Annotated in this window: 48 protein-coding genes and 6 pseudogenes (2 of these 54 only partly in view); 42 read left to right on the top strand and 12 right to left on the bottom strand. The window is 69.9% G+C overall.

Annotated features, from left to right (window positions below; all coding sequences use genetic code 11):
* From RKD05_RS17070 to RKD05_RS17060, 3 genes and pseudogenes are all read left to right on the top strand, one after another.
* Nucleotides 1-2574: pseudogene (locus RKD05_RS17070) on the top strand (pyruvate carboxylase) (it extends 836 nt beyond the left edge of the window).
* 48 nt (nucleotides 2575-2622) lie between these two features.
* The gene (locus RKD05_RS17065) at nucleotides 2623-4632 is read left to right on the top strand and encodes a MinD/ParA family ATP-binding protein (protein ID WP_424711608.1); all 2010 of its coding nucleotides are present in this window, start codon (nucleotides 2623-2625) and stop codon (nucleotides 4630-4632) included.
* On the top strand, nucleotides 4629-5120 hold the full coding sequence (locus RKD05_RS17060; protein WP_424711606.1) for a peptide deformylase: 492 nt from the start codon (nucleotides 4629-4631) through the stop codon (nucleotides 5118-5120). The genes RKD05_RS17065 and RKD05_RS17060 overlap by 4 nt, the downstream gene beginning before the upstream one ends.
* A 96-nt stretch (nucleotides 5121-5216) precedes the next feature.
* Here RKD05_RS17060 and RKD05_RS17055 read toward each other — a convergent pair whose 3' ends face one another.
* A complete protein-coding gene (locus tag RKD05_RS17055) occupies nucleotides 5217-7043 on the bottom strand; it encodes an AMP-dependent synthetase/ligase (protein ID WP_424711605.1) in 1827 nt (608 codons plus the stop codon).
* A 160-nt stretch (nucleotides 7044-7203) separates the two neighbouring features.
* Between RKD05_RS17055 and RKD05_RS17050 the strand changes: the two genes are divergently transcribed.
* The 4 genes and pseudogenes from RKD05_RS17050 to RKD05_RS17035 all read left to right on the top strand — a co-directional run bounded on the left by RKD05_RS17050 (nucleotide 7204) and on the right by RKD05_RS17035 (nucleotide 11661).
* Nucleotides 7204-8139, top strand: a complete 936-nt coding sequence (locus RKD05_RS17050; protein WP_424711603.1) for an ROK family glucokinase — start codon at nucleotides 7204-7206, stop codon at nucleotides 8137-8139.
* A 2-nt stretch (nucleotides 8140-8141) separates the two neighbouring features.
* Entirely contained in the window at nucleotides 8142-8855 is a 714-nt protein-coding gene (locus RKD05_RS17045) for a lysophospholipid acyltransferase family protein (RefSeq protein ID WP_022878840.1), read from the top strand.
* A 9-nt stretch (nucleotides 8856-8864) separates the two neighbouring features.
* Complete coding sequence (locus RKD05_RS17040; protein ID WP_022878841.1) at nucleotides 8865-10202, top strand: class II 3-deoxy-7-phosphoheptulonate synthase; 1338 nt, start codon at nucleotides 8865-8867, stop codon at nucleotides 10200-10202.
* A gap of 287 nt (nucleotides 10203-10489) precedes the next feature.
* Nucleotides 10490-11661 (top strand): annotated as a pseudogene (locus RKD05_RS17035) (IS30 family transposase).
* 59 nt (nucleotides 11662-11720) lie between these two features.
* Here RKD05_RS17035 and pknB read toward each other — a convergent pair.
* From pknB to RKD05_RS17020, 3 genes are read right to left on the bottom strand one after another with little or no spacing between them, the layout of a single operon-like run.
* Nucleotides 11721-13667: a Stk1 family PASTA domain-containing Ser/Thr kinase gene (pknB, locus tag RKD05_RS17030; protein ID WP_424711602.1), complete on the bottom strand. Its 1947-nt coding sequence runs from the start codon at nucleotides 13665-13667 to the stop codon at nucleotides 11721-11723.
* Nucleotides 13668-13721: 54 nt separating this feature from the next.
* Complete coding sequence (locus RKD05_RS17025) at nucleotides 13722-14315, bottom strand: LysM peptidoglycan-binding domain-containing protein (RefSeq protein WP_424711601.1); 594 nt, start codon at nucleotides 14313-14315, stop codon at nucleotides 13722-13724.
* Complete coding sequence (locus RKD05_RS17020; RefSeq protein WP_424711599.1) at nucleotides 14249-14701, bottom strand: LysM peptidoglycan-binding domain-containing protein; 453 nt, start codon at nucleotides 14699-14701, stop codon at nucleotides 14249-14251. Before RKD05_RS17020 ends, RKD05_RS17025 begins: the two co-directional genes overlap by 67 nt.
* 138 nt (nucleotides 14702-14839) lie before the next feature.
* Here RKD05_RS17020 and RKD05_RS17015 point away from each other — a divergent pair, with 138 nt between their 5' ends.
* Nucleotides 14840-15184: an Rv2175c family DNA-binding protein gene (locus tag RKD05_RS17015; RefSeq protein WP_424711597.1), complete on the top strand. Its 345-nt coding sequence runs from the start codon at nucleotides 14840-14842 to the stop codon at nucleotides 15182-15184.
* 30 nt (nucleotides 15185-15214) lie between these two features.
* On the opposite strand, the gene RKD05_RS17010 is transcribed toward RKD05_RS17015, so the two are convergent.
* Complete coding sequence (locus RKD05_RS17010) at nucleotides 15215-16306, bottom strand: polyprenyl synthetase family protein (RefSeq protein ID WP_424711595.1); 1092 nt, start codon at nucleotides 16304-16306, stop codon at nucleotides 15215-15217.
* Between the two features lie 65 nt (nucleotides 16307-16371).
* Here RKD05_RS17010 and RKD05_RS17005 point away from each other — a divergent pair, with 65 nt between their 5' ends.
* The 20 genes and pseudogenes from RKD05_RS17005 (at nucleotide 16372) to RKD05_RS16910 (ending at nucleotide 35020) form a co-directional block, all read left to right on the top strand.
* Entirely contained in the window at nucleotides 16372-16758 is a 387-nt protein-coding gene (locus RKD05_RS17005; RefSeq protein ID WP_424711593.1) for a DUF3040 domain-containing protein, read from the top strand.
* A gap of 329 nt (nucleotides 16759-17087) precedes the next feature.
* Nucleotides 17088-17519: a division/cell wall cluster transcriptional repressor MraZ gene (gene mraZ / locus RKD05_RS17000; protein WP_022878852.1), complete on the top strand. Its 432-nt coding sequence runs from the start codon at nucleotides 17088-17090 to the stop codon at nucleotides 17517-17519.
* Between the two features lie 97 nt (nucleotides 17520-17616).
* Nucleotides 17617-18570: a 16S rRNA (cytosine(1402)-N(4))-methyltransferase RsmH gene (gene rsmH / locus RKD05_RS16995; protein WP_424711591.1), complete on the top strand. Its 954-nt coding sequence runs from the start codon at nucleotides 17617-17619 to the stop codon at nucleotides 18568-18570.
* Nucleotides 18567-19169 carry a hypothetical protein gene (locus tag RKD05_RS16990; RefSeq protein ID WP_424711590.1) on the top strand — a complete coding sequence of 201 codons (603 nt, stop codon included), beginning with the start codon at nucleotides 18567-18569 and terminating at the stop codon, nucleotides 19167-19169. The genes rsmH and RKD05_RS16990 overlap by 4 nt, the downstream gene beginning before the upstream one ends.
* A 4-nt stretch (nucleotides 19170-19173) precedes the next feature.
* Nucleotides 19174-19695 (top strand): annotated as a pseudogene (locus RKD05_RS16985) (penicillin-binding protein 2); the annotation flags it as partial.
* A gap of 241 nt (nucleotides 19696-19936) precedes the next feature.
* Nucleotides 19937-20983: a peptidoglycan D,D-transpeptidase FtsI family protein gene (locus RKD05_RS16980; RefSeq protein ID WP_424711588.1), complete on the top strand. Its 1047-nt coding sequence runs from the start codon at nucleotides 19937-19939 to the stop codon at nucleotides 20981-20983.
* A 52-nt stretch (nucleotides 20984-21035) separates the two neighbouring features.
* On the top strand, nucleotides 21036-22448 hold the full coding sequence (locus RKD05_RS16975; RefSeq protein WP_424711587.1) for a UDP-N-acetylmuramoyl-tripeptide--D-alanyl-D-alanine ligase: 1413 nt from the start codon (nucleotides 21036-21038) through the stop codon (nucleotides 22446-22448).
* Entirely contained in the window at nucleotides 22445-23551 is a 1107-nt protein-coding gene (mraY, locus tag RKD05_RS16970) for a phospho-N-acetylmuramoyl-pentapeptide-transferase (RefSeq protein WP_424711585.1), read from the top strand. Before RKD05_RS16975 ends, mraY begins: the two co-directional genes overlap by 4 nt.
* Nucleotides 23533-25068, top strand: coding sequence for a UDP-N-acetylmuramoyl-L-alanine--D-glutamate ligase (gene murD / locus RKD05_RS16965; protein WP_424711583.1), 1536 nt, complete (start codon nucleotides 23533-23535; stop codon nucleotides 25066-25068). Before mraY ends, murD begins: the two co-directional genes overlap by 19 nt.
* Before the next feature lie 17 nt (nucleotides 25069-25085).
* Nucleotides 25086-26324 (top strand): putative lipid II flippase FtsW, encoded by a 1239-nt coding sequence (gene ftsW, locus RKD05_RS16960; protein ID WP_424711581.1) that lies wholly within the window; start codon nucleotides 25086-25088, stop codon nucleotides 26322-26324.
* Between the two features lie 68 nt (nucleotides 26325-26392).
* The gene (locus tag RKD05_RS16955) at nucleotides 26393-27466 is read left to right on the top strand and encodes a UDP-N-acetylglucosamine--N-acetylmuramyl-(pentapeptide) pyrophosphoryl-undecaprenol N-acetylglucosamine transferase (protein ID WP_424711580.1); all 1074 of its coding nucleotides are present in this window, start codon (nucleotides 26393-26395) and stop codon (nucleotides 27464-27466) included.
* Between the two features lie 79 nt (nucleotides 27467-27545).
* Complete coding sequence (murC, locus tag RKD05_RS16950) at nucleotides 27546-28952, top strand: UDP-N-acetylmuramate--L-alanine ligase (protein WP_424711578.1); 1407 nt, start codon at nucleotides 27546-27548, stop codon at nucleotides 28950-28952.
* A gap of 3 nt (nucleotides 28953-28955) precedes the next feature.
* Nucleotides 28956-29879 carry an FtsQ-type POTRA domain-containing protein gene (locus tag RKD05_RS16945; RefSeq protein WP_424711577.1) on the top strand — a complete coding sequence of 308 codons (924 nt, stop codon included), beginning with the start codon at nucleotides 28956-28958 and terminating at the stop codon, nucleotides 29877-29879.
* A gap of 150 nt (nucleotides 29880-30029) precedes the next feature.
* Entirely contained in the window at nucleotides 30030-31208 is a 1179-nt protein-coding gene (ftsZ, locus tag RKD05_RS16940) for a cell division protein FtsZ (protein ID WP_424711576.1), read from the top strand.
* A 64-nt stretch (nucleotides 31209-31272) separates the two neighbouring features.
* Nucleotides 31273-31956: a YggS family pyridoxal phosphate-dependent enzyme gene (locus RKD05_RS16935; RefSeq protein WP_424711574.1), complete on the top strand. Its 684-nt coding sequence runs from the start codon at nucleotides 31273-31275 to the stop codon at nucleotides 31954-31956.
* Between the two features lie 31 nt (nucleotides 31957-31987).
* Nucleotides 31988-32458, top strand: coding sequence for a cell division protein SepF (locus RKD05_RS16930; RefSeq protein WP_424711572.1), 471 nt, complete (start codon nucleotides 31988-31990; stop codon nucleotides 32456-32458).
* Nucleotides 32459-32464: 6 nt separating this feature from the next.
* On the top strand, nucleotides 32465-32767 hold the full coding sequence (locus tag RKD05_RS16925; protein ID WP_022877736.1) for a YggT family protein: 303 nt from the start codon (nucleotides 32465-32467) through the stop codon (nucleotides 32765-32767).
* A gap of 122 nt (nucleotides 32768-32889) precedes the next feature.
* Complete coding sequence (locus RKD05_RS16920; protein WP_424711570.1) at nucleotides 32890-33501, top strand: DivIVA domain-containing protein; 612 nt, start codon at nucleotides 32890-32892, stop codon at nucleotides 33499-33501.
* Between the two features lie 9 nt (nucleotides 33502-33510).
* Nucleotides 33511-34095, top strand: a complete 585-nt coding sequence (gene lspA / locus RKD05_RS16915) for a signal peptidase II (RefSeq protein ID WP_424711568.1) — start codon at nucleotides 33511-33513, stop codon at nucleotides 34093-34095.
* Nucleotide 34096: 1 nt separating this feature from the next.
* Nucleotides 34097-35020: an RluA family pseudouridine synthase gene (locus tag RKD05_RS16910; protein WP_424711567.1), complete on the top strand. Its 924-nt coding sequence runs from the start codon at nucleotides 34097-34099 to the stop codon at nucleotides 35018-35020.
* Nucleotides 35021-35026: 6 nt separating this feature from the next.
* Here RKD05_RS16910 and RKD05_RS16905 read toward each other — a convergent pair whose 3' ends face one another.
* Nucleotides 35027-35500 (bottom strand): NUDIX domain-containing protein, encoded by a 474-nt coding sequence (locus RKD05_RS16905; RefSeq protein WP_424711565.1) that lies wholly within the window; start codon nucleotides 35498-35500, stop codon nucleotides 35027-35029.
* Between the two features lie 99 nt (nucleotides 35501-35599).
* On the opposite strand from RKD05_RS16905, the gene dnaE reads away from it, so the two are divergent.
* The 5 genes and pseudogenes from dnaE to RKD05_RS16880 all read left to right on the top strand — a co-directional run bounded on the left by dnaE (nucleotide 35600) and on the right by RKD05_RS16880 (nucleotide 43365).
* Nucleotides 35600-39064 carry a DNA polymerase III subunit alpha gene (dnaE, locus tag RKD05_RS16900; protein ID WP_424711881.1) on the top strand — a complete coding sequence of 1155 codons (3465 nt, stop codon included), beginning with the start codon at nucleotides 35600-35602 and terminating at the stop codon, nucleotides 39062-39064.
* Nucleotides 39065-39162: 98 nt separating this feature from the next.
* A complete protein-coding gene (locus tag RKD05_RS16895; RefSeq protein WP_424711564.1) occupies nucleotides 39163-40458 on the top strand; it encodes a hypothetical protein in 1296 nt (431 codons plus the stop codon).
* A 63-nt stretch (nucleotides 40459-40521) separates the two neighbouring features.
* Nucleotides 40522-41825, top strand: a pseudogene (gene hisD, locus RKD05_RS16890) (histidinol dehydrogenase).
* A 12-nt stretch (nucleotides 41826-41837) separates the two neighbouring features.
* Nucleotides 41838-42329, top strand: coding sequence for a transcriptional regulator NrdR (gene nrdR, locus RKD05_RS16885; RefSeq protein ID WP_424711562.1), 492 nt, complete (start codon nucleotides 41838-41840; stop codon nucleotides 42327-42329).
* A 10-nt stretch (nucleotides 42330-42339) separates the two neighbouring features.
* Nucleotides 42340-43365: a quinone-dependent dihydroorotate dehydrogenase gene (locus RKD05_RS16880; RefSeq protein ID WP_424711560.1), complete on the top strand. Its 1026-nt coding sequence runs from the start codon at nucleotides 42340-42342 to the stop codon at nucleotides 43363-43365.
* A gap of 93 nt (nucleotides 43366-43458) precedes the next feature.
* On the opposite strand, the gene RKD05_RS16875 is transcribed toward RKD05_RS16880, so the two are convergent.
* Complete coding sequence (locus tag RKD05_RS16875) at nucleotides 43459-44031, bottom strand: DUF3043 domain-containing protein (RefSeq protein ID WP_022878531.1); 573 nt, start codon at nucleotides 44029-44031, stop codon at nucleotides 43459-43461.
* 46 nt (nucleotides 44032-44077) lie between these two features.
* Here RKD05_RS16875 and RKD05_RS16870 point away from each other — a divergent pair, with 46 nt between their 5' ends.
* The 7 genes from RKD05_RS16870 (at nucleotide 44078) to RKD05_RS16840 (ending at nucleotide 50416) form a co-directional block, all read left to right on the top strand.
* Nucleotides 44078-45472 carry a dipeptidase gene (locus RKD05_RS16870; protein WP_424711558.1) on the top strand — a complete coding sequence of 465 codons (1395 nt, stop codon included), beginning with the start codon at nucleotides 44078-44080 and terminating at the stop codon, nucleotides 45470-45472.
* Between the two features lie 72 nt (nucleotides 45473-45544).
* Nucleotides 45545-45910: an iron-sulfur cluster insertion protein ErpA gene (erpA, locus tag RKD05_RS16865; protein WP_022878533.1), complete on the top strand. Its 366-nt coding sequence runs from the start codon at nucleotides 45545-45547 to the stop codon at nucleotides 45908-45910.
* A 168-nt stretch (nucleotides 45911-46078) separates the two neighbouring features.
* Nucleotides 46079-46960, top strand: a complete 882-nt coding sequence (gene coxB, locus RKD05_RS16860) for a cytochrome c oxidase subunit II (RefSeq protein WP_022878534.1) — start codon at nucleotides 46079-46081, stop codon at nucleotides 46958-46960.
* A 2-nt stretch (nucleotides 46961-46962) separates the two neighbouring features.
* Nucleotides 46963-48726, top strand: a complete 1764-nt coding sequence (ctaD, locus tag RKD05_RS16855) for a cytochrome c oxidase subunit I (protein ID WP_424711556.1) — start codon at nucleotides 46963-46965, stop codon at nucleotides 48724-48726.
* Between the two features lie 3 nt (nucleotides 48727-48729).
* The gene (locus RKD05_RS16850) at nucleotides 48730-49146 is read left to right on the top strand and encodes a cytochrome c oxidase subunit 4 (protein ID WP_022878536.1); all 417 of its coding nucleotides are present in this window, start codon (nucleotides 48730-48732) and stop codon (nucleotides 49144-49146) included.
* A gap of 4 nt (nucleotides 49147-49150) precedes the next feature.
* The gene (locus RKD05_RS16845) at nucleotides 49151-49939 is read left to right on the top strand and encodes a PP2C family protein-serine/threonine phosphatase (protein ID WP_424711554.1); all 789 of its coding nucleotides are present in this window, start codon (nucleotides 49151-49153) and stop codon (nucleotides 49937-49939) included.
* A 111-nt stretch (nucleotides 49940-50050) separates the two neighbouring features.
* A complete protein-coding gene (locus RKD05_RS16840) occupies nucleotides 50051-50416 on the top strand; it encodes a bleomycin resistance protein (RefSeq protein ID WP_424711553.1) in 366 nt (121 codons plus the stop codon).
* Nucleotides 50417-50789: 373 nt separating this feature from the next.
* Here the strand turns inward: RKD05_RS16840 and RKD05_RS16835 are convergent.
* The 5 genes and pseudogenes from RKD05_RS16835 to RKD05_RS16815 all read right to left on the bottom strand — a co-directional run bounded on the left by RKD05_RS16835 (nucleotide 50790) and on the right by RKD05_RS16815 (nucleotide 55808).
* A pseudogene (locus RKD05_RS16835) lies at nucleotides 50790-51210 on the bottom strand (rhodanese-like domain-containing protein).
* Between the two features lie 147 nt (nucleotides 51211-51357).
* The gene (locus RKD05_RS16830; protein WP_424711551.1) at nucleotides 51358-53196 is read right to left on the bottom strand and encodes a cytochrome b; all 1839 of its coding nucleotides are present in this window, start codon (nucleotides 53194-53196) and stop codon (nucleotides 51358-51360) included.
* The gene (locus tag RKD05_RS16825) at nucleotides 53193-54251 is read right to left on the bottom strand and encodes a Rieske 2Fe-2S domain-containing protein (protein WP_424711549.1); all 1059 of its coding nucleotides are present in this window, start codon (nucleotides 54249-54251) and stop codon (nucleotides 53193-53195) included. Before RKD05_RS16825 ends, RKD05_RS16830 begins: the two co-directional genes overlap by 4 nt.
* A 38-nt stretch (nucleotides 54252-54289) precedes the next feature.
* Nucleotides 54290-55099, bottom strand: coding sequence for a c-type cytochrome (locus RKD05_RS16820; RefSeq protein WP_424711547.1), 810 nt, complete (start codon nucleotides 55097-55099; stop codon nucleotides 54290-54292).
* Nucleotides 55100-55115: 16 nt separating this feature from the next.
* Nucleotides 55116-55808, bottom strand: a complete 693-nt coding sequence (locus tag RKD05_RS16815) for a cytochrome c oxidase subunit 3 (protein WP_424711879.1) — start codon at nucleotides 55806-55808, stop codon at nucleotides 55116-55118.
* A gap of 112 nt (nucleotides 55809-55920) precedes the next feature.
* Between RKD05_RS16815 and trpD the strand changes: the two are divergent.
* Nucleotides 55921-56983: pseudogene (trpD, locus tag RKD05_RS16810) on the top strand (anthranilate phosphoribosyltransferase).
* Nucleotides 56984-56985: 2 nt separating this feature from the next.
* Nucleotides 56986-57671: the 5' portion of a PHP domain-containing protein gene (locus tag RKD05_RS16805; RefSeq protein WP_424711545.1), read on the top strand. It continues 307 nt past the right edge of the window; only the first 686 of its 993 coding nucleotides appear in the window; it begins with the start codon at nucleotides 56986-56988; its stop codon lies beyond the right edge, outside the window.

Raw genomic sequence — 57671 nt, 5'->3', positions numbered from 1 at the left:
GAGACCGCGGGTCCCCGCGCGGGCGAGGTCGTCTTCATCGAGATGAATCCGCGCATCCAGGTCGAGCACACCGTCACCGAGGAGGTCACGGACGTCGACCTCGTCCAGTCGCAGATGCGGATCGCCGCGGGGCAGACGCTCGCCGATCTGCAGCTCACGCAGGACGACATCCGCTTGCGCGGCGCGGCGCTGCAGTGCCGCATCACGACCGAGGACCCCACGCAGGGCTTCCGCCCCGACACCGGCAAGATCACGACGTACCGCTCGCCCGGTGGTGCCGGCATCCGTCTCGACGGCGGCACGACCGCCGCGGGGTCGCAGATCAGCCCGCACTTCGACTCGATGCTCGCCAAGCTCACCTGCCGCGGTCGCGACTTCGGTGCCGCGGTCGCCCGCGCACGCCGTGCGCTCGCGGAGTTCCGCATCCGCGGCGTCTCGACCAACATCCCCTTCCTGCAGGCGGTGCTCGACGACCCGGCCTTCGTCGCGGGCGACCTCAGCACGTCGTTCATCGACGAGCGGCCCGAACTGCTTCGCGGGCGCGAGTCGAAGGACCGCGGTACGAAGATCCTGTCGTGGCTCGTCGACACCACGGTCAACCGGCCGAACGGCGACAACCCGCTCTCGGTCGAGCCGGGCAGCAAGCTGCCCCACCTCGACCTCGCGGCCCCGGCGCCCTCGGGCTCGCGGCAGCGGCTGCAGGAGCTCGGCCCGGCCGGTTTCGCCCGGGCCCTGCGTGAGCAGACGGCCCTCGCCGTCACCGAGACGACCTTCCGCGACGCCCACCAGTCGCTGCTCGCGACCCGCGTCCGCACGCGCGACCTCGCCCGGGTCGCGCCGTACGTCGCGCGGCTGACGCCCGAGCTCCTCTCCGTCGAGGCCTGGGGCGGCGCGACGTACGACGTCGCGCTCCGCTTCCTCGGCGAGGACCCGTGGGAGCGGCTCGACGTGCTGCGGCAGGCGCTGCCGAACGTGGCGATCCAGATGCTCTTGCGCGGCCGCAACACCGTCGGGTACACCCCCTACCCGACGGAGGTGACGGATGCCTTCGTCGCCGAGGCCGCGGCATCCGGGATCGACATCTTCCGCATCTTCGACGCGCTCAACGACGTCTCGCAGATGCGGCCCGCGATCGACGCGGTGCTCGCGACCGGGACGTCGGTCGCGGAGGTCGCCGTCTGCTACACCGGCGACCTCCTCGACCCCCGCGAAGACCTCTACACGCTCGACTACTACCTGCGCCTCGCCGAGCAGATCGTCGAGGCCGGCGCCCACATCCTGGCCGTGAAGGACATGGCGGGGCTCCTGCGTCCCGCGGCCGCCGCGCGCCTGGTCACGGCGCTCCGGGAGCGGTTCGACCTCCCCGTGCACGTCCACACGCACGACACCGCGGGCGGGCAGCTCGCGACGCTCCTGGCGGCCTCGGCGGCAGGAGCGGATGCCGTCGACGCCGCCGCCGCGCCCATGTCGGGCACGACGAGCCAGCCGTCGCTGTCGGCCCTCGTCGCGGCACTCGCACACACGGACCGGGACACGGGGCTCGACCTCACCGCCGTCTCGGACCTGGAGCCGTACTGGGAAGCGGTCCGTCATCTCTACCGTCCGTTCGAGTCCGGGCTGCCGGGCCCCACGGGGCGCGTGTACCACCACGAGATACCCGGCGGGCAGCTGTCGAACCTCCGGCAGCAGGCGATCGCCCTCGGTCTCGCCGACGACTTCGAGCTCATCGAGGACATGTACGCCGCAGCGAACCGCATCCTCGGGCGCGTCCCGAAGGTCACGCCGTCGTCGAAGGTCGTGGGCGACCTCGCCCTCCACCTCGCGGCGGTCAAGGCCGACCCCGACGACTTCGAACGCAACCCGGAGAAGTACGACGTCCCCGACTCCGTCGTGTCGTTCATGGCGGGCGAGCTCGGCGATCTCCCCGGTGGGTGGCCCGAGCCTTTCCGCTCGAAGGTGCTCGCCGGTCGCGACATCAAGACGACGGTCACGCCGCTCACCGCCGACGACCTCGCGGCTCTCGACGGAGACTCCGAGACGCGGCGCGGGCGGCTCAACGCCCTGCTGTTCCCGGCGCCCACGCGCACCTTCCTCGAGACCCGGGCCGCGTACGGCGACCTGAGCGCCCTCGACACCGCCGACTACCTCTACGGCCTGCGGGCGGGGGAGGAGCACACCGTCGAGATCGAGCGCGGCGTGCAGCTGTTCGTCGGCCTCGAAGCGATCGGCGACGCCGATGACAAGGGCATGCGCACCGTCATGACGACCCTGAACGGGCAGTTGCGGCCGGTGTTCGTACGCGACCGCTCCATCGACGTCGAGGCGCGACAGGCCGAGAAGGCGGACACGTCGAAGCCGGGCCAGGTCGCTGCGCCCTTCTCCGGAGTCGTCACCCTGAAGGCCGCCGTCGGCGACCGGGTCGCGGCCGGTCAGCCGGTGGCATCCATCGAGGCGATGAAGATGGAGGCGGCGATCACGAGCCCCGTCGACGGCGTCGTCGAGCGGCTCACGGTCGCTACCACGCAACAGGTCGAAGCGGGAGACCTTTTGCTCGTGGTCCGCCCCGCGCAGTAGCCTGAAAGGGGGCGCTCTTTCGCGCCCCCTTTTCCTTTGGAGACTGCAGTGACCCCCGACCGCACCGACGAGACCCCCGACGACGGCGCCGAACACGGTGTCCTCGACGACAGCGGCTCGCTCGACACGTCCAGCATCCACATCCTCGGTGGACACATCGCACAGGTCAGCGTCGACCTCCCGGTGTCCGACGAAGACGACGTCGACGACGACGTCATCGAGGACGAGATACCCGTCATCGACGCCGAATCCCGCGCCTTCGAGGTCGTCGGGATCGTGCATCTGCCGGACGCCGACGAGCCCCCGCTCCTCACCCACGTTCCCGACCCCGAGGTCGTCGAGGTGCAGACGGACGGCTCCGAGCTCGTCCTCGAACCGCACGACGACCCCGACGCGTGGGACGCCGACGCCGAGGTGCACGAGGCCGAGCTCGAGCCCGAAGAGCACGAAGAGGGCGACGAGCACGACGAGCACGACCGCCCTTCGGACACGGATGCCGTGACCGAAGACGTGGATGCCGAGTCCGACGGCACCGCCGACGACGCCGAGGCTGCGCCCGGCGAGGTGGTGCAGACCGCTGAGGTGGCCGACGTCGAGGCGACCGTCGAGGTCGCGGACGTCCCGGAGGCCGAGGAGCCCGTGGCGGAACTCGTCGCGGACGAGCCCGCGGCGGAGGACGTCGAGACCGTGGACGACGACCCCGTGGATGCCGACGTCGAGCTCCCGGCAGCCGAGAAATCGGAGGAGGCGGAGGAGGCGGAGCCCGAGGTCGCCGCTGAGCCCGAGCCCGCCGCCGCGGTCGAGCCCCAGCCGGAGCCCGAGCCCGCAGCTGAGCCCGATACCGCCGCCGAGCCCGAGCCCGCCGCGGAACCCGAGCCCGCGTCCGCGTCCGCCGAGGACGAGCCCGCGCCGACGACCGGTCCCGTGCCGCGCACCCGCGCCGAGCTCGCCGCGACCGGCGTGATCGGCACTGTGCCGCTGACGCGCCGCGAGGTCCACCAGGCCGACGAGGCCGCGCGATCGGTGCGCGTCCACGCGAGCGAGCGCGTCCGCACTCCGGGGAGCGATGTGACCCTCGCATCCAAGCGTCTCGGCGAGATCGACGACACCCGCGAGAGCCCCGACCTGCTCACCGCCGACCGTCTGCTCGACCCGCGCCAGATCTCCCGCCCCGAGCCCGAGGGCCTGTGGCAGCAGCTGGTGTACTCGGTGTCGCGGCACCGGATCAACCTCGGCGACGGACGCCGCGCCCGCGCGCGCAAGGACCTCGATCGCCGGATCGCCGCCCCGCTGTCCGGCGAGGCGCGCTTCGTGCCCGTGCTGTCGCGCAAGGGCGGCGTCGGAAAGACCACCGTGACCGCTCTGCTGGGCATGGCCCTCGCCGATGCCCGCGACGACCGGGTCATCGCGGTCGACGCGAACCCCGACCGCGGCACGCTCGCCGACCGCGTGGGCCGCCCCAACGGCCGCACCGTCCGCGATCTCGTGCGCGCGCACGACGACGTCGAGGGATACAGCGACGTGTCGTCGATCGTGGCCCGCGACACGACGCGGCTGGATGTGCTGGCATCCGATGCCGATCCGCGCGTCTCCGAGGCGTTCAGCGACGAGGACTACCGCCGTGTCGCGGACGTCGCCGCGCATTACTACTCGATCGTGCTCACCGACACCGGCACGGGGATCGTCCACTCGGTCATGGAGGCGACGCTCGAGCTCGCCGACTCGCTCGTGGTCGTCGCGGGACTCTCGGTCGACGAGGCGCGCCTCGCGTCCGAGACCCTGACGTGGCTCGAGACCAACGGCTACGCCGATCGCGTCCGCAACGCCGTCGTCGTGCTCAACTCCGCCCGCCCCGGCGCGCCGCTGGTGCGCGAGAGCGAGCTCGAGGCGCACTTCCGCACGCGCGTCCGCGCCGTCATCCGGATGCCGTACGACGCCCACGTCGCCGCCGGCAGCGCGATCGCGTTCCGCGACCTGCAGCCCGGCACCCGCCTGGCCGCGCGCGAGCTTGCCGCTGCCGTCGTGGAGGGCCTGCGCGTTCCGGCGGCCGTGGCATGACGGTTCGTCCGATCCGCCTGTTCGGCGACCCCGTCCTGCGCGCCCCCAGCGCACCCATCGAGGAGATCGACGACGGCATCCGCGCCCTCGTCCGCGACCTCGTCGACACCGTCGAGCCTCCCGGTCGCGCCGGCGTCGCCGCGCCGCAGATCGGCGTGGGACTCCGCGCGTTCAGCTACAACATCGACGGCGACATCGGGTACGTGCTGAACCCCGTCCTGGTCGAGACCCGTGGTGAGCCCGAGCTCGTGGGCGAGGGATGCCTCTCCGTCCCGGGCCTCTGGCACGAGGCGCTCCGCTACCCGTGGGCGAAGGTCGTCGGCATCGACCTCGACGGTAACGAGGTCGTGCTCGAGGGCGACGGCCTGCTCGCGCAGGCGCTGCAGCACGAGACCGACCACCTCGACGGCAAGCTCTATCTCTCGCGCCTTCCCGCCGAGACGCGCCGCGAAGCGATGCGGCAGATCCGCGAGAGCGACTGGTTCTGACCGGCATCCTGTCCCGAGAACAGGGGATGCCATGAGAACGCGCCGATCCGTGATGGATCGGCCCGTTCTCGTTCCGGCGCCCGTTCTCGCGGCCCGTCAGGGCAGCGACACGTTGGTGGTGTTGATCGGCACCGCGTAGATGTCCTCGATGGCGTCGGCGAAGTCGCTGACGATGACGTTGCGCTTGATGCTCATCTTCGGCGTCAGGTGCCCGCTCGCCTCGGTCCACTCGGTCGGGAGGATCGTGAACTTGCGGATGGATTCCGCGCGCGAGACGCGCGTGTTGGCGCGGTCGATCGCGCTCTGCACCTCTGCGCGCACCTTCTCGTTCGTCGCCGCCTCGGTGAGCGACATGTCGGCCGGCAGCCCGTTGTTCGCGAGCCACGTCGGCAGCATCTCGGTGTCGAGGGTCACGAGCGCCGAGATGAACGGCTTGTGGTCGCCGACCACGACGACCTGGCCGACGATCGGGTTCGCGCGGATGGGGTCCTCGAGCGCGGCGGGCGCGACGTTCTTGCCGCCGGCGGTGACGATGATCTCCTTCTTCCGCCCGGTGATGGAGAGGAACCCGTCGGAGTCGAACGCCCCGATGTCGCCCGTCTTGAACCAGTCGCCGTCGAACGCCTCGGCCGTGGCCTCGGGGTTGCGCCAGTACTCGGAGAAGACGTTGATGCCGCGCACCTGGATCTCGCCGTCTTCCGCGAGGCGCACGCTCACGCCCGGCAGGACGGGGCCGACCGTGCCGATCTTGGACTTGGTCGCGAGGTTCACGGTTGCCGGGGCCGTGGTCTCGGTGAGGCCGTAGCCCTCGAGGATCACGACGCCGAGGCTGCGGAAGAAGTGCCCCAGCCGCGGGCCGAGCGGAGCCGACCCCGACACGGCGTAGACGATGCGGCCGCCCATGGCCTCGCGGAGCTTGGAGTACACGAGCCGGTCGAACAGCGCGAACTTGATCTTCAGGAGGAGCGGGATCGGCTTCCCCTGCTGCTCGCGCTCGGAGTGCTCGACGGCGGCCGCGGCGGCGGCGCGGAAGATCTTGCCCTTGCCGCCCGCCTCGGCCTTCTGCTCCGCCGAGTTGTAGACCTTCTCGAACACGCGCGGGACGGCGAGGAGGAAGGTCGGCTGGAAGGATCCGAGCGCCGGGAGCAGTTGCTTGGTGTCGGGCTGGTGGCCGGTCTTCACGCCGGCGTGGACGTTGAGCAGCGAGATGAAGCGGGCGAACACGTGCGCGGTCGTGATGAACAGCAGCGTCGACGCGCCGGGCGTCTCGACGACCTCGTGCAGCGCCTTGGCGGAGTTCCGGGCGAGTTCGACGAAGTTGCCGTGCGTCAGGACGCAGCCCTTGGGGCGCCCCGTCGAGCCCGAGGTGTAGATGAGCGTGGCGACGTCGGAGCTGTTCGCGATGGCGCGGCGGCGGGCGATCTCGGCATCCTCGATCTCCTTCCCGCGGGAGACGAGGGCGTCGAGGTCACCGGCGTGCATGGCCCAGACGTCGCGCACGAGCGGCAGGTCGCTGCGCACCTCGTCGAGGCGCTGACCGTGCTCGGGCGACTCGACGACCGCGGCGATCGCGCCCGAGTCGGAGATGATCCACGAGATCTGCGAGGGCGAGCTCGTCTCGTACACCGGCACCATGACCGCGCCGGCATAGAACAGCGCGAAGTCGACGAGGGTCCAGTCGTACGTGGTGCGGGCGATGAAGGCGACCTTCTCGCCGGGTTGGATGCCGGCGGCGACGAAGCCCTTCGCGAGGGCGATGACCTGCTGCTCGAAATCGCGCGCCGAGACCTCGCGCCACCCCGAGCCGTCGGGGACGGCGAAGAGGGCCCGGTCGGGCGTGGCGGCCACGCGCTCGGCGAGCAGATCGGAAACGTTCGCGGTCGGATCGGCGGGGACGACGGGGGCATGGTCGAACTGGATCACGGCAACTCCTTTGTGTACCGGAAAGAGCGTTCAGCGGTCCATCGAGTCTAGTCGTAGGTTCCGACCGCGCCCCGGGCGCGCCGGGCGGTCCGCCTCGTCGCGCCCCGGTGGCTAGACTGCTGCGGGCCGAGCCGCGGGGCGGGCCGAGAAGGGGAGTGCGGTGCTCAACATCGGTATCGACATCGGCGGCACGAAGATCGCCGGTGGGGTGGTCGACGAGAACGGCGCGATCGTCGAGAAGCTCCGGGTGGACACCCCCATCGATCCCGTCGCCCTCGTGGATGCCGTCGTCGACATGGCCGAGCACCTCCGGCGCGGCCACGACGTCCACGCGATCGGCGTCGCCGCGGCCGGATTCATCAGCCGCGACCGCAGCACCGTCATCTACGCGGCGAACATCGACTGGCGCAACGAGCCCCTGCGCGCGCGGCTCGAGGGCCGGCTGAACACGCCGGTGACGGTCGAGAACGATGCCAACGCCGCGGGCTGGGGCGAGTACCGCTTTGGCGCGGGCCAGGGCGTCCACGACATGGTCATGCTGACGATGGGTACCGGCGTCGGCGGCGCCGTCGTCACCAACGGCGAGCTGTTCCGCGGCGGCCACGGCATCGGCGCCGAGCTCGGCCACCTGCGGTTCGTGCGCGGCGGGCACCCGTGCGGATGCGGACAGAACGGATGCCTTGAGCAGTACGCCTCGGGACGCGCGCTGCAGCGCGAGGCCAACGCCATCGCCGACGAGGGCGGCATCGGTGCGGCCCTGGCGGCGGTGCGCGCCGAGAAGGGTGCGATCCCCGGCCCCGCCGTGTCGCGTCTCGTGCTCGCGGGCGATCCCGGAGCTCTCGAGGCCCTGCGCCGCGTCGCCACCGCCCTCGGCGAGGCGTGCGGTGGATTCCAGGCCGTGCTCGACCCCGAGCTCTTCGTGATCGGCGGGGGAGTGGCGCAGCTCGGCGACGACCTCCTCGTCCCGGTGAAGCTCGCGTACGAGACCTCCCTTCCGGGGTACGGTGAACGTCCGGTGGCCGAGTTCACGATCGCGCGACTGGGCAACGACGCCGGTCTCATCGGGGTCGCCGACCTCGCGGGGATGGAGCGCTGACGATGTTCTACTGGCTCATGAAGTACGTGGTCATCGGACCGGTCATCAAGGCCGTGTTCCGCCCGTGGATCGTGGGCCGTCGCAACATCCCGCGCGAGGGCGCGGCGATCCTCGCCAGCAACCACCTGTCGTTCTCCGACTCGATCTTCCTGCCGCTCATGATCGACCGCCGCATGGCGTTCCTCGCCAAGAGCGACTACTTCACCGGCAAGGGACTGAAGGGCTGGGCGACGCGCCTGTTCTTCACCGCCACCGGCCAGCTGCCGATCGACCGATCCGGAGGCAAGGCGTCCGAGGCATCCCTCAACACCGGTCTCGGGGTGCTCGGGCGCGGCGAGCTGCTCGGCATCTACCCCGAGGGCACGCGCAGCCCCGACGGAACGCTCTACCGGGGCCGCACGGGCATCGCCCGCATGGCGCTCGAGGCGCGCGTGCCGGTGATCCCCGTCGTGATGGTCGACACCGGGGCGGTCATGCCCATCGGTCAGCGGCTGCCGCGCGTCGGACGCGTCGGGATCGTCATCGGCGAACCGCTCGACTTCTCCCGGTTCCAGGGCATGGAGGGCGACCGCTACATCCTCCGCTCCGTCACGGACGAGATCATGGTGGCGCTGCAGCGCCTCGGCGAACAGCGCTACGAGGACGTCTACGCGTCGACGGTGAAGGACCGGTTGGCCAGTGCCCAGGCGGCGAAGGCGCCCGCGGCCCGCCACTAGACTTCAGGGGTGAATCAGCAGCTCCACGACCTCGACCACTGGCGGACCCTGCCCATCAAGCAGCAGCCCCAGTGGTATGACGAGGCCGCTGTGGCCGCGGCATCCGCCGAATTGGCCACCCTCCCTCCGCTCGTCTTCGCGGGCGAGGTCGACATCCTCCGTGACCGTCTCGCTCGGGCCGCCGCGGGTCAGGCGTTCCTCCTGCAGGGCGGTGACTGCGCCGAGACGTTCGCCGGCGCGACCGCCGAGCAGATCCGCAACCGCATCAAGACGGTGCTCCAGATGGCGGTCGTCCTCACGTATGGCGCGTCGATGCCCGTCGTGAAGATGGGCCGCATGGCGGGGCAGTTCGCCAAGCCCCGCTCGAGCGACACCGAGACCCGCGGCGACGTGACGCTGCCCGCGTACCGCGGCGACATCGTCAACGGCTACGACTTCACCGAGGAGTCGCGCAAGGCCGACCCCGCGCGTCTGCTCAAGGGCTACCACACGGCCGCGTCGACCCTGAACCTCATCCGCGCCTTCACGCAGGGCGGGTTCGCCGACCTCCGCGAAGTGCACAGCTGGAACAAGGGCTTCGCGAGCAACCCGGCCAACCAGGCGTACGAGAGCATGGCGACCGAGATCGACCGCGCCATCAAGTTCATGGAGGCCGCCGGTGCCGACTTCGACGAGCTGACGCGCGTGGAGTTCTACACCGGCCACGAGGGTCTGCTCATGGACTACGAGCGCCCGATGACCCGCATCGACTCGCGCACCGGCCTCGCGTACAACACGTCGTCCCACTTCCAGTGGATCGGCGAGCGCACGCGCGAGCTCGACGGCGCGCACGTCGACTACTTCTCCAAGATCCGCAACCCGATCGGTGTGAAGCTCGGCCCGACGACGACGCCCGAGACGGCGCTCGCCCTCATCGACAAGCTCGACCCCGAGCGCGAGCCTGGACGCCTCACCTTCATCACGCGCATGGGCGCGGGCAAGATCCGCGACGCCCTGCCGCCGCTGCTCGAGGCCGTCCGCGCGTCGGGTGCGACGCCGCTGTGGGTCACCGACCCGATGCACGGCAACGGCATCACGACGCCGACCGGCTACAAGACGCGGCGTTTCGACGACGTGGTGGACGAGGTCCGCGGGTTCTTCGAGGCGCACCGCCAGGTGGGCACGCACCCGGGTGGCATCCACGTCGAACTGACCGGCGACGACGTGACCGAGTGCCTCGGCGGCTCCGAGATGATCGACGAGGCCACCCTCGCGACGCGCTACGAGAGCCTGTGCGACCCGCGCCTCAACCACCGTCAGAGCCTCGAGCTGGCGTTCCTCGTGGCCGAGGAGCTCGAGAACCGCTGAGACGAATCGAAGGACGCCCCTGACCGCACAGCGGGTTCTAACGGTGGTCGCAACACCCCAGGTTTTGGGAGGTTGCGGCCACCGTGTTATTTCAGGGGGAGTCGGGTGCGGTCGTGCGGGAGTTGTTTCTCCGGCGGTTGAGTGAGGTGGGGAGCGTCACTGTGGTGGCGCGGGAGTTGGGGGTCAATCGCCATACGGGGTTCTCGTGGGCGCGGCAGGCGGGTATGGCTTCGGTGCGTGTGGGCCATCCGGGCCGGGCGGAGTTCGCGCGGTTGCGGGCGGAAGGTATGAGTCGCCGTGAAGCGGCGGCTGCGGTGGGGATTCATGAGCGGACCGCGAAGGATTGGGATCGAGGTGTCCGCCGGACGATGAACGCGCGGATCTATCCCGACGGGCGTCGGGTGGATTATTCGACGGGGCAGACCACGATGGGGAGCGTGAAGCCCCTGGTAGCTGCGGTTCCCGCGGAGGTCGGTTCTCGGTTGTTGTCGCTGTCGGAGCGGGAGAAGATCGCTGATCTGCGGCGGGCGGGTCTGTCGTTGCGAGCGATAGGGCGGGAGTTGGACCGGCCCGCGTCGACAATCATGCGGGAGCTCCGCGCGCGTATCGACGCGAACGGGCGTTACCTGCCGCATGCGGCCCACCGCGACGCCGCAGCGAAACGGGTTCGTCCGAAGCGGCGGCGAAGCTCGCTCAGCCCGGACGGTTGCGGGACTATGTTTCCGACCGTCTGAAGGAACAATGGTCTCCGGGACAGATCAGCGGCGTGTTGTCGCGCGATCACGCGGGTGATGAGGGCATGCAGGTGAGCGCGGAGACGATCTACCAAGCTATCTACGTCCAAGCCCGCGGCGGGTTGAAACGCGAGGTCGCCGATGCGCTGCGTTCGGGTCGAGCCCGCCGCAAACCCCACCGTTCGCCCGAGCACCGCACGAGCCGGTTCGTTGATCCGATGGTGATGATCAGTGAGCGCCCGGCGGAGGTCGCGGACCGCGCCGTCCCGGGGCATTGGGAGGGTGATCTGATCATGGGAGCCGGTAACCAGTCCGCGATCGTCACCCTCGTCGAACGCGCCACCCGTTACGTCATGCTCGGGCACCTGCCCGCCCGCGATCACACCGCCGAGACCGTCCGTGATGTCCTCGTAGAACTGATCGGCACGCTCCCCGCGCACCTGCGGGGGTCGTTGACCTGGGACCAAGGGACGGAGATGGCCGGGCACAAGGCGTTCACGATCGCCACGGACGTCCCCGTGTATTTCTGCGACCCCGCCAGTCCCTGGCAGCGCGGGTCGAATGAGAACACCAACGGACTGCTCCGGCAGTACTTCCCCAAAGGCACCGACCTCTCCGTCTTCGGCCCCGAAGACCTCGAGCACGTCGCCCAGAAGCTCAACGGGCGCCCACGCAAAACGCTGGGCTGGGATACCCCAGCCCAGCGTCTGCTAGAACTCGTTTAGTTCAGTTGGTGTTGCGACGACCCATTGAATCCGCCCACGGTCGGGGGCGTCACTCGTTTCTAAAGCGTCGGCGTGAGCGTGACCGTGCTGCCCTGCGGCGCCGTGGTCCCGGCCTTGGGGTTGGTCGAGCGCACCTTGTAGATGTCCCAGTACTTGAAGCCGAGGGGGAGCGTGCCGTCGTCGATGCCGGCGTTCACGTCGAACCCGAGGCCCTTCAACGTGTTGACCGCCTCGCGGATCGTCATGCCGACGACGTTCTCGGGGATGAGGACGGGCTTCGGTCCGATCGAGACGTTCAGCGTGACGGTCTCGCCGGGGCGCCAGTTCCCGCCGCCCTCGCGATCGTTGATCCCGATGACCGTGCCCGACGGGACCGAGTTGCTGTACTGCTCCGACGTCTGGGTCTTCAGCTGCACGTCGCTCATCGCCTTCTCGGCCTGCGCCTGCGTGAGTCCCGCGACCTCGGGGATCGGTCCGAGGGACACGACGAGTGCGGCCGCGTCGCCCTCGTGCACGGTGCAGCCCTTCGTGCAGTCGATCGCGTCACCGCCGGCCCGCGGGGTCACGGATGCTCCGAGCACGGTTCCCGCGCCGGCATCCGTGAACTCCTGCGTCGTCCCGGACACGCCGATGTAAGCGGACTCCAGGATGCCGTTGACGTCCTCCGCGCTCTTCCCCGCGAGCTCGGGCAGGTCGTGCGACGCCGGTCCGATCGAGACGAAGACGGTGACGACCGTGCCCTTGTCGAGGCGCGTGTTCACCACGGGGTCCGACCCGACCGTCGTCCCCGCCGGGATCTCGCGGTCGTTGACCTCCTGCTGCGTGGCGGCGAGCTGCTCCTGGGTGAGCAGGGTCTCCGCCTCCGCGTAGCTCATGCGCGAGACGTCGGGCACGGCGACCAGGGATCCCGGACCCGAGCCGAACCACCAGCCGGTTCCCGCCGCCCCCGCCGCGAGCAGCAGGACGAGCGCGAACAGCCAGATCCCGCGGGTCGTGCGTCGGCGGGTGCGCTGACGCAGACGCGTCGCGTTGTCGACGTCGTCGACGGGCACGGCCGGGGCCACGGCCGTCTGCGGCAGCACCTTGGTGAGCTCGCGCGACTCGGAGGCGCTCGCGGTGACCGTTCCGACCGAGACGGCACGGGCGACCTGGGGCGCGAGCCCCAGCTCCTTCTCGATCTCGCGCAGGCGCGCGAGCATCGCGCCCGCGTCGAGCGGTCGCTCCGCGGGCTCCCGCTCGGTGGCCCACAGGACGAGCTCGTCGAGCTGTTCGGGGACGCCGGAGTTCTTCGCGCTCGGACGCGGGACGGAGTCGGTGGCGTGCTGGTAGGCGATCTGCATGGGCTGCTCGCCCTTGTACGGCTGCTCGCCCACGAGCATCTCGTAGAGCATGATCCCGAGCGAGTAGATGTCGCTGCGGGCGTCCGCCGTTCCCCGCGTCACGAGTTCGGGCGCGAGGTAGGCGATCGTGCCCATGAGCTGCGCGCCGCTCGCGGTGTTGGCGGTGGTCGCCCGGGCGAGGCCGAAGTCGCCGATCTTGATGCGGCCGTCTTCGGCCAGGAGTACGTTCTCGGGCTTGACGTCCCGGTGCACGATGCCCGCCCGGTGGGCGGCGGCGAGCCCCGAGAGGATGGCATCCATGATCGTCAGGGTCTGATCCACCGTGAGGCGCTTGTGCTCGCGCAGGAGTTCGCGCAGCGTGATGCCCGGCAGGTACTCCATGACGAGGTACGCCATGTCGCCGTCCTGGCCCTGGTCGAAGACGTTGACGACGTGCGGGTCCGACAGGCGCGCGGCCGACCGGGCTTCCTGAATGAACCGGCTCTGGAACACGGTGTCGTCGCTGAGGTGGCCGTGCATGACCTTGAGCGCGACCCGTCGTTCGAGACGCAGGTCGGTGGCGACGTACACGGTCGCCATGCCGCCGCGCGCGATGCGCGCACGGACCCGGTATCGACCGTCGACGAGACGGCCGATCAGCGGGTCGGCCTGCTGACTCGTGCTCACGTGTCGAGTCTACGGAGCGCCCCCTGTGAGCCCGGGGAGCGGCTCACCTTCGCATCACCCGAGAACGGACAGCCAGACGGATGCCACGGACTCCCACTGCGCGTATCGATCGGGGTACGCGGAGATCTGCACCGCCTGCGCGGCGTCGGCGTAGGCCATGCTCTCCCAGCCCGGGATGTCGAGGAGGCCGCGCGTCGCCGTGCCGTTCGGGTCTCCCGCGCCGCCGTAGAACACGCGGGTCGCGCGCTCCCGGTCGAGGATCTGCTCGGGGGAGCCCCAGCCGCTGCTCGGCCGCTGCTGGAACAGGCCGAGCGAGTCGCGGTCTCCCCAGTCGAGGTTGCGCAGCCACGACTCCTGCATCGCCGTGCCGAGGGCGATCGCGATGCCGCGGTCGGAGACGCCCAGCTCCCGGCCGATGCGGATGATGAGGCGGGCGTTGTCGGACTGCTCGGCGTCGAGTCCGGGAGCCGTCGCCGGTGCCGCGGATGCCACGCTCGCGGTGGCCGCGTTCGCTCCGGGCGCGGGGATGTCCAGCGTCTGGCCCGGGTAGATGATCGATTCCCGGGTCAGGCCGTTCGCGGTCAGGACGGCGTCGACGGAGGTGCCGTTGGCGGCCGCGATCGCGGAGACGGTGTCGCCCGGGACCACCTCGTGGGTGCGGGCCGCGGTGGGGGCGGGCGTCGGGGCCGCGTCCGCGGCGACGAGCGCGAGTACCCATGGCCGGGCCGGATGACGCTCCCGGCGTCGAGGCCGTTCGCGGCGAGCATGGCGGCGGTGTCGAGGCCGTGCGCGCGGGCGATCGCCCACACGGTGTCGCCGGGCTGCACCGTGTAGGTGGAGGCCGCGGGGACGGCCGTCAGCACGGGGAGGCCGAGCGTCCGCGGCGCGGGCGGAACGGCGGCGAGCGCGGGGGCGGGCGGCGCGGCATGCGCGGCGTTCTCACCCGACAGGGCGAGCGCGATCGTGCCGGCGACCGCGGCGGGCCAGACGGTCAGGGCGCGCGGGCGCGCGAGAGGAGCAGGGAGTCGTCGCATGGTGGGGGATCCGTTCTTCCGACTGCCCGCCACGGTCGCACGGTGCGGGGCGGATGTCAACGCGTGGGGCGCCTGTGACGGATGTGACGGGCGGTCCTGAACGTCGTTCGGACGGCCGTGGGATGAGATAGTGGCAAGGTGACCGACACGCCCCGTTTCCCTACTGAATGGCTGACGCTCCCCGACCTCGTCGACGTGCTGGGCGAGCCGCTCGGACGAGTCCGCCGCTTCCTCGACGAGAACTACCTGGTCGGTTCGCGTCGGGACGGCGTGCTGCGTGTTCCCGCGGTGTTCATCGTCGACGGCCGCCCGCTTCCGTCGCTGCGCGGCACGATCATCGTGCTCCACGACGCGGGGTTCGACGCCGACGAGACGATCGACTGGCTGCTCACGCCGGAAGAGACCATCGGGGTCGCCCCGATCGAGGCGCTCCTCGCGGGGCGCAAGAGCGAAGTGCGCCGCGTCGCGGCCACGCTCGCCTGAGCGCTCGCCCGAACTCGGGCGGAGGACGCCTCAGGACGTCCGCTGCGTGGCGGCGCGCGCGAGCGTGCGCAGCTCCGCGACGGCTCCGGCGCCGAGTCGCGCGCCGTCGAGCGCCCGCTCGGCCTGCCGCTCGTACTCGGCGATCAGCTCTTCCGTCCGGGCGAGAGCCCCCGTGGAGACGATCGTCTCCTGCAGATCGCGGATGCGCGTGGCATCCAGGGTCCGATCCCCGAGCATCCCGTCGAGGTCGGCGCGCGCGTCGTCGGGGAGTGCCTGCCGTGCGTACGCGACGAGCACCGTGCGCTTGCCCTCGCGCAGATCGTCGCCGGAGGGCTTGCCCGTGACCGCGCTGTCGCCGAAGACGCCGAGGACGTCGTCGCGCAGTTGGAACGCCATGCCGATGTCGTGCCCGAACCGGCCGAGGGCCTCGAGCTGAGCGTCGTCGGCGCCCGCGAGAGCGGCCCCGATCTGCAGCGGTTTCTGGATGCTGTACCGCGCCGACTTGTAGGACGCGACGCGCAGCGCGCGATCGGCGTGGTCCTCGTCCGCGTGGACGGCGTAGGCCGACTCCTCCGCGACGTCGAGGAACTGCCCGATCGTCACGTCCCGACGCATGTGCGCGTACTGCCGCCGGGTGGCCGCCGCCGTCGCGATGCCGTCGAGGGACTCCTCGAGCAGATCGTCGCTCCATGCGACGAGCAGGTCGCCGAGCAGGATGGCGGCGGAGCGCCCGAAAGCCTCGGAATCCCCGGCCCAGAGCGCGTCCGTGTGGACCGTCTGCAGTGCGCGATGAGCGGCGGGCTGTCCGCGCCGGGTGTCGGAGTTGTCGATGAGGTCGTCGTGCACGAGGGCCGCCGCCTGGAAGATTTCGAGGGCGGCGGCGACGCCGATCGCGGCGGCGTCGGGGGCGGTCGAGGCGTCGTCGGAGACCTCTTCTACGGCGTGGCGCCCGGTGAGGAGGAAGCGGGCGCGAAGGCGCTTGCCTCCGCGGAGCGAAGAGGCGCCCGCGCGTGCCATCTTCTCGGCCTCTTCCCCCAGGCCGGAGGCGTACGATATCTGTTCAGATACGAACTTGTCGAGTCGCTGAGAAACAGCCTCGATCGGTTCCGGGGAGGTCGGCACGGGCCTAGCCTAGTGATCCTCGCCCCGCGTAGAATCGACCGTACTCAGCAATAGAGGGGGAAGGCATGCCACTCTCCGAACAGGAGCAGCGTCTGCTGGACGAGATGGAGCGCCATCTCATGAGTAACGACGCCGACGTCGTCACGGCCCCAAGTCGCGCGCTCAGCTACCGCAACATCGTCCTCGGCTCGATCCTCGTGCTCGCCGGTCTCGGTGCTCTCATCGCGGGCGTCTCGATCGGATTCAACACCGGCGTCCTCGGCATCGCGGTCGGTGTCGTCGGATTCCTGGTGATGGTCGGCGGCGTCGTCTTCGCCGTCACCCCGACCCGCAACTCTTCGCGTCTGCCCTCGGCTCGGTCGGCATCGGCCAAGCGCGGCCCGCGCGCGTCGGGCGGCTCCTTCATGGACCGCATGAACGACCGCTGGGACCGCCGCAACGACGGGCACTGACACCCTCCGCTTCTTCTCGAGAACACCGGCTCTTCGGAGCCGGTGTTTTTTTGTGCCCGTGTGAGCGCGGGGAGGAGGAGGGATGCCGGCGCGCGAGGCGCCCCCGCTCCCGGGTGACGCCGGAATCCCTCCCTTTCCCTCCACCGACGGCACCCGCGAGCGCGCGCGCCGCGTGATTCCGCGGTTCTAGCCGCCACGGCGTCGAGGGGGAGCGGACCATACACGCCTCGGCATCCCTGGGAAAGGGCCGCGTTTCGATAGCAAAGTGGAGGGTGGTGGAGTAAAGTGGGGGAAACTTCGCAGGCCGGACGAAGGGGGTGGACGCCCGAATGCTGCTCGGCACGCACACTCCCAAGCTCGACGACAAAGGGCGCGTCATCCTGCCCGCGAAGTTCCGTGACGATCTCGGCGCCGGAGTGGTGATCACCCGGGGGCAGGACCGCTGCCTCTACGTGTTCAGCACCGAGGAGTTCGAGCGCGTGCACGAGCGGATCCGCGAGGCGCCGCTCAGCAACAAGCAGGCCCGCGACTTCCTGCGCATGTTCCTCTCGGGGGCCAGCGCCGAGAAGCCCGACGGGCAGAACCGGATCACGGTCCCCCCGGCGCTGCGCGCCTACGCGGGGCTGGACCGCGAACTGGTCGTGACGGGTGTCGGCGCCCACGCCGAGATCTGGGACGCCGCGGCCTGGAACGCCTACGCCGAAAGCAACGAAGAGACCTACGCCGAGATGGAGCAGGAGGTGATCCCGGGACTGTTCTGATCGCCGGCTGTGATTCCCAGCCGCACGCCCTGACGCCACTTCCCCGGTGCCAGGTCGAGCGGATGGGGATCAGAGCCCACGATCCCGCCCCGTCATCATGGACATCCGCGACATCCACACCCCCGTGCTGCTCGAGCGCTGCGCCGAACTGCTCGCTCCCGCCCTGCAGCGCGACGGCGCCGTCTTCGTCGACGCGACACTCGGCATGGGCGGCCACTCCGAGGCGTTCCTCGAACGCTTCCCCGGCACCCGCCTCATCGGCCTCGACCGCGACACCGACGCCCTCCGCATCGCGGGGGAGCGCCTGGCCCGGTTCGAGGGGCGCACGACGTTCGTCCACACCGTCTACGACGGGATCGCGGATGCCGTGGCCTCCGCCGGCGTCGACAAGGTCGACGGCATCCTGTTCGACCTCGGCGTCTCGTCTCTGCAGCTCGACGAGGCCTCGCGCGGGTTCGCCTACGCGCAGGACGCCCCGCTCGACATGCGCATGGACCAGACATCGGGCGTGACCGCCGCCGAGGTCCTCGCGACGTACGGCGAGGGCGACCTCCGCCGTATCTTCGAGCGGTACGGCGAGGAGAAGCTCGCCGCCCGCTACGCCCGGGCCATCATCGCCGCGCGCCAGCAGGCGCCGCTGGAGCGGTCCGGCCAGCTCGTCGACGTGCTGCAGGCGGCGACGCCGGCCGCGGTGCTGCGCGAGCGGCATCCCGCCAAGCGCGTCTTCCAGGCGCTGCGCATCGAGGTGAACGCCGAGCTGTCGGTGCTCGAACGCGCGATCCCCGCCGCCCTCAGCGTGCTCGGGGTCGGGGGCCGCATCGTCGTGCTGTCGTACCAGTCACTCGAGGACCGGCTGGTCAAGCGCGTCTTCGCGGACGCCTCGACCTCCACCGCCCCGCGCGGGCTGCCGGTCGAGCTGCCCGAGCACGCACCGAAGTTCCGCTTGCTCGTGCGGGGGGCCGAGCTCGCCAGTGACGAAGAACGTGCGGTCAACCCGCGCGCCACCCCCGTGCGACTGCGCGCGGCCGAGCGGATCCAGGAGGACGCATGAGCGCTCCCCAGACCATCGACGCGGCGTTCCTGCCGGAGTTCCCGGTCCCGGTACGCGAGCCCCGACGCCTGCACGTCGTCGACGCGCCGGCCCGCCGTCGCGTCCCGCGTCGTGCCTTCGGCGTCGTCGCCGTCCTCGGGGCGGTGCTGATCGCGCTCGTGCAGATGGGACTGTCGATCCTGACGACCCAGAGCTCGTTCGAGATCGCTTCGCTCACGCAGCAGCAGCGCGACCTGACCTACCAGAAGCAGATCCTGTACGACGACGTCGCGGGGCTGAACTCGCCGCAGTACCTCGCTGCGAACGCCGCCGCGCTCGGGATGGTGATCGACGAGACGCCGACGTACCTGCGCCTGAGCGACGGAGCCGTGGTCGGCGCGGGCAAGCCCGCCGAGGGCACCTCGTCGGTGGATGCCATGGGCCGGGGATCGGTCCGCAACGCCCTGATCTCGGGAGTGCCGCTCGTGACCGACCCCCAGAAGGCCGCCGAGCCGACTCCGGTGACCGACGCGGCTCCGACCGACGCGCCCCCCGCGCCGGCCGCCTCCGCGACACCCCCGCCGATCAGCGACGGTCTGCCGACCCCTGCGACACGATAAGAACATGGCCACGCCGAAGACGACGCCGCTTTCCCGTTCCCCCCGACGGCGCACCGTGGTGGCGCTGTCCCTCGTGCTCATCGTCCTCGTCGCCTTCGTCATCCGGCTGGTCGACATCCAGGTCGTGAGCGCCCGCGAGCACGTGGACGAGTCGCTGTCGATGGGTCTGCAGAATTCGCGGATCGAATACGGCTCCCGCGGCTCGATCGTCGACGAGAACGGGGTGACGCTGGCATCCAGCGTGCACCGCTACGACGTGCAGGTCGACCCGATGCTCGCCGCGCAAGGGCTCACCGACCGCAACGACGACGGCACGACCACGACCACCAAGACGTGGACCGACATCGCGGCGCAGATCGCCGGCATCCTCGGGAAGGACCCCGCCACGGTCGAGAAGGTCGTGACGGATGCCGTGGCCGCCGATCCGGCTTCCCGTTACGCGATCATCGCGAGCGACGTGTCGACCGAGCAGTACCGCGCCCTCGCCGACCTCGGCCTGCCGTTCCTCACCTTCCCACCGAAGGCCGGCCGCGTGTACCCCGACGGCGCCGTCGGCGGAAACCTCCTCGGTTTCGTGGGTGGCGACGGGCAGGCCCTCGCGGGGCTCGAACTCGCCGACAACGACTGCCTGTCCTCGCGCGACGGCAAGGTCGTGTTCCAGCAGGGCCGCGACGGCAACGTCCTGCCCGGCACGGAGGTCCAGACCGAGCCCGCCCGTCGACGGCGGCACGCTCAAGCTCACGATCGACCGCGACCTGCAGTGGTACATGGGGCAGCTCATCGCCGAGCAGGTGCAGAACACCGGCGCGCTGCGCGGTGCCATCACGGTGGTCGAGGCGAAGACGGGCAAGGTCCGGGCCCTCGCGGAGTACCCGACCGTCGACCCCAACGACCCCACCGCCTCTCCGGCGGCGGAGCGCGGCAGCTGGGCCTTCAGCGACCCGAACGAGCCGGGCTCGACGTTCAAGGCGCTCACGGCCGCGATCGGTCTGGACAGTGGCGCCTTCACCACCGACACCACGGTGACGGCGTCCTCGACGGAAACCCTCAAGGGGGGAGCACGCGTCTCCGACTCCTTCGTCCACGGTCCGAACGACTACACGCTCACCGGCGTCCTCATCGACTCCTCGAACGTCGGCATCTCGAAGTTCGCCGAGATGATCCCCGCGCAGACGCGGTACGACTACCTGCAGAAGTTCGGAGTCGGCTCGCCCACCGCGATCGACTTCCCCGGCGAGTCCGGCGGCATCCTGCACCCCGTGCAGGACTGGGGCGACCAGACGTTCTACAACACGGCGTTCGGTCAGGGCCTCGCGGTGACGATCCCGCAGCTCGTCGGCGCGTACCAGACGATCGCCAACGGGGGAGTACGCATGCCGCTCTCGCTCGTGGAGAGCTGCACCGCGGCCGACGGCACCGTCACCGACGTCCCGTCCGAGCAGGGCCAGCGCGTCGTCTCCGCGGACACCGCGCAGAAGGTGTCGCAGATGCTCGAGAACGTCGCGACCCAGGGCACCCTGGCATCCCAGGTCGCGATCCCGGGCTACCGCATCGCGATCAAGACCGGTACGGGCGAGAAGACCGACCCCAACACCGGTGCGTACAAGCCCGACGCGTACTTCACGACGATGATCGGATTCGCCCCCGCGGACGACCCCCAGTACATCGTCGCGGTCAACCTCGACGAACCTCGGACGGTAAAGTCGTCTGCGGCCAACGCCCCCGCGTTCCAGAAGGCGCTCACCCAGGTGCTCAAGAACTACCGGGTGATCCCCTCCGGATCCACCAGCCCCCAACTGCCCAAGTTCGGCTGAGACGCCGGATGCCGGTCTCCTCCCGACACGGAAAGGGCGTCCGTACACAGCAATGATCTCCACCACCCTGTCCCACATCGCCGCCGTTCTCGGCGGTCGTCTCGTGCTGCACGGCGACGACACGCCGGACACCACCGTCGACGGCCTCGTCGACACCGACTCCCGCCTGATCGAGCCGGGCGGCATCTTCGTCGCCAAACCCGGTGAGACCACCGACGGACACCTCTTCGTCCCCGCGGCGATCGAACGCGGCGCGGCCCTCGCCCTCGTCGAGCGCGAACTCGACGAACCGGTCACCCAGGTCGTCGTCCCCGATGTCGTCGAGGCCCTCGGGGAACTCGCCCGTGACGTCGTCGCACGCGTGCGCTCGGCGGGCGACCTGCGGATCGTCGGGATCACCGGCTCGAACGGCAAGACGACCACCAAGAACCTCCTCGCCCGCATCCTCGAGGACGAGGGCCCCACCGTGGCGCCCCGCGCGTCCTTCAACAACGAGGTCGGTGCGCCGCTCACGATGCTGCGGGTGACCGAGGACACGCGGTTCCTCGTGAGCGAGTTCGGCGCGAGCGGGCCCGGCGCCATCGCGCGGCTCGCGGGCCTCGTGACCCCCGACATCGGCGTCGTCCTCATGGTGGGCATGGCCCACGCGGGCGGCTTCGGCGGCATCGAAGCCACGTTTCACGCCAAGAGCGAGCTCGTGCGCGCGACCCGCGAGGGCGGTCTCGCCGTCCTCAACGCCGACGATCCGCGCGTGGCGGCCATGGAGCCGATCGCGCGCGAGCGCGGTCAGGAGGTGCGCTGGTTCGGTCACGGGGAACGTGCGGCGGTGCGCGCCGTGGACGTCGAGGTCTCGGCATCCGGGACCCGCGCCGATCTGCTCGTCGACGGCGTCGCGCACACGCTGACGCTGCGCGTGCTCGGCGAGCACCACGTCATGAACGCCCTCGCGGCCATCGCCGCGGCGACGGCGCTGGGGGTGTCGGCGGCGGATGCCATCGCCCGCCTCGAGACCGTCGAGATCGCCGAGCGCTGGCGCATGCAGCCGCTCGGCTCCGACCGCGTGCGCATCATCAACGACGCGTACAACGCCAGCCCCGACTCGATGGCCGCCGCCCTGCGCACGCTCGCGCAGATCACCGGACCCGAGGAGCGGACCGTCGCGGTGCTCGGCGCGATGAGCGAACTGGGCGAGTACGCCGACGAGGAGCACGACCGCGTCGGACTGCTGGCGGTGCGGCTGCGCATCCAGCGGATCGTCGTGATCGGCCAGGAGGCGCGCCGCATGTACCTGGAGGCGATCGCGCAGGGGTCGTGGGACGGCGAGGCCGTCTTCTTCCCCGATGCCGATTCCGCCTACGACTACCTCGTGGGTGAGCTGCGCGACGGCGACCGTGTGCTGGTGAAGTCGTCCAACTCCGCCGGGCTGCGGTTCCTCGGCGACCGTCTGGGAGAATCGTTCGCGTGAGATCACTTCTGACGTCCGCGGGGATCTCTCTGGCCTTCACGCTCTTCCTCACTCCGGTGTTCCTTCGGGGATTCCGGAAGTGGGGCTGGGGACAGGTCATCCGCACGCCCGAGAACGTGCACAACCCCTCGCACGGGGCCAAGCGCGGCACGCCCACGATGGGCGGCACCATCTTCATCCTCGGTACGATCGTCGGCTACTTCATCGGCGCGTTCGCGGGGAACAACCCCCCGACGGTGTCGGGGCTGCTGGTCCTCTGGCTCATGCTCGGCTTCGGTGTCGTCGGATTCATCGACGACTACATGAAGGTCCGGTTCCAGAACAGCCTGGGCCTCTCCGGGTGGCGCAAGATCGCCGGCCAGGTGATCGTGACGGTCCCGTTCGCGATCGTCGCGTTGAACTTCCCCAACGCGATCGCGCAGACGCCCGCGTCGGGCTACATCTCGATCTTCCGCGACATCCAGGTGCTCTCCCTGTTCGCGCTCGGTCCGGTCCTCGGGTGGCTCCTCTACCTCGCGTGGATCTCGCTCATCGGCACCGCGGCATCCAATTCGGTCAACGTCGCCGACGGACTCGATGGCCTCGCGGCCGGCTCGGGCATCTTCGTCGTCGGCGCCTACAGCCTCATGGCCTTCTGGCAGAACAAGCAGATGTGCGCCGACGTGCTCGACGCGTCGGTGCAGGGCGGCTGCTATGCCGTCCGCGATCCGTTCGACCTCGCGATCGTGGGGGCCTCGTTCGTCGGTGCGCTCGTCGGGTTCCTGTGGTGGAACGCCCCCAAGGCCAAGGTCTTCATGGGCGACTGCGGGTCGATGGCGATCGGTGGCGTGATCGCGGCGATGGCGATCCTCACGCGCACCGAACTGCTGCTCATCCTCATCGCCGGCGTCTACGTCATCGCATCCGGATCGGTGATCCTGCAGCGGATCTACTTCAAGATCACGCGCGGAAAGCGCCTGTTCCTCATGAGCCCCCTGCACCACCACCTCGAGATGCGCGGCTGGCCCGAGGTGACGATCGTCGTGCGCATGTGGATCATCGCGGGCCTCCTCGCCGTGTCGGGTGTCGGATTCTTCTACGTGGAATGGCTGTCCCGAGTATGAGTGCGGAACGGGTGGCATCCCTCACCAGCTGGTACGCCGACTGGCGCGGCCTGAAGGTCGCGGTGCTCGGTCTGTCGGTCACGGGCTTCTCCGCCGCCGACACCCTCGCGGAGCTCGGCGCGCAGGTGCTCGTGGTCACCGAGAAGGCGGATCCCGAGTACGCGCGGCTCCTCCCGGTGATCGGCGCGGAACTGCACGTCGGTCCGCTCGACGCCGTGCCGGCCGTCCTCACGGACTTCGCGCCCGACGTCGTGATCGCCTCGCCCGGCTTCCCGCCCTCGCACCCGCTCATCGTGTGGGCGCGGGAGAGCGGCATCCCGCTGTGGGGCGACGTCGAGCTCGCGTGGCGAGTGCGCGACAAGGTGGTGCGCCCCGGCGGCCGCCCCGCCGACTGGATCCTCATCACGGGCACGAACGGCAAGACCACGACGACGCGGCTGACCGCGGAGATGCTCGTCGCCGGCGGACTGCGCGCCGTCCCGGTCGGGAACATCGGTACGCCGGTCCTCGACGCGGTCCGTGACCCGAACGGCTTCGACGCGCTCGTCGTCGAGCTCTCGAGCCATCAGCTCTGGTACCTCAACCTGCAGACCGGCCCGGACGCGCTCTCGCCGCACGCGGCCGTCTGCCTCAACCTCGCGGACGACCACCTCGAGTGGCACGGCAGCTTCGCCGCGTACCGGGATGCCAAGGCCGGCGTGTACGCGCGGACCCGGGTCGCGTGCGTGTACAACAAGGCCGATCTCGTCACCCGCGAGATGGTCGAGGAGGCCGAGGTCATCGAGGGCGCCCGCGCCATCGGCTTCGACCTCGGCGTCCCGGGCCCGAGCGATCTCGGCCTCGTGGACGGCATCCTCGTCGACCGCGCGTTCCTCGAGGAGCGCGCCACCTCGGCGCTGGAACTCACGACCGTCGCCGACCTCGCCGAGCACGGCCTCGCCGCGCCGCACGTCGTGTCGAACATCCTCGCCGCCGCCGCGCTCGCCCGCTCCCTGGGCGTCGCGCCGAGCGACATCCACGACGCGCTCGACCGCTTCCGGCTCGACCCGCACCGCATCCAGGTGATCGCCGCGCATCGCGGCGTGACGTGGGTCGACGACTCCAAGGCCACGAACCCGCACGCCGCGGGGTCGTCGCTCGCGGCATACCCCGGTGCCGTCTGGGTCGTCGGCGGACTCTTGAAGGGCGTCGACGTCGCCGACCTCGTGCGCTCGCGCGGTGCCGCGACCCGGGCCGCCATCGTCATCGGCACGGACCGCGGTGAGATCGTGGCCGCGTTCGAGCGACACGCCCCGACGGTTCCGCTGTTCGAGGTCGACCACACGGAGACTGAGGACGTCATGGCACGGGTCGTCGAACTGGCGGCCGATGTGGCCCGGGACGGAGACACCGTTCTCCTCGCCCCCGCGGCGGCGTCGTTCGATCAGTTCGCCTCCTACGCCGACCGCGGCGAGCGCTTCGCCGAGGCGGTGCGGGCGTGGATCGCCGACCAGGACGAGGAAACGGACCGACCGTAGGACGAGGGGATCACCGCGTGACCACCACCGCACCCCCGCCCCGCCAGGCACCCGAGGACGAGCCGGCTCGATCCGGACTCGCCGCTCGCGTGTCCCTGGGCCGTGCGTTCCAGCCCGTGCCGAGCGAGTTCCTCCTCATCACGTCGGCGGCGCTGCTGCTCACGGGCTTCGGCCTGGTCATGGTGCTGTCGGCGACCTCGGCGACGGACGGCGGCCAGAACCCCTTCGACCACGTCCTCAAGCAGGGGATCTTCGCCGTCATCGGCATCCCGCTGATGTTCGTGCTCAGCCGCGCGCCGATGCAGTTCTGGAAGCGCATCGCGTGGCCGGTGCTGATCTTCGCGACGCTGTTCCAGCTGCTCGTCTACGTGCCCGGCCTCGGCATCGAGTCCTACGGAAACCGCAACTGGGTGCAGATCGCCGGGTTCCAGTTCCAGCCGGCCGAGTTCCTCAAGCTCGCCCTCGCGCTGTGGATGGCTGCGGTGCTGTACCGCAAGCGCCGCCTGCTGACGTCGTGGAAGCACGTGTTCATCCCCGTCGTGCCCGTCGCGGTGATCGTGATCGGCACCGTGCTCGGCGGTAAGGACCTCGGCACGGTGATGATCCTCGTGCTGGTCGTCCTGGGTGCGCTGTTCTTCGCGGGGATCAAGCTGCGGATGTTCATCGTCCCGGCCGTGCTGTCACTCGTGGTCGTCCTCGCGTCGGCGTTCGGCAGCGAGAACCGCATGGCGCGCATCGCCAACCTCTTCGACCCCGACGACGCCTCCTGCTACTACACCTCGTGCTACCAGTCGCTGCACGGCATCTGGGGCCTCGCGAGCGGCGGCGTGCTGGGGCTCGGCCTCGGCAACTCCAAGGAGAAGTACGACTGGCTCCCCGCCGCCGCGAACGACTACATCTTCGCGATCATCGGCGAGGAGCTCGGGCTCATCGGATGCCTCGTCGTGCTGGTCCTGTTCGCGCTGTTCGCCGTGGGCGCGTTCCACATCGTCCGCCGCACCGACGACACGTTCGTGCGGATCGTCGCGGGCTCCGTCACCCTCTGGATCGTCGGCCAGGCGATCGTGAACATCGGCGTGGTGCTCCGCATCTTCCCGGTGCTCGGGGTGCCGCTGCCGTTCATGTCGCAGGGCGGCACGTCGCTGCTGTCGGTCCTCATCGCGTGCGGTGTGCTGTTGTCGTGCGCGCGCACGCTGCCGGACCGCCGCCCCGTCGCCGCGGCCCCGCCGCGCGCCGTGCGCCGCCGCCGGAGCTGAGCCCCGGGAGGGCCGAGAGGCGGATGCCGTGGCATCCCCTGTCCGTCCCCGTGGTTAGGGGTCGAAGGGTGACGACCACCCTTCTGGCCGGCGGCGGGACCGCCGGGCACGTGAACCCCCTGCTCGCCGTGGCCGACGGACTCCGCGCCCGCGAGGGTGCCGACGATGTCCTGGTGCTCGGCACCCGCGAGGGGCTCGAGGCCCGTCTCGTGCCCCTGCGCGGATACGAGCTGCTGTTCGTCGACAAGGTGCCGTTCCCGCGCCGTCCCGACCGTGCCGCCGCGGCGTTCCCGGGTCGTTTCCGCCGCGCGGTCGCGCAGGTCCGGAGCATCATCCGCGAGCGCGGCGTCGATGTCGTCGTCGGATTCGGCGGCTACGCGGCAGCCCCGGCGTACGTCGCGGCCCGTTGGGAGCGCGTGCCGTTCGTCGTGCACGAGGCCAACGCGAAGCCCGGTCTCGCCAACGTCCTGGGCGCGCGCGCCGCAGCCGGGGTCGGTGTGGCGTTCGAGGGCACACCGCTGCGCGGCGCACGGGTCGTCGGCATGCCGCTGCGCCGCGAGATCGTCGACCTCGACCGCGCGGCCCTGCGCGCCGAGGCGGCCGCGCATTTCGGACTGGATGCCACGACCCCCACGCTCCTCGTGTTCGGCGGGTCGCTCGGGGCGCAGCGTCTCAACGACGCCTTCGGCGGCGCGTGGCGCGACGTGCTCGACGCCGGCTGGCAGCTGCTGCACGTGACGGGGGAGAAGTCCGACCTCGCCGACCCCGGGGTTCCCGGGTACGCGCTCGTGCGCTACGTCGACCGGATGGATCTGGCGTTCGCCCTCGCGGACTTCATCGTGTCGCGCTCGGGGGCGGCCACGGTGAGCGAGATCAGCGCGCTGGGGATCCCCGCCGTGTACGTGCCGTACGCGGTGGGCAACGGCGAGCAGAGCCTCAACGCGGCGTCCGCGGTGCGCGCGGGGGCGGCGCAGCTCATCGCCGACGCCGAGTTCACCGCCGACCGCGTGCGGGGTGAGATCGTGCCGCTCCTGCGCGACGCGGACGCGCGCGAGGCGATGCGCGCCGCGGCGGCGCGGACCGGAACCCGCGCGGGAACGGAGAACGTCATCGCGCTCCTGGACGCGGCGCTCGCGCGCTGATCGGGGACCCCCGTCCGGCGTCGACCCTCGGGCGCGCCGGGCCCGGGCCGTCACCCGCGCGACGTAGGATCGCAAGGTCATGATCAGACCCGACCTGAGCCTCCCCATTCCCGAGACCATCACGTCCGCGCACTTCATCGGCGTGGGCGGCTCCGGGATGTCCGGACTCGCGCGCATGTTCCTCGACCGCGGCATCCGGGTCTCCGGCTCCGACCGCGCTGACAGCGCGGCGTTGCGCGACCTCGCCGCTCGCGGCGCCACGGTCCACGTCGGTCACGACGCCGCCCACCTCGGCGACGCCGACACCGTGGTGCACACGGGCGCGATCTGGCCCGAGAACCCCGAGTTCGTGACGGCCAAGGAGCGCGGCCTGCACGTGATCCACCGCTCGCAGGCGCTGCACTGGCTCATCGGCGGGCGTCGTCTCGTCTCGGTCGCCGGCGCGCACGGCAAGACCACGTCGACCGGCATGATCGTCACCGCACTACGGACGCTCGACGCCGACCCGACGTTCGTGAACGGCGGCGTCATCGCCGATCTCGGGGCCTCGAGCGGCACGGGGTCCGACGACCTGTTCGTGATCGAGGCCGACGAATCCGACGGCACGTTCCTGCTCTACGACACGTCGGTCGCGCTGATCACCAACGTCGACCCCGACCACCTCGACCACTACGGCTCGCGCGAGGCCTTCGACGCGGCGTTCGCCCGCTTCGCCGACGCGGCGCGCGAGGCCGTCGTCGTGTCCGCCGACGACCCCGGTGCCCGGGCCGTGACCGCGCGTCTGACCCACGCGAACGTCGTCACGTTCGGCCAGGATGCCGCGGCCGACGTGCGCCTGACCGACATCCGCACCGATGGTCCCGTCGCGTTCACGCTCACCGCGGGCGGCGAGAGCGTCGACGTGCAGCTGCGGGTGCCCGGCGCGCACAACGCGGTCAACGCCGCCGGTGCCGTCGCGGTGCTGCGCGTGCTGGGCTACGGCCTCGTCGAGGCCGCCCGCGCCGTCGAGGGCTTCGGCGGAACCGTCCGCCGGTTCGAGCTCCACGGCGTCGAGCGCGGCGTCAGCGTGTACGACGACTACGCGCACCACCCGACCGAGGTCGCGGCCGCGCTGTCCGCGGCGCGGACGGTCGTGGGCGAGGGGCGCATCATCGCGATCCAGCAGCCGCACACCTACTCGCGCACGCAGGAGATGTACCGCGAGTTCGCCGAGGTCCTCGAGTCGCTGGCCGACCACACCGTGATGCTGGACGTGTACGGCGCGCGGGAAGACCCGGTGCCAGGGGTCACCGGCGAGCTGGTGAGCAACGCCTTCGCCGACCCGGAGCACGTGCACTACGTCCCGGATTGGCAGAGCGCGGCGGACTACACCGCGCGCATCGCGCGTCCCGGCGACTACGTCATCACTCTCGGCTGCGGCAACGTGTACCAGATCATCCCGCAGGTGCTCGAGGCGCTCTCCCGCACCGAGGCCGCGGCGGTCTGAGCCGTGCGTCGGCCCTCGCCCCTGCCCCCGACTCCGGGGTCGCACCCCGCGGAGGCGCCCGTTCCCCCGCGCGGCGCCCCCGCTCGGGGCGAACGCCCCGCGGACGTCGTCCCTCTGCCGCTCCCGTCCGCGGACGAGCCGTCGATCGAACCGGATGCCGCTGACACGGGCCTCCGGGACGTGTGGCGCGCCTCTCGCGCGCGACGTCGGGCGCTGCGTGCGGAGGTGCGGCGCTTCACCGTCCGCCAGCGTCGTCGCCGGCGGATCTGGATCGGCGTCGCGATCGCCTTCGTCGTGATGGTGCTCGGCACCGCGGGCGCCGCGTACAGCCCGCTGTTCGCGGTGGAGCGCGTGGACGTCGTGGGGACGTCCCAGCTGGATGCCGCCGCCGTCGCGGACGCGCTGAAGGGCCAGATCGGCACGCCTCTCGCGATGGTCGACGACAGCGCGGTGAAGGCCGCGCTCGTGCGGTTCCCGCTCGTGGAGTCGTACACGCTGGAGGCGCGGCCGCCCCACGACCTCATCGTGCGGATCGTCGAGCGCACCCCCGTCGGCGTCGTCCAGACGCCCGCGGGCTTCACCCTCGTGGATGCCGCCGGCGTCGTGCTGTCCACGACGCCCACCGCCCCGGCCGGGCAGCCGGTCCTCGACATCTCCGGCGGGACGCAGTCCGACGCGTTCCGTGCCGCCGGCCGCGTGGTGCGCGCCCTGCCCGATGGCATCCGTTCGCAGGTGACGGCGGTCTCCGCGTCGACCCCGGACGACGTGACCCTCACGCTCGGCGCGACGGGGTCGAAGGTCGCGTGGGGGAGCGCCGACCGCTCGGCGGAGAAGGCGCGCGTCCTCGACCTGCTGATGCAGAAGAGCCCGCCCGATCGCACCAAGGAATACGACGTCACGTCGCCCGAGGCCGGCGTCATCCGCTGATCCGCGACGGGATAATCCGACACGCCGCGTGTCGGTCCGGCCGAGCCGGAACCGCCGCCTACCTTCGAGCTAAGGAATTGCATACCGGGCAATTCTTTAACCCTCAACATGAGGTTTAGAGTTTCAGGTTCGGGGATAACGGAGGCCGGCATGAGCCAGAACCAGAACTACCTCGCCGTCATCAAGGTCGTCGGTGTGGGCGGAGGCGGCGTCAACGCCGTCAACCGCATGATCGAGCTGGGCCTGCGCGGCGTGGAGTTCATCGCGATCAACACCGATGCACAGGCGCTGCTGATGAGCGACGCCGACGTCAAGCTCGACGTCGGACGCGAGCTCACGCGCGGCCTGGGTGCCGGTGCGGACCCCGAGGTGGGCCGTCGCGCCGCCGAGGACCACGCGGAGGAGATCGAGGAGGCGCTGCGCGGTGCCGACATGGTCTTCGTCACCGCGGGTGAGGGTGGCGGAACCGGCACGGGTGGTGCGCCCGTCGTGGCGAAGATCGCCAAGTCGATCGGCGCCCTGACCATCGGTGTCGTCACGAAGCCGTTCTCGTTCGAGGGTCGTCGTCGTCAGAGCCAGGCCGAGGCCGGTGTCGGACGCCTGAAGGAGGAGGTCGACACGCTCATCGTGGTGCCGAACGACCGCCTGCTCGAGATCAGCGACCGCGGCATCTCGATGATCGAGGCGTTCGCGACGGCCGACCAGGTGCTCCTGGCCGGTGTGCAGGGCATCACCGACCTCATCACCACCCCCGGTCTCATCAACCTCGACTTCGCCGACGTCAAGTCGGTCATGCAGGGCGCGGGCTCCGCGCTCATGGGCATCGGCTCCGCGCGCGGTGCGGACCGTGCGATCAAGGCCGCGGAACTCGCCGTCGAGTCGCCGCTCCTCGAGGCCTCCATCGAAGGAGCGCACGGCGTCCTGCTCTCGATCCAGGGCGGATCGAACCTCGGCATCTTCGAGATCAACGACGCCGCCCAGCTGGTGAAGGAGGCCGCGCACCCCGAGGCCAACATCATCTTCGGAACCGTGATCGACGACACGCTCGGCGACGAGGTCCGTGTCACGGTCATCGCGGCCGGCTTCGACGGCGGCGAGCCGTCGCTGCGCATCGACCCCGTCGGTGCTCAGCGTCCGGTGGCCGTCCCCGCGGTGCCGGCGATCCCTGCCGACGACGTCGCGCGCGACCTCAGCGCCGCCGAGGAGCAGAAGGCCCAGGCGCCCGAGCGCACGCCCGAGCCGGCACCGGTCGCGGCTCGCGTCCCCGACACGTCCTACGACTCCGGCTTCGCCGACGACGACCTGGACGTGCCCGACTTCCTCAAGTGACGACGAACCATTGACGCAGCGGGTCCGGTGACACCGGGCCCGCTGCGTCGTCGAAGGAGGACCCATGGATGCCGCTCTCGCCGACCGTCTCGCCGACGTCGACGCGCGCATCGTCGACGCCGCCCGCTCCGCCGGGCGCGACCCCGCCGAGATCACCCGCATCGTGGTGACGAAGTTCCACCCGGTCTCGCTCATCACCGACCTGTATGCGCTCGGCGTCCGTGACGTGGGGGAGAACCGCCAGCAGGAGCTCACCGTCAAGCACCGCGAGGTGGGCGGGCTCGACGACCTCCGCTGGCACTTCATCGGCCAGGCCCAGACGAACAAGGCCCGCGCCGTGCGGGCGGCATCCGACGCGGTCCATTCGGTGGATCGCACCCGCATCGCGGATGCCCTGGATGCCGCGGACGACGGCTCCCGCCTGGACGTCCTGCTCCAGGTGAACCTGACCGACGACCCCGGTCGCGGCGGCGTCCCGCCGACCGAGGTGGAGGCTCTCGCCGTCCACGTCGCCGCCCTCGAGAGCCTTCGCGTGCGCGGCGTCATGGCCGTCGCGCCGCTCGACGAGCACCCCGCCCGCGCCTTCGAGCGACTGCGGAAGTGCGCCGACGCCGTGCGGCGTGTCGTCCCCGACGCGACGTGGATCTCGGCCGGAATGACGGGCGATTTCCCCGAGGCGATCGCGATGGGCGCGACACACCTACGGATCGGTTCGGCAATCACGGGTCCGCGACCCCCTCGCGACTAGCCTCGAAACAGACGAGCGAACGGAGGATGCGATGTCGAACCCGCTCAAGAAGACGATGGTGTACCTGGGCCTCGCCGACGAGGAGGAGACCTATGAGGAGACCGCCCCGCAGCCGGTCGCGCGCAAGCAGTCCGTGCAGCCCGCGCCGGTCGAGAAGGCCGCTCCGGTGACCCCGCTGCACCGCCCCGCCGTGGTGCGCCAGCCGGCCGCCGGCCCGGTGAGCGAGATCCTCACGGTGCACCCCAAGCAGTACCGCGACGCGCAGACGATCGCCGAGAACTTCCGCGAGGGGATCCCGGTCATCATCAACCTGTCGCAGATGAGCGACGCCGACGCGCGCCGCCTGATCGACTTCGCGAGCGGCCTGTCGCTCGGTCTGTACGGACGCATCGAGCGGGTCACGAGCAAGGTCTTCCTGCTCTCGCCCGAGAACATCGCCGTCTCCGGCGACGGTGCGATCGCGCAGGCCGATCCCGAGGGCGCGCCCTTCGCGTCCCAGTAAGCGATCGTGGCCGTCCTGAGCCTGGTCGGCTCCATCCTCAGCGCGCTGCTTTTCATCTACATCGTTCTGCTTCTGGCCCGGTTGGTCCTCGAGTACATCCCGATGTTCAACCGCGAGTGGCGTCCCCGTGGCGCCATGCTGGTGGTGGCCGAGATCGTCTACACGGTGACGGACCCACCCATCCGGCTCCTCCGGCGGGTGATTCCGCCCCTGCGCATCGGCGGCATCGCGATCGATTTCGCGTTCGCCATCACGATGTTCGCGTGCTTCCTGCTCCTCAGCGTCACGCGGTCGCTCGCCGCTCTGTGACTCCCGCATAGCCGTCGCCCTTCGACACCGGAGAAGGGCGGCGGCTATGCTGTTCCGAAGCGGTGTGCCCCGGTGCGACACCCCCCACGTTCCGATTCAGAGCTCTCGAAAGAGGAAACACCATGGCACTGACCCCCGATGATGTCGTCACCAAGCAGTTCCAGCATGTGCGTTTCAAGGAGGGCTTCGACCCCGACGAGGTCGACGACTTCCTCGACGAGATCGTCGTCGAGTGGCGCAAGACGATCGCCGAGAACGAGGAGCTGAAGGCCAAGCTCGCCGCGTTCGAGTCCGGTGAAGCCGCCCCCGCGGCGCCGGTCGCCGAGGCGCCCCAGGCCGAAGAGCCCGTCGTCTCCGAGGTGCCCGCCCCGGCTGCGGCCCCGGCCGCCGAGTCCGACGTGGCTCCCGCCGCGCAGAGCGCCGGCATCATCGAGCTGGCTCAGCGCCTGCACGACGAGCACGTCGCCGAGGGCAAGGCGCAGCGCGACCAGCTCATCTCCGAGGCCCAGGCGCAGGCGGCATCCATCGTCGCCGACGCCGAGAAGCAGGGACGCGAAGAGCGTGCCCGCCTGGAGAAGGAGCGCACGGTTCTCGAGGGCCGCATCACCGAGCTGCGCAACTTCGAGCGCGACTACCGTTCGCAGCTGCGTTCCTACATCGAGGGTCAGCTCCGCGACCTCGACACGGCCGGTTCGTCGTCGGGCTCGACGCCCGTCTCGGCGATCGGTCTGTAGGCCGACTCTTTGCGCAGTCGATCTCCTCTGCGTTCGGCGGCGGCCGGCGCCCTCGTCGCGATTCTCGCGGCGACGGTGCTGGCCGCCGACCAGTTGGCGAAGGCAGCGGCCATCGCCGGCCTTCCCCCGGAGCGGGTCGTGCCGATCCTCGGTGACTTCCTGCAGTTCTATCTCGTCCGAAACCCGGGGGCGGCGTTCTCGCTCGGCGAGGGCGTCACCTGGATCTTCACGATCGCGCTCGCGGTCGTGGCGGTCATCATCCTGTTCCTGGCCGTGACCCGGGTGCGTTCGCGCCTGTGGGCCGTGGTGCTCGGGCTGCTGCTGGGCGGCGTGCTCGGCAACCTCAGCGACCGTCTCCTGCGGGCGCCCGGCTTCCCGGTCGGTCACGTGGTGGACTTCATCTCGACGCCGTGGATGATGCCGGCGATCTACAACGTCGCCGACATGTTCATCGTGACGATGATGATCTCGGTCGCGCTCCTCGTGCTCCTGGGCCTGCGGCTCGATGGCACGCGAGAGAAGCGCGGTTCCCGCGATGCCAACGTCGCCGCCGACGAGCCGGTCGAGACGTCCGGCGATCAGGGCGCGCGCTGACATGGACTCGCGGAGTCTGCCCGTTCCCGACGGGCTCGAGGGAGCGCGCGTCGATCAGGCCCTGGCCAAGATGCTCGGCTTCTCGCGCACCTTCGCGGCGGAGGTCGCCGACGCCGGGGGAGTGACCGTCGACGGCCGCACCGTCGGACGCTCCGACCGCCTGCACGCGGGGGCATGGCTCAGCGTCGAGTGGGAGCCGAAGCGCGACCCCGAAGTGATCCCGGTCGAGGTTCCCGACCTCGGCATCGTCTGGGACGACGACGACATCGTCGTGGTCGACAAGCCTGCCGGCGTCGCGGCGCACCCGTCCGTCGGATGGGAGGGGCCGACCGTGCTCGGCGCCCTCGCGGCCGCCGGTTTCCGCATCGCCACGAGCGGCGCCGCGGAGCGCCGCGGGATCGTGCACCGGCTCGACGTCGGCACGAGCGGCCTCATGGTCGTTGCGAAGACCGAGCGCGCCTACACGGTGCTGAAGGCGGCGTTCAAGGACCGGACGGTCGACAAGATCTATCACGCCGTGGTCCAGGGGCACCCGGATCCGCTCGCGGGCACGATCGACGCCCCGATCGGGCGGCATCCCCACCACTCGTGGAAGTTCGCCGTCACGCCCGACGGCAAGGACTCCGTCACGAACTACGAAACTCTCGAGGCGTTCCCCCGTGCTTCGCTGCTCGAGATCCACCTCGAGACCGGCCGCACGCACCAGATCCGCGTGCACATGGCGGCGCACCGGCACCCGTGCGCGGGCGATCCGCTGTACGGCGCCGACCCCACGCTGTCGGCGCGGCTCGGCCTCACCCGGCAGTGGCTGCACGCGCACCGGCTGGCCTTCGCGCACCCCGCCACGGGGGAGTGGGTGAGCTTCGAGTCGCCCTATCCGGCGGATCTGCAGCACGCTCTCGACGTCCTGCGCGACGGCGCCTGACGCGGGTCAGCGTCCGCCCTCGAACATCGTCGGCCCGGGCGTGAGCGCGGCGGACACGCGCGCCGACATCTCGGCATCCAGGATCCCGTCGATCCCGGAGATCGGATGCCACCCGACCTCGGTCATCTCACCGTCGACCGGCTCGGGCTCGCCGTCGATCCACGTGCACGCGAAGGTCAGGTCGAGGTAGTCGCTCTGGTCGCCGTTGGCGTAGATGACACGGGGGATCTGGTGCACCCACGCGAGACGGTCGACGCGGATGCGGACGCCGGCCTCCTCCTCGGCCTCGCGGGCGGCGGCATCGGCCGGTTCCTCGCCGGGGTCGACGATGCCGGTGATCGGGGTGAGCCGGCCGGTGTCGCTGCGGCGCCCCAGCAGCACGTCGTCGCCGCGCACGATCACGGCGGTCACACCGACGAGGGGGAGCGGGCTCGTGCCGACGTGACGGCGGAGCTCCAGGACGAAGTCGGGTGTGGGCACGCGCCCACGTTAACCCAGGCCGATGTCGGAGGGGGAACGTACACTCGACGGGTGGCAGCAGACTCCTTCGTTCACCTTCACGTGCACAGCGAGTACTCCATGCTCGACGGCGCCGCGCGCATCGGTCCCATGGTGCAGGAGGCGGTCAAACTGGGCATGCCGGCGATCGCCGTGACCGACCACGGCAACACGTTCGCGGCCTACGAGTTCTACAAGACGGCGAAGGATGCCGGCATCAAGCCGATCATCGGCATCGAGGCCTACGTCACGCCCGGCACCCACCGCTCCGACAAGTCCCGCGTGCGGTGGGGAACCCCCGAGCAGCAGAGCGACGACGTGTCGGGTTCCGGCGCGTACACGCACATGACCCTGCTGTCCGAGACCACCGAGGGCATGCACAACCTGTTCCGGCTCTCGTCGCGGTCGAGCATGGAGGGCTACTACTTCAAGCCCCGCATGGACCGCGAGCTGCTGCAGACCTACAGCAAGGGCCTCATCGCGACGACCGGGTGCCCCTCGGGCGAGGTCCAGACGCGCCTGCGTCTCGGCCAGTACGACGCGGCCAAGGCCGCTGCGGCCGAGTTCCAGGACATCTTCGGAAAAGACAACTACTTCGCCGAGATCATGGATCACGGCCTGTCGATCGAGCGCCGGATCATGGGCGATCTGCTCCGGATCGCGAAAGAACTCGACATCCCCCTGGTCGGCACCAACGACCTCCACTACACGCACCAACATGACGCCACGAGCCACGCGGCTCTGCTCTGCGTGCAGTCCGGCTCGACGCTCGACGACCCCAAGCGCTTCAAGTTCGACGGCGACGGCTACTACGTCAAGTCCGCCGCCGAGATGCGCCAGGTCTTCCGCGACAACCCCGAGGCCTGCGACAACACGCTCCTCATCGCCGAGCGCTGCGAGGTCGAGTTCAACACCTCGGCCAACTACATGCCGCGCTTCCCGGTCCCCGAGGGTGAGACCGAGGGCAGCTGGATGATCAAGGAGGTCGAGAACGGCCTCCACGACCGCTACCCGGGCGGCATCCCGGATGCCGTGCGCAAGCAGGCCGAGTACGAGACCGACGTCATCCTGCAGATGGGGTTCCCCGGCTACTTCCTCGTCGTCGCCGACTTCATCAACTGGGCCAAGAACAACGGCATCCGGGTCGGTCCCGGGCGTGGTTCGGGCGCCGGATCGATGGTCGCGTACGCGATGAAGATCACCGACCTCGACCCGCTGCAGCACGGCCTGATCTTCGAGCGCTTCCTGAACCCCGACCGTGTCTCCATGCCCGACTTCGACGTCGACTTCGACGACCGTCGTCGCGGCGAGGTCATCCAGTACGTGACCGAGAAGTACGGCGACGAGCGCGTGGCGCAGATCGTCACGTACGGCACGATCAAGGCCAAGCAGGCGCTCAAGGACGCCGGTCGCGTCCTGGGCTTCCCCTTCAGCATGGGCGACAAGCTCACCAAGGCCATGCCCCCCGCGGTGATGGGCAAGGACATGCCGCTCGACGGCATGTTCAACCCCGAGCACCCGCGCTACAAAGAGGCGAGCGAGTTCCGCACGCTCATCGAGACCGACCCCGAGGCCAAGACCGTGTTCGACACGGCCCTGGGGCTCGAGAACCTGAAGCGCCAGTGGGGTGTGCACGCCGCCGGCGTCATCATGTCGAGCGAGCCGCTGATCGACATCATCCCGATCATGCGACGCGAGCAGGACGGCCAGATCGTCACGCAGTTCGACTACCCCGCGTGCGAGTCGCTCGGCCTGATCAAGATGGACTTCCTGGGGTTGCGCAACCTCACGATCATCAACGACGCGCTCGACAACATCGAGGCCAACCGCGGGCACCCGCTGGTGCTCGAAGACCTGGCGCTCGACGACGCGGAATCGTACGAACTGCTCGCCCGCGGCGACACGCTCGGCGTGTTCCAGCTCGACGGCGGGCCGATGCGGTCGCTGCTGCGCCTCATGCGCCCCGACAACTTCGAGGACATCTCGGCGGTGCTCGCGCTCTACCGCCCGGGCCCGATGGGCGTGAACTCGCACATCAACTACGCGCTGCGCAAGAACAAGCAGCAGGAGATCGAGCCGATCCACCCCGAGCTCGAGGAGCCGCTCGCCGACATCCTCGACACGACCTACGGCCTGATCGTCTACCAGGAGCAGGTCATGGCCGTCGCGCAGCGCGTGGCCGGCTACACGCTCGGTCAAGCAGACCTCCTCCGGCGTGCGATGGGCAAGAAGAAGAAGTCCGAGCTCGACAAGCAGAAGGAGATCTTCTTCGGCGGTATGACCGAGCGCGGCTTCGGCGACGAGGCGCAGCAGACGCTCTGGAAGGTCCTCGAGTCGTTCGCCGACTACGCCTTCAACAAGGCGCACACCGCCGCCTACGGGCTCGTGTCGTACTGGACGGCATACCTCAAGGCGCACTATCCCGCCGAGTACATGGCCGCGCTCCTCACCAGCGTCGGCGACTCGAAGGACAAGATGGCGGTGTACCTCAACGAGTGCCGCCGCATGGGGATCCGGGTGCTTCCGCCCGACGTGAATGAGTCGATCCGCTTCTTCGCGGCCGTCGGCGAAGACATCCGTTTCGGTCTCGGCGCGGTTCGCAACGTCGGCGCGAACGTCGTCGACGGGATCGTCGCGGCGCGTCAGGATGCCAAGTACACGTCGTTCCACGACTTCCTGGCCAAGGTGCCGCTGCACGTGGCGAACAAGCGCACGGTCGAGTCCCTGATCAAGGCCGGGGCCTTCGACTCGCTGGGCTCCACGCGGCGCGCGCTGATCGAGATCCACGAGGATGCCTGCGAGGGCGCCGTGCTCGACAAGCGCCGCGAGGCCAATGGCGAGGTCGGCTTCGACTTCGACTCGCTGTGGGACGAGCCGCAGCAGGTCGAGAAGGTGCCCGAGCGACCCGAGTGGACGAAGAAGGACAAGCTCGCGTTCGAGCGCGAGATGCTCGGCCTCTACGTGTCCGATCACCCGCTCGCGGGACTCGAGGTCCCGCTCGCGAAGCACGCGTCCACGTCGATCCACGACCTGCTCGCCTCGGACGACGTGCAGGACGGCGACCAGGTCACCGTCGCGGGGCTTCTCACGAGCGTGCAGCACCGGGTGGCGAAGCAGAGCGGCAACCCGTACGGCATGGTCACCGTGGAGGACTTCAACGGCGAGGTGACCGTGATGTTCATGGGCAAGACCTACGCGGAGTTCGCCCCGGTGCTGCAGGCCGACTCGATCCTCGTGGTCCGCGGGCGCGTGTCCCGCCGCGACGACGGGCTGAACCTGCACGCGCAGTCGGCCTTCACTCCCGACCTCGAGGGCTTCGACGCCCTGAGCGGTCTCACGCTCGTCGTCCCCGAACAGCGCGCGAACGAGACGCTCGTGAGCGAACTCGCCCAGATGCTGCGGCGGCATGCCGGTGACACGGAGGTGACTCTCAAGTTGCACAAAGGTGGGACCGCCAAGGTCTTCGAGGTGCCGATGCCGGTGCGTGTGACGGCTGATCTGTTCGGAGAACTCAAGGGACTCCTCGGTCCCAACTGCCTGGGCTGATGCGTGGCGCGCGTTGTCAACCCGGGGTGCTCTCCGGCGCGACGACGTCAGTCTCACAATGACGACGGGTGCCGAGGCACCCGAACGAAAGGACCATCGTGACCGATCGCTACGACGACTCGCCCGTGGAGAACACGGGCTCGCCGGCGGAGGACTCCGCCCGCTGGACCGACCCCGCGGCTCCCGAGGCCGCGGCAGCGGAGCCGCGTGCTTCGCGCTCCGCCACCGACACCGGTGACATCGACGACGTGTTCGCCCCGACGCCGAGCGTCGACGCACGGGCACACGTCAACGCTCGCCGCTCGACGCACACCGAGCTGCCGGATGCCGACGCCCACGCCGACGCGCAGACCCACGCTCCCGCGCCGCGCGACGGCGACGCGCCGCAGTACGGTGTCGGGCCGTTCTCGGTGCGCGAGGTGGCTCTGCTCGGCATCTGGGCCGTGCTCTTCATCGTCTCGTTCTTCCCGCTCAATAACCTTCCCTCGAACGTCCGCGTCCTCGGGGGCGGCACCAACGTCTGGCTCTCCAACCTGTGGTGGATCCCCACCGTGGCTCTCCCCACGATCGCGGTCGGTCTCCTGGCTCTGCGCCGCCTCTCGCCACAGGGCATCCGTCGCGTGGGCTCGCTCGGTATCGATCAATTCGCCTCCGTGGCCTTCTCCGTCGCGGCGCTGGTGTGGGTCGCGTGGGTGTGGGACACCGTGTCCATCGCCGCCGACACCGGGCTCTGGTCCCGCACGTGGGTCGTATGGGTGGGCGCGGTCCTGACCCTCGCCGGCGTCGTCCTGACGGTCTTCGCGCCGATCATCCCGCCGTTCGAGCAGGACTTCCAGGGCCGTCCCGAGGCCCCGGCGCACCGCAACGCGCGGCCCGTCCGCGCGGTGGTGAAGCGTCCGGCGCGCCCGCGCCCCGTGCGGTCGGCCCCCGCCGCCGCGCCCGCCGGGTCCGAGCACACGGTGCACGGGCACGAAGCTCACGCGTACGAGGCCCACGAGCATGACGGGGCCGCGGAGCGCGGCCCGGTCCCCGGGAGCTACACCGGCTCCACCGACCTGCCCCACGTGAACGAGGCGGAGCCGGCGACGTCCGTCTTCCCGACGCACGGTGACACGCACGACACTGACGTGATCGGCGCGACGTCCGACGACTCCGCCCACGTCTCGGAGCACTCCGGGCACGACGCAGCGCCTCGCCACCCGCAGCCCCAGGCGTTCTGGGCGCTGGCCCCCGACGAACGCGACGTCGTGGACGACTACGGCACGCCGATCTTCCGCGTCGGACCCACCGCGTGGGCCCTCGTGATCGAGGATCGCGGCGAGACGTTCGTCATCCGTCACGACGACGGCCGGATCGGCTACCTGCACGACGTCCGGGGCGTCACCCGCGGCTGAGCACCCCCTGCGAGCCGCCCGCTCCACGGCGGGCGGCTCGCCGCCGACCGGTAGCCTGGAACCATGCTCCGCACCATCGATCTGCGCGGCCGCGTGCTCTCGCCGGCCGAGTTCCTCGCCGTCGTACCCCGGGCCGATGCGGCCCGTGACGAGGCCCTCGCCACCGCCGCCCGTATCGTCGACGACGTCGCCCGTCGGGGCGAGGAGGCTCTGCGCGAGCAGGCCGAAAAGTTCGACCGGGTGAGCGACCACGCCATCGCGGTTCCCGCCGCGCACCTCGACGAGGCCCTCGCCGAGCTGGATCCCGGCATCCGCGTCGCGCTCGACGAGGCGATCCGCCGCGTGCGAGCCGCATCCGCGGCCCAGATCCCCGCGCCGTCGGTGACCGAGCTCGGTCCGGGGGCGCGCGTCACGCAGCGCTGGCAGCGCGGTGCGTCGCGTCGGTCTGTACGTTCCGGGCGGCAAGGCCGTCTACCCGTCCAGCGTCGTGATGAACGTCGTGCCGGCGCAGGTCGCGGGGGTGCGCGAGGTCGCGCTCGCGTCACCGCCGCAGGCTGAGTTCGGCGGTCGCGTCCACCCGGTGATCCTCGCCGCCGCAAAGCTCCTCGGCGTGACGGAGGTCTACGCGATGGGCGGTGCCGGCGCGATTGGCGCGTTCGCCTTCGGGGTGTCCTCGCTCGGGCTCGACCCGGTCGACGTCGTGACGGGGCCGGGCAACAACTTCGTCGCCTCCGCGAAGCGCGCGGTCGCGGGCCGGGTCGGGACGGATTCCGAGGCGGGAGCGACCGAGATCCTCATCGTCGCCGACGGGGCGGCAGACGCGGCGCTGGTGGCCGCCGATCTCGTCAGCCAGGCAGAGCACGACGAGCAGGCCTCGGCCGTGCTCGTCACCGACAGCTCCGACCTTGCCGAGGCCGTGCGTGCGGCCCCTCGAGCCCCGCGTCGCGGCGACGCGCCACGCCGAGCGCGTGCGCGCGGCGTTCGGCGGTCCGCAGTCCGCGATCGTGCTGGTCGACGATCTGGCGCAGGCGACGTCGTTCAGCAACGCCTACGCGCCGGAGCACCTGGAGCTCCACCTCGCCGACCCCCGCCCCGAGGACTTCGTCAACGCGGGCGCCGTGTTCGTCGGTCCCTACACCCCGGTGAGCCTGGGCGACTACCTCGCCGGCAGCAACCACGTCCTGCCGACCGGTGGTCAGGCGCGCTACGGCTCGGGGCTGTCGGCCGCGACGTTCCTGCGCCCCCAGCAGGTCGTCGAGTACGACCGCGCCGCGCTGGCGGCGGTGCGCGAATCCATCGTGACCCTCGCCGAGGCCGAAGCCTTGCCCGCCCACGGCGAGGCCGTCACGGCGCGCTTCGCCGACTGATCGAGGTTTCCCATGCACTGCCCGTTCTGCCGCAACCCCGACTCCCGCGTCATCGACTCGAGGACGAGTGACGACGGCCTGAGCATCCGTCGCCGTCGGCAGTGCCCGAAGTGCGGCGGCCGCTTCTCGACCGTCGAAACCGCGAGCCTCAACGTGATCAAGCGCTCCGGCGTCGTCGAACCGTTCAGCCGCGAGAAGGTCATGTCGGGCGTGCGGAAGGCCTGCCAGGGGCGACCGGTGACGGATGCCGATCTCGCCATGCTCGCGCAACAGGTCGAGGAGGCGATCCGCCAGACCGGATCCTCGCAGATCGAGGCCAACGAGATCGGCCTGTCGATCCTCGGGCCGCTGCGCGAACTCGACGAGGTGGCGTACCTGCGTTTCGCGAGCGTCTATCAGGCGTTCGAATCGCTGGACGACTTCGACGCGGCGATCGCGCAGCTCCGCGCCGATCATGCCGCCCGTCCCTCCGCGGCGCCCGTCGCGGTCGACGACGTCCAGTAGCCTGGCGGGGATGTATCCCCTTCTCTTCCGCTCGGTCCTGAGCCGCCTCGACCCCGAGTTCGCCCACCACCTGGGTGCCCTCGTCATCCGTGCCGCGGGCGTCGGGCCGGTGGCATCCCTCCTCCGCACGGCCACGGCGGCCGACCCGTCGTTGCGCGTCCGGGCGCTGGGCCTCGAGTTCGAGTCGCCGTTCGGTGTCGCGGCGGGCTTCGACAAGAACGTGACGATGGTCCGCGGGCTGCGCGCCCTGGGCTTCGGCCACGTCGAGGTGGGGACCGTCACCGCACTGCCGCAGCCGGGCAACCCGAAGCCGCGCCTCTTCCGGCTCGTGGCCGACCGCGCGGTGATCAACCGCATGGGCTTCAACAACCAGGGTGCCGAGGCCGCGGCCCGGCGGCTCCGTGCGCTCCGCCGCTCCCGCCGGCGTCCGGTCATCGGAGTGAACATCGGGAAGAGCCGGGCTGTCGCGGTCGAGGATGCCACGACCGACTACGTCCGCAGCGCGCGGCTCCTGGCGCCCCTGGCCGACTACCTCGTCGTCAACGTCTCCTCGCCGAACACGCCCGGCCTCCGCGGCCTGCAGGCCGTCGAGACCCTGCGTCCGCTGCTGACGGCCGTGCTCGACGCGGCCGGCACCACACCGCTGCTGGTCAAGATCGCGCCCGACCTCGCCGATGACGAGGTGGGCGACATCGCGCGACTCGCCGTCGACGTGGGTCTCGCCGGGATCATCGCCACCAACACCACTATCGGCCGCGCGGGCCTGCGCACCCCGGCGGCGACGGTCGAGGCCGCCGGTGCCGGTGGACTGTCCGGGGCACCGCTGAAGCAGCGCGCGCTCGACGTCCTCGACCTGGTGCGCGCCGCCGTCCCCGAGGACTTCGTCGTGATCTCGGCCGGGGGAGTGGAGACCGCCGCCGACGTCCGCGAACGGCTCGCGCACGGCGCGACGCTCGTCCAGGGCTACACGGCGTTCCTCTACCGCGGCCCTCTCTGGGCTCGCCAGATCAACCGGGGTCTGGCTCCGCGCCGGTGACGCCCGCCGGAGCGCGGCACGTCGTGCCGCATGCCCGGACGTACGCCGACGGCGGCGGGTCCCGAAGGACCACGCCGCCGTCGAAGGAAACCGTCAGGCCGGGTACTGGCCGCGCTTGACCTGCGCCTTGGGCAGGCGCATGAACCGCATCTGCACGGTGCGCATCGCCGCGTACCAGCCGAGACCCTTCTCGACCTTGCTCTCGCCGAACTTCGCCTTGGCGGCGCGCTTCACGCGGATCGACGTGATGATCATGTCGCCGATGACGAACAGGATGAAGATCCACAGCGCCACGAACGACCAGTACTGGAAGAAGCCGTTCGGGATGAGGGTCAGCACGATCACGAGCACCATGAAGGGCATGACGCCCTCGCCGAGGTGCCAGCCGGCGTCGACGAAGTCGCGCGCGAACCGTCGCTGCGGACCCTTGTCGCGCACGGGCAGGTACCGCTCGTCGCCGGCGGCCATGCCGACGCGGGCCTTCTCGCGCTGAGCGGCGAGTTCGGCGCGGGCGCGGGCCTTCGCCTCCTTGGTGTCGGCCACCAGAGGACGCTTGCGGGCGGCCTCCTGCTCGGCCCGAGACGGCGTCGCGCGCCCCTTGCCCGAGGCGGTGACATCCGACGCGACGGGGGCGTCGTTCGGGACGGGGGCGGGGGACTTGGCCACGGATAACCTCGAGAGCTCACTGGATCGGAGACTTAAGATTACCCGCATGACCCCTGACCTGTCCCGGCAGGATGCCGTGTGCGCCACCGCGTCCGACGGCATCCCCGCAGCCCTCGCCGATCTCGGTGCGCTCGTGCGCATCCCCTCCATCGCCTGGCCGGCGTTCGACCAGTCCGCGGTGGTGCGCAGCGCCGACGCCGTCGCCGACCTGCTGCGCGGCACCGGCGTCTTCGAGCGCGTCGAGGTGGCGCGCTCCGCGATCGCCGACAGCGACGAGCTCGGACAGCCCGCCGTCCTGGCATCCCGTCCAGCCCGCAACGGCCGACCGACCGTCCTGCTGTACGCCCACCACGACGTCCAGCCCCCGGGCGACGAGGCGCTCTGGGACTCGCCGCCCTTCGAACCCACGGTCCGCGACGGCCGACTGTACGGACGCGGTGCCGCGGACGACAAAGCGGGCGTCATGGTGCACGTCGGCGCGATCCGCGCTCTCGCGGAGGCGCTCGGCGATGACCTCGACCTCGGCATCGCGGTGTTCATCGAGGGGGAGGAGGAGTACGGCTCGCGCTCGTTCGCGCAGTTCCTCGTCGACCACGCCGACGTCCTCCGCTCCGACGTGATCGTGGTGGCCGACTCGGGCAACTGGGACGAGCGCACGCCCGGTCTCACGGTGTCGCTGCGCGGGAACGCGCGCTTCACGCTCACGGTCCGCACGCTGGAGCACGCGTCCCACTCGGGGATGATGGGCGGCGCGGTCCCGGATGCCATGCTCGCCACCGTCAAGCTCCTCGCGACGCTGTGGGACGACGACGGCGCCGTGGCGGTCGAGGGACTCGCGGTCCGCGACGCCGAGACGCCCGAGTACGACGAGGCGACCCTCCGCGCCGAATCCGGCCTCCTCGACGGCGTCTCGCCGATCGGGCGCGACAGCATCCTGAGCCGCATCTGGAACAAGCCCTCGGTCACCATCACCGGATGGGATGCCACCCCGGTCGAGTCCGCGTCCAACACCCTGGCTCCGCAGACCCGCGTGGTCATCAGCGCGCGCGTCGCGCCGGGACAGTCGGCCCAGGAGGCCTTCGCGGCCGTCGAGGCGCACCTCCGCGCCCACGCCCCCTTCGGCGCGCAGCTGGAGTTCAGCGACATCGACTGCGGCGACGCCTTCCTCGTGGACACCGGCGGGTGGGCCGTCGAGGACGCCCGCGCGTCCTTCGCCGAGGGATACGGGGTGGATGCCGTGGACGTCGGTATCGGCGGATCGATCCCGTTCATCGCCGACCTGGTCCGCGAGTTCCCCGAGGCCCAGATCCTCGTCACCGGCGTGGAGGACCCGCACGCCCGCGCGCACAGCCCCAACGAGTCGCTGCACCTCGAGACGTTCCGCAACGCCCTCGTCTCGGAGGCGCTGCTGCTCGAGCGGCTGAATCGCCGCACCGTCTGATCGGACCCGCGGGGGCGAGGCGGGCGTAGAATCGTCCCGTCCCCGCGACCGAACGACCCGAAGGGCCACGCCATGACCGACACCACACTGTCGACGAACGCCGTCACCCGCGAGCACGGAGTCGCCCTGACCGACGCCGCCGCCGACAAGGTGAAGAGCCTGCTCTCCCAGGAGGGCCGTGACGACCTCCGCCTGCGCGTCGCCGTCCAGCCCGGTGGTTGCTCGGGCCTCATCTACCAGCTCTACTTCGACGAGCGGTACCTCGACGGCGACAAGGTCGCCGACTTCGACGGTGTCGAGGTCATCGTCGACGACATGAGCGTGCCGTACCTCGACGGCGCGAGCATCGACTTCAAGGACACGATCTCGGAGCAGGGCTTCACGATCGACAACCCCAACGCGCAGGGCTCGTGCGCGTGCGGCGACAGCTTCCACTGACGCTTCGACACGGCGCTCCGGCGTCGAATTCGATGCCCCCGGTTTTGGCGGATCACACCGCGAAAACCGGGGGTTTTCGATTGTTCGGCACTGGACGATTGGCCAGAGAACAGTAAGAGGTTGCTCTAGACTGTCGAGAGCAACATCCACGACCCGGAAAGGTGCACTGTGCCCTCCAAACGTCGCCTTCGTTGGGCAGCCGTCCCCGTCGGGATCGCTTCCGTCGCACTCCTCGCCGGCTGCAGCACTTCGCAGCTTCACGGGTTCCTCCCCGGGTTCGTGGACGACGGAACGCCCGCGACGAACCACACCGACATGGTCGCCGGTCTGTGGGTCAACTCGTGGATCGTGCTGCTCGCGGTGGGTGTCATCACGTGGGGCCTCATGCTGTGGGCCGTCATCGCCTACCGCCGCCGCAAGGGCCAGTCGGGCCTCCCGGTGCAGCTGCGCTACAACATGCCCGTCGAGATCTTCTACACGGTCGTCCCGCTGATCCTCGTGGTCGGATTCTTCGCCTTCACGGCCCGCGACCAGAACACGCTCGAGACCCAGTACGACAACCCCGACGTGTCGATCACGGCGTACGGCAAGCAGTGGGCCTGGGACTTCCAGTACAACGGCAAGAAGGAAGACAACTCCGACGCCGTGTACTCGATGGGCGTCCAGGCCAAGGCGACCTCCGACGGCTACGACCTGCAGGACGTGCCGACGCTGTACCTCCCCGTCAACAAGACGGTGAAGATCGACCTCCGCTCGCGCGACGTCATCCACTCCTTCTGGATCATCGACTTCCTCTACAAGAAGGACATGTACCTCGGCCGCGAGAACGAGTGGTCGTTCACGCCCACTCGCGAGGGCACGTACGAGGGCAAGTGCGCCGAGCTCTGCGGTGAGTACCACTCCGCAATGCTCTTCAACGTCAAGGTCGTGAGCGAGGCCGAGTACGAGTCGTACCTCGACTCGCTGCGCGCCGCCGGCGACGTGGGCGACATCAGCGACCTGTCCCGCCTGCAGAACCTCAACACGGCCGGTGCCGAAGGGAACAAGTGATCATGGCCACGACACTTCCGCTCCAGGGCACGGGTCCTTCGCGCCCCACGACGCTGCCGCCCCGGCAGGCCGCTCTGCTGAGCAGCACCCGGGTCGAGCAGAAGGGCAACCTGGTCGTCAAGTGGATCACCTCCACCGACCACAAGACGATCGGGTACATGTACCTGATCTCGTCCGTGCTGTTCTTCATGCTCGGCGGTGTGATGGCACTCATCATCCGCGCTGAGCTCTTCGAGCCCGGCATGCAGGTCGTGGCGACGAAGGAGCAGTACAACCAGCTCTTCACGATGCACGGCACGATCATGCTGCTGATGTTCGCGACGCCGCTGTTCGCGGGTTTCGCCAACGCGCTGCTGCCGCTGCAGATCGGTGCGCCCGACGTGGCGTTCCCGCGTCTGAACGCGTTCGCGTTCTGGCTCTTCCTCTTCGGCTCCACGATCGCTGTCTCCGGCTTCCTCACCCCGCAGGGTGCGGCCGGGTTCGGCTGGTTCGCGTATCAGCCGCTGGCCAATGCGAGCTTCTCGCCCGGAGTCGGCGGAAACCTCTGGATGCTCGGTCTGGGCATCAGCGGTTTCGGCACGATCCTCGGTGCCGTCAACTTCATCACCACGGTCCTCACGATGCGTGCGCCCGGTATGACGATGTGGCGGATGCCGATCTTCTCGTGGAACACGCTCATCACGAGCATCCTGATCCTGCTCGCCTTCCCGGTTCTCGCCGCGGCCATCTTCGCCGCTGCCGCCGACCGCGTGCTCGGCGCCCAGATCTACAACCCGGAGAACGGCGGCGTGCTGCTGTGGCAGCACCTGTTCTGGTTCTTCGGTCACCCCGAGGTGTACATCATCGCGCTGCCGTTCTTCGGCATCGTGTCCGAGATCTTCCCGGTGTTCAGCCGCAAGCCGATCTTCGGGTACAAGACTCTCGTCTACGCCACGATCGCGATCGCGGCCCTGTCGGTCGCCGTGTGGGCCCACCACATGTACGTCACCGGCGGTGTGCTCCTGCCGTTCTTCGCGCTCATGACGATGCTCATCGCGGTGCCGACCGGCGTGAAGATCTTCAACTGGATCGGTACGCTCTGGCGCGGTTCGGTGACGTTCGAAACGCCCATGGTCTTCGCGCTCGGCTTCCTGGTGTCCTTCGTCTTCGGTGGTCTGACCGGCGTCATCCTCGCGTCGCCGCCGCTCGACTTCCACCTGTCGGACTCGTACTTCGTCGTCGCCCACTTCCACTACGTGGTGTTCGGCACGGTCGTCTTCGCGATGTTCGCCGGCTTCTACTTCTGGTGGCCGAAGTGGACGGGCAAGATGCTGAACGAGCGTCTCGGCATGGTGCACTTCTGGATGCTGTTCATCGGCTTCCACATGACGTTCCTGATCCAGCACTGGCTGGGTGTCGACGGCATGGTCCGCCGGTACGCCGACTACGCCGCCGCGGACGGCTTCACGTGGGGCAACCAGCTCTCCACGATCGGGTCGATGATCCTCGGCGCCTCGATGATCCCGTTCCTGCTCAACGTCTGGATCACGGCCCGCAAGGCGCCGCGTGTGACCGTCGACGACCCGTGGGGATACGGTGCCTCGCTCGAGTGGGCGACCTCCTGCCCGCCGCCGCGTCACAACTTCACGTCCATCCCGCGTATCCGCAGTGAGCGTCCCGCGTTCGACCTGAACCACCCCGAGGCCGGTATCCCGGTCGGCGTGGGCCCGGCGAAGGACGCTCCCGACACGCCCGTCGTCGACGCGGCCGCTGGAGAGGTCAAGTAACCCATGCGTACCAATGTCGGACTCTGGTGGCTGCTCGCAGCCTTCGGTTTCTTTATCGCCGCCGTCTACACGTTCTGGAGCCTCATCCAGCACGGTGGCGTCGAATGGGTCGGAACGATCGCCCTCGTCTTCCTCGGTCTGATGTCCTCGATGATCGCGTTCTACATCGGACGCGTGGTCAAGGCCCAGCGCGGTGAACTGCCCGAGGACTCCCTGACGGCGGACATCGACGACGGCGACCCCGAGATGGGCGAGTTCAGCCCGTGGTCGTGGTGGCCCATCGTCCTCGCGGGCTCGGCCGCCATCGCGGTGATCGGCCTCGCGGTCGGCAGCTGGCTCGTCCCGGTGGCCCTCGGAATCTTCGTGATCGCCATCACCGGCTGGGTCTACGAGTACTACCGCGGGTACTTCGCGCGCTGATCTCGTGCCCCTTCGGTTGAACACCGCCGCCGTCTCCGACGCTGGCGCGCACCGTCCCACCAACCAGGACGCCGCCTTTGCGGCGTCCTGGGGTGCGGCGGTGGCGGACGGCGTCGGGGGAGGGCCCTCGGGAGACCTGGCCTCCGCGGCGCTCGTCCATCGCCTGGTCGCCACACGCGGCTCGGGTCTCGACGCCGACGGTCTGCTGGTGCGGATCCGCGAGGCCAATTGGGACATCCGTGCCCACGTGGAGCGTGATCCGGCCCTCGAGGGCATGGCCACCACGTTCACGGGTGTGTTTCTCGGCGTCGGTTCGGAACTTCTCCTCGCCCACGCGGGAGACTCGCGCGCCTACCTCCTTCGCGAGGGTGGCTTCTCCCGCCAGACGCGCGACGACTCCTACGTTCAGGCGCTCGTCGACCACGGCATCATCTCGCCGGAGGCTGCGGCGGCGCACCCCCGGCGCAACATCATCACGGCGTCGCTCGGTGGCTCGGAGGGCGATGTCGTCTCCGTCGCCGCGCATCCGCTGCGGGTCGGCGACCGCTGGGTCCTGTGCAGCGACGGCCTGACCGACTACGTTCCCGAAGCCGATGTCGCACGCCTCATCGCCGAGGCGGAGAGCCCGCAGGCCGCGGCCGTGTCGGCGGTTGCGCTGGCGCTCGAGGCCGGCACGCGCGACAACGTGACGGTCGTCGTCTGCGACGTCGTCGACGACGACGCTCCCGAAACGGACCCGGTGTTCTTCGGCTCCGCCGCCCGCTGGTTCACCGAGGACGTCGAAACCGCCTGACGGGCGGCATCCATCGGGATGACCGCCGCGTCGCGCGTTACCCGCGCCCTCTGGCCCTAGCCGGGCCTGGAGCGTGTCTGAGAAGTGCGGCGTGCCCGTTAGGCTTCGGGCATGACCGATCACGCGGTGCCGAATCTGCCGTCTCGCGACTTCGATGACACGGTCGCGTTCTATGGGAAGTTCGGTTTCGAGCGGGAGTACCGGGATGAGGGTTGGCTGATTCTCCGCCGTGGCGAGCTTCGGTTGGAGTTCTTCCTGTTCCCCGGCCTCGTGCCCGAGGAGAGCTCCTTCATGTGCAGCGTCCGAGTCGATGACCTCGATGAACTGTATCGGCAGATCAAAGAGACAGGCGTCGCCGAGATGACTGCCGGTCGTCCGCGGCTGCACCCTGTGGACTTGCAGCCCTGGGGGCAACGTGCCGGGTTCCTCGTCGACCCTGACGGGACGCAGCTCAACCTCATCGAGAACGCCGCTTAGCCCGGTTCGGCCAGCAGCCGTGTCCAGACGATGACGATCACGGCGGCGCGGTAGGTGACCGCGGGCTGTCGTAGCGGGTGGTGCCGCCGCGTGACCCACGACTCTTGCGGTGCGCTTCTGGTCGTCCGGTTCGGGGGATGGCGGCGTTGCTCTCGCGGGAGCATCTCCTCGAGCAACGACCACTACGTATCCGCGAGCATCTGAAACCGCGGCACAATCACAGCCTCTCCGGGCACCACAGATCTCTTCGTCAGACGCGCCCCAGCTGCGCTGTAGCGCGTGATGGGGGCTGTATGGGGAACGTCGGCTCAGGCGGGCCCGAACGGCGCGCGAAGGGCCGCGACCGAGCGCCTGTCTCGTGCGGCGACCGCCCTCACACCTCTGCGTGGCTGCGAACGACCATGACCGTCGGGTCGAACACCCGCTCGAGCGGTCCGTCGTCGTTCTCGTACGGCTGGCCCTCGCGCACCCCAGTACTCGTATCCGCCGATCATCTCTCGCACCTGGTAGCCCAGCCGAGCGAACTCGAGCGCGCCCTTCTGGCCCGCGTTGCAGCCGGGGCTCCAGCAGTAGACGACGACCGGCACGTTCCGGTCGAGCTCGCGAGGGGCGCGGTCGGCGATCTGCCGGTACGGCATGTGGAGGGCGCCCGTGATGCGGCCCTGGCGCCACGCGTCGTCGCCACGGACGTCGACGAGCACGAACTCGTCGCCGGCGCGCTGCGCGGCATACACGTCGGACGGGTCGGTCTCGAAGGCGAGCCGGGTGGCGAAGTAGGTCTGCGCGTCGGTCATGCGTTCACGGTAGGCCCTCGGACGTGCCCGGGGGAGAGGGAGGGATGCCACGAACCCGCGGCATCCTGCCAGGTCGGCGATCAGCATGACGCGAGCACGAAAGAGCCCCGGTGCCGTGAGGCACCGGGGCTCTTGTCGAGGCGAACGTTACTCGCTCTTGTCGCCCTCGGAGTGGCTCTCGTCGCGCAGACCCTTGGGGGTCGGGAACTCGACCTCGACGCGCTCACCGACGGCGTTGTGCGGACGCCCCTCGGCGTCGGCCCGAGCGTCGGCGCCGGCGATCTCGTCGGCCTCTTCGTGGTCGATGTGGTCGAGCTCGTGGTGCTGGTGCGCCACAGCGGCATCCAGCTCCGCCTGGGTGAGCGGGGTGAGACGGTCCTCGAAGAACCAGCGCGACACGGAAGCGCGGAAGTTCTGGAGCGCCGAGATCTGACCCTTGGCGTTCGGTCGCACGACGAGCGGCTCGTACGTCTCGTTGTCGACCAGCTTCCAGCGCTCATACTCGTCGACGGGCTGGTGCACCTCGATGTACTCGCCACCGGGGAGGCGGACGATGCGGCCGGACTCGTACCCGTGCAGGGCGATCTCGCGGTCCTTCTTCTGGAGCGCGATGCAGATGCGCTTCGTGACGAAGTAGGCGATGATCGGCCCCACGATCAGGAGGACCTGGAGCGTGTGGATGACACCCTCCATCGTGAGCTTGAAGTGCGTGGCCACGATGTCCGACGATGCCGCCGCCCACATCACCGCGTAGAACGTCACACCCGCGGCACCGATAGCGGTACGGGTGGCGGCGTTACGGGGACGCTGAGCGATGTGGTGCTCACGCTTGTCACCGGTGATCCACGCCTCGATGAAGGGGTAGATCAGGACGATGACAATGAACAGGCCGAGCACGCCCACGGGGATGATGATGTTCCACGACCAGGTGTGGCCCCAGAGCACGAACTCGAGGTGCGGCGGGATCAGACGCAGCATGCCGTCGGCGAAGCCGATGTACCAGTCGGGCTGGGTACCGGCCGACACCGGGGACGGGTCGTACGGACCGTAGTTCCAGATGGGGTTGATCGTCACGAGCGCGGCGATCAGGACGATCACACCGAACGTGATGAAGAAGAACCCACCCATCTTGGACGCGTAGACCGGGAGCATCGGGTAGCCCACGACGTTGCTGTTCGTCCGGGCCGGGCCGGCGAACTGCGTGTGCTTGTTGATGATCATCAGCATGAGGTGCACGGCCAGGAGCGCGACGAGGATCGCCGGCAGCAGCAGGATGTGCAGCGTGTACAGGCGACCGACGATCGCGGTGCCCGGGAACTCGCCGCCGAAGAGGAGGAAGGAGGTCCAGGTGCCGATCAGGGGGAGGCCCTTGATCATGCCGTCGATGATGCGGAGACCGTTACCCGAGAGCAGGTCGTCGGGGAGCGAGTAACCGGTGAAGCCCTCGGCCATCGCCAGGATGAAGAGGATGAAGCCGACGACCCAGTTCAGCTCGCGCGGCTTGCGGAACGCACCCGTGAAGAACACGCGGAGCATGTGCACGCCGATGCCGGCCACGAAGACCAGCGCGGCCCAGTGGTGGATCTGGCGGACCAGCAGGCCACCGCGGAGGTCGAACGAGATGTGCAGGGCCGATTCCATGGCCGCCGACATCGCGATACCGCGCATCGGCTCGTACGCGCCGTTGTAGTGCGTCTCGACCATCGAGGCCTGGAAGAAGAACGTCAGGAACGTGCCCGACAGGAGCACGACGACGAAGCTCCAGAGCGCGATCTCGCCGAGCATGAACGACCAGTGGTCGGGGAAGATCTTGCGGCCGAGCTCCTTGACGATGCCCGACAGGCTCGTGCGCTCGTCGAGGTAGTTCGCCGCGGCACCGACGAACCGGCCACCGAGGGGCTTGCCGTTGAGGTCGGCCTTCGGGGGTCCCGAGTAGACCGCCGGTTCGGTGGTCACGTTCTCCGTGGGGTGGGTGGCGGTGCTCATGAGCGCTCCCAGAAGCTGGGGCCGACGGGCTCTTCGAAGTCACTCTGCGCGACGAGGTAGCCCTCGGCGTCGACCGTGATGGGGAGCTGCGGCAGGGGACGGGCGGCCGGGCCGAAGATGACGGCCGCGCCGTTGGCGACGTCGAACTGCGACTGGTGGCAGGGGCACAGGAGGTGGTGGGTCTGCTGCTCGTACAGGGCCACGGGGCAACCGACGTGCGTGCACACCTTGGAGTACGCGACGATGCCGTCGTACGTCCAGTCCATGCGGTTGGTCTCGGGGTTGAGCTGGTCGGGCTGCAGACGCATGAGCAGCACGATCGCCTTGGCCTTCTCCTCGAGGTAGCCCTCGTCGTGACCGACGCCGGCGAGTTCTTCGGGGATGACGTGGAAGGCGGAACCGAGCGTCACGTCGGCGGCGCGGATCGGACGACCCGACGGGTCGTGGGCGAGGCGCATGCCGCCCTTCCACATGGTGTGGCTGAGGAGCTTCACCGGGTCGGCGTCCTGAGGAGCAAGACCGCGGAACAGCGTGATGCCGGGGATGACCGAAGCCAGCAGTGCCGCGAACATCGAGTTGCGGATGATCTCGCGACGCCCGAAGCCGGAGTCCTTGTCGGCCTCGACGAAGACGTTGACCGCACCCTCACGGGTGGTGTCGCGGCCACGCGTGGCGTGACGGTCCTCGATGTGCTCCTTGTCGGCCATGACGGCCTTGGACCAGTGGATCGCGCCGATACCGATCGCGAGCAGCGCGAACGCGATGCCCAGACCGATGAAGAGGTTGTTGTAGCGGATGTCGATCAGCGCGCCCGACTCGATCGGGAAGATCATGTAGGCGATGCTCGCCCAGATGCTCGCGGCGACCGAGAAGTAGAACAGCGTGTAGACCGTGCGCACCGCACGCTTCATCGCCTGCGGGTCCTGGTCGGTCATCCGCTGGCGGTGCCCCGGGAGGCCGGGGTTCTGCACGGGGTCGGGAACCGCGACGGCGAGCCCGGAGCCGGGCTTCCATGAAGCCCTCTCGTGCTCGAGTGCGTCTTCCTCGTGTGCCATGGTGCTCCTCGTACGTTACGTAATGTCGATGACGACGATCAGTTGGACTTCGCCGTGATCCACACGGTGAGCGCGATGAGCGCTCCGATGCCGAAGATCCAGATGAACAGACCCTCCGAAACCGGACCGAGCGATCCGAGAGCGTAGCCGCCGGGGGACTCGGACTTCTGAAGGAACATCAGGTACGAGATGACGTCGCGCTTGTCTTCGGGTGTGAGGTTGAGGTCGTTGAAGACCGGCATGTTCTGCGGGCCCGTGACCATCGCCGCGTACATGTTGACCGGGGTGACCGAGTGCAGGTCGGGGGCCCACTTGCCCTCGGTGAGCGCGCCGCCGGCACCGGCCACGTTGTGGCACATGGCGCAGTTGATGCGGAACAGCTCGGCACCGTGCGACACGTCGCCCTGACCGTCGACGATCTCGTCGGACGGGTAGGTCGGGCCGGGAGCCGCGGACTGGACGTAGGCGGCGATCGCGTTGATCTGCTCGTCGGTGAACTGCACCGGCTTCTGCGGAGCCTGCGGGCCCTGCGCCTGCAGGGGCATGCGGCCGGTCGACACCTGGAAGTGCACGGCGAGCTCGCCGACACCGAACAGGGACGGGCCCTGCTGGCTGCCCTGGAGGTCGAGGCCGTGGCAGGTGGCGCAGTTCGCCTGGAAGAGCTTCTTGCCCTCCTCGACCGTGCTGGCCGAGTTGGAGGCGCTCGTGGGGGTGTCGGTGGCGGCCATGGCGGCCGACGCACCGGCGTAGATGCCGCCCGTGAGCAGCAGGCCGATGCCGATCAGCGCGGCGGCGGCCAGGGGGCTACGGCGTCCGTTGGAGCGACGCGGCTTCTTCTCTCGTGCCATGTGGGGTACAGCTCTCTTACTTCAGGAAGTAGATGACGGCGAACAGCGCGATCCAGACGACGTCGACGAAGTGCCAGTAGTAGGACACGACGATCGCGGTCGTCATCTCTTTGCGTCCGAAGTTCTTCACGGCGTAGGCGCGACCGATGACGAGGAGGAAGGCGATGAGGCCGCCCGTCACGTGCAGGGCGTGGAAGCCCGTGGTCAGGTAGAACGCCGATGCGTAGGGGTTGGCGCTGATGGGCAGGCCCTCGGTCACAAGGGTCGCGTACTCCCACACCTGACCCGACACGAAGATCGCGCCGAGGATGAAGGTGAGGTAGAACCACGGCACCATGCCCCAGCGCTTGAAGAAGCTGCTCGACTTGACCGTGTAGGGCTGGTACCGCTCGGCGGCGAAGACGCCCATCTGGCACGTGACCGACGAGAGCACCAGGATGATGGTGTTCACGAACGCGAACGGGACGTTGAGCAGCTGCGTCTCTTCGGCCCACAGGGGCGCGGAGGTGCTGCGCAGAGTGAAGTAGATCGCGAAGAGGCCCGCGAAGAACATGACCTCGCTGCCCAGCCACACGATGGTGCCGACCGCAACCGGATCGGGTCGCTTCACGGCGCGCACGGCCTGGGAATACGTCGCTGGTGTCGTCACCCTCCCATTATGCGCGATCCGGCGCAGCGATATTCCCACCGCGCGCCTGAGATATTCCATCATCGAGACTTAGGGAAGCCTAAGAATCCACAAGGAATCCCCGGTGCGGAACGGGTTCCTGCGGGGCCGTGGACGACACGGCGCGACACGCCGGATGTGGAAGGATCGTGGCATGGCGGAACGCTTCACCTGGCCCGATCTGCTCACCTCGCTGCTGCAGGGCCAAGACCTCAGCGTGTCGGAGTCGACGTGGGCCATGCGCCGCGTCATGGCGGGCGAGGCGACCCCCTCGCAGCTGGCGGGATTCCTCATCGCGCTCCGCGCCAAGGGCGAGACCGTCGAGGAGATCATCGGCTTCCGCGACGCGATCCTCGAGGCCGCTGTCCCGCTGCCCGTTCGCGCCGAGGTGCTCGACATCGTCGGTACCGGCGGGGACCGCTACGGGACGGTGAACGTCTCGACGATGGCGGCGGTGGTGGCGGCGGCATCCGGAGTCCCGGTCGTCAAGCACGGCAACCGCGCCGCGAGCTCGGCATCCGGATCCTCCGACGTGCTGTCGTCGCTGGGGATCGCGCTGACGCTCGACCCGCGGGCGGTCGCGGAGACGCTGGATCGCACGGGGATCACGTTCGCGTTCGCCCGCGGCTTTTCACCCGGGGTTCCGCCACGCCGCGGCGACGCGAGCCGAGCTGGGCGTGCCGACGGTGTTCAACTTCCTCGGTCCGCTCTGCAATCCGGCGCGGGCCGAAGCCAACGCCGTCGGCGTCGCCCACCTCGACCGGGTGCCGCTCATCACGGGCGTGTTCCGCACCCGCGGTGCGACCGCCCTCGTGTTCCGCGGGGACGACGGGCTCGACGAGCTGACCACCACCGGGCACAGCCGCGTGTGGGAGATCAGCCGCGGAGACGTGCACGAGCACAATCTGGACCCCCGGGATCTCGGCATCCCCCTCGTCGAGATCGACGACCTGCTCGGCGGAACGCCCGATCACAACGCCGCCGTCGTGCGCCGGACGCTCGCCGGGGAGACCGGTCCCGTGCGCGACATCGTGCTGCTGAACGCGGCGGCCGGGATCGTCTCGTATCGGCTGTTCCAGGATGCCGGTGAGGTGCAGCGTCCGATCCTGGAGCGTCTCGCGGAGGCGATGTCCGACGCGGCGGCTGCCGTGGACGACGGCCGCGCGCTGGCGAAGCTCGACGACTGGGTCGCGGCGACGCAGGACCTGGCGGGCTGAGCGTGCACCCGCTCGACGCGCTCACCGAGATCGCGTACCTGCTCGAGCGGGAGAGGTCGTCGCGCTACAAGTCGAAGGCGTTCCGCACGGCGGCCGCGGCCATCGAGGGGCTGAGCGACGAAGAACTACGCGACCCGGGGCTGCGACGGCGTCCGGGCATCGGGGATTCGACCTACGCGGTGATCCGCCAGGCGCTCGACGGCGGCGTGCCCGAGCGCTTGGCGACGCTCCGGGCGGAGGCGGGTCTCGGAGGCGGGGGAGAGCTGCGGGCTGCGCTCCGTGGCGACCTCCACAGCCACAGCGACTGGTCCGACGGTCTGACGCCGATCGAGCCCATGGTGGAGGCCGCGCGGCGCCTCGGGCACGAGTACCTCGCGCTCACGGATCATTCGCCGCGTCTGACGGTGGCGAACGGCCTGTCGCCGGAACGGCTCCGTTCGCAGATCGAGGTCGTCCACGGATTCTCCGACGACGCGTTTACTCTGTTGACGGGCATCGAGGTCGACATCCTCGACGACGGCGACCTCGACCAGGAGGATGCGCTCCTGCGCGAACTCGATGTGGTCGTGGCATCCGTCCATTCGAAGCTGCGCATGGAGGCGCCGGCGATGACGCGGCGACTCGTGGCGGCGGCGGGGGACCCGCGGGTCGACGTTCTCGGTCACGTCACGGGGCGGCTCGTCGAGGG

The sequence above is a fragment of the Microbacterium sp. SLBN-111 genome, assembly GCF_049739645.1.
GTDB lineage: Bacteria > Actinomycetota > Actinomycetes > Actinomycetales > Microbacteriaceae > Microbacterium.
The sequence above is the reverse complement of the archived record's forward strand: the minus strand, read 5'-3'. Positions and strand labels throughout refer to the sequence as shown.

Coding starts and splice junctions, on each gene's coding strand:
- RKD05_RS17060 (WP_424711606.1), top strand. CDS start 4,629: ATGACGGTTCGTCCGATCCGCCTGTTCGGCGACCCCGTCCTGCGCGCC.
- RKD05_RS17045 (WP_022878840.1), top strand. CDS start 8,142: ATGTTCTACTGGCTCATGAAGTACGTGGTCATCGGACCGGTCATCAAG.
- RKD05_RS17020 (WP_424711599.1), bottom strand. CDS start 14,701: ATGCGACGACTCCCTGCTCCTCTCGCGCGCCCGCGCGCCCTGACCGTC.
- RKD05_RS17005 (WP_424711593.1), top strand. CDS start 16,372: ATGCCACTCTCCGAACAGGAGCAGCGTCTGCTGGACGAGATGGAGCGC.
- mraZ (WP_022878852.1), top strand. CDS start 17,088: ATGCTGCTCGGCACGCACACTCCCAAGCTCGACGACAAAGGGCGCGTC.
- rsmH (WP_424711591.1), top strand. CDS start 17,617: ATGGACATCCGCGACATCCACACCCCCGTGCTGCTCGAGCGCTGCGCC.
- RKD05_RS16990 (WP_424711590.1), top strand. CDS start 18,567: ATGAGCGCTCCCCAGACCATCGACGCGGCGTTCCTGCCGGAGTTCCCG.
- RKD05_RS16980 (WP_424711588.1), top strand. CDS start 19,937: ATGGGGCAGCTCATCGCCGAGCAGGTGCAGAACACCGGCGCGCTGCGC.
- RKD05_RS16975 (WP_424711587.1), top strand. CDS start 21,036: ATGATCTCCACCACCCTGTCCCACATCGCCGCCGTTCTCGGCGGTCGT.
- murD (WP_424711583.1), top strand. CDS start 23,533: ATGGCTGTCCCGAGTATGAGTGCGGAACGGGTGGCATCCCTCACCAGC.
- murC (WP_424711578.1), top strand. CDS start 27,546: ATGATCAGACCCGACCTGAGCCTCCCCATTCCCGAGACCATCACGTCC.
- ftsZ (WP_424711576.1), top strand. CDS start 30,030: ATGAGCCAGAACCAGAACTACCTCGCCGTCATCAAGGTCGTCGGTGTG.
- RKD05_RS16935 (WP_424711574.1), top strand. CDS start 31,273: ATGGATGCCGCTCTCGCCGACCGTCTCGCCGACGTCGACGCGCGCATC.
- RKD05_RS16930 (WP_424711572.1), top strand. CDS start 31,988: ATGTCGAACCCGCTCAAGAAGACGATGGTGTACCTGGGCCTCGCCGAC.
- RKD05_RS16920 (WP_424711570.1), top strand. CDS start 32,890: ATGGCACTGACCCCCGATGATGTCGTCACCAAGCAGTTCCAGCATGTG.
- RKD05_RS16910 (WP_424711567.1), top strand. CDS start 34,097: ATGGACTCGCGGAGTCTGCCCGTTCCCGACGGGCTCGAGGGAGCGCGC.
- dnaE (WP_424711881.1), top strand. CDS start 35,600: ATGCTCGACGGCGCCGCGCGCATCGGTCCCATGGTGCAGGAGGCGGTC.
- nrdR (WP_424711562.1), top strand. CDS start 41,838: ATGCACTGCCCGTTCTGCCGCAACCCCGACTCCCGCGTCATCGACTCG.
- RKD05_RS16880 (WP_424711560.1), top strand. CDS start 42,340: ATGTATCCCCTTCTCTTCCGCTCGGTCCTGAGCCGCCTCGACCCCGAG.
- RKD05_RS16870 (WP_424711558.1), top strand. CDS start 44,078: ATGACCCCTGACCTGTCCCGGCAGGATGCCGTGTGCGCCACCGCGTCC.
- erpA (WP_022878533.1), top strand. CDS start 45,545: ATGACCGACACCACACTGTCGACGAACGCCGTCACCCGCGAGCACGGA.
- ctaD (WP_424711556.1), top strand. CDS start 46,963: ATGGCCACGACACTTCCGCTCCAGGGCACGGGTCCTTCGCGCCCCACG.
- RKD05_RS16850 (WP_022878536.1), top strand. CDS start 48,730: ATGCGTACCAATGTCGGACTCTGGTGGCTGCTCGCAGCCTTCGGTTTC.
- RKD05_RS16840 (WP_424711553.1), top strand. CDS start 50,051: ATGACCGATCACGCGGTGCCGAATCTGCCGTCTCGCGACTTCGATGAC.
- RKD05_RS16830 (WP_424711551.1), bottom strand. CDS start 53,196: ATGAGCACCGCCACCCACCCCACGGAGAACGTGACCACCGAACCGGCG.
- RKD05_RS16825 (WP_424711549.1), bottom strand. CDS start 54,251: ATGGCACACGAGGAAGACGCACTCGAGCACGAGAGGGCTTCATGGAAG.
- RKD05_RS16820 (WP_424711547.1), bottom strand. CDS start 55,099: ATGGCACGAGAGAAGAAGCCGCGTCGCTCCAACGGACGCCGTAGCCCC.
- RKD05_RS16815 (WP_424711879.1), bottom strand. CDS start 55,808: ATGGAATATCTCAGGCGCGCGGTGGGAATATCGCTGCGCCGGATCGCG.